Annotated in this window: 24 protein-coding genes (1 of these 24 running past the window's edge); 19 read left to right on the top strand and 5 right to left on the bottom strand. The window is 41.6% G+C overall.

The window, feature by feature from the left end; translation table 11 throughout:
• The 19 genes from OSCI_RS26905 to OSCI_RS26815 form a co-directional block, all read left to right on the top strand.
• A protein-coding gene (locus OSCI_RS26905) for a benzoate-CoA ligase family protein (RefSeq protein ID WP_007358399.1) crosses the window boundary here: on the top strand, window positions 1–1,111 show its 3' portion. Its footprint begins 428 nt before the window's first position; the window shows 1,111 of its 1,539 coding nt (coding positions 429–1,539); its start codon lies beyond the left edge, outside the window; its stop codon occupies window positions 1,109–1,111.
• Window positions 1,112–1,142: 31 nt separating this feature from the next.
• On the top strand, window positions 1,143–2,516 hold the full coding sequence (locus OSCI_RS26900; protein WP_007358398.1) for an anthranilate synthase component I family protein: 1,374 nt from the start codon (window positions 1,143–1,145) through the stop codon (window positions 2,514–2,516).
• A gap of 66 nt (window positions 2,517–2,582) precedes the next feature.
• Window positions 2,583–4,100, top strand: a complete 1,518-nt coding sequence (locus tag OSCI_RS26895) for a 3-oxoacyl-[acyl-carrier-protein] synthase III C-terminal domain-containing protein (RefSeq protein ID WP_007358397.1) — start codon at window positions 2,583–2,585, stop codon at window positions 4,098–4,100.
• Between the two features lie 57 nt (window positions 4,101–4,157).
• On the top strand, window positions 4,158–7,619 hold the full coding sequence (locus OSCI_RS26890) for a non-ribosomal peptide synthetase (RefSeq protein WP_007358396.1): 3,462 nt from the start codon (window positions 4,158–4,160) through the stop codon (window positions 7,617–7,619).
• Window positions 7,620–7,749: 130 nt separating this feature from the next.
• Window positions 7,750–12,696: a type I polyketide synthase gene (locus OSCI_RS26885; RefSeq protein ID WP_007358395.1), complete on the top strand. Its 4,947-nt coding sequence runs from the start codon at window positions 7,750–7,752 to the stop codon at window positions 12,694–12,696.
• Window positions 12,683–14,308, top strand: a complete 1,626-nt coding sequence (locus OSCI_RS26880) for a zinc-binding dehydrogenase (RefSeq protein ID WP_007358394.1) — start codon at window positions 12,683–12,685, stop codon at window positions 14,306–14,308. Before OSCI_RS26885 ends, OSCI_RS26880 begins: the two co-directional genes overlap by 14 nt.
• Window positions 14,305–18,582 (top strand): non-ribosomal peptide synthetase, encoded by a 4,278-nt coding sequence (locus tag OSCI_RS26875; RefSeq protein WP_007358393.1) that lies wholly within the window; start codon window positions 14,305–14,307, stop codon window positions 18,580–18,582. The genes OSCI_RS26880 and OSCI_RS26875 overlap by 4 nt, the downstream gene beginning before the upstream one ends.
• Window positions 18,583–18,640: 58 nt before the next feature.
• Window positions 18,641–23,338, top strand: a complete 4,698-nt coding sequence (locus OSCI_RS26870; protein ID WP_007358392.1) for a type I polyketide synthase — start codon at window positions 18,641–18,643, stop codon at window positions 23,336–23,338.
• A 35-nt stretch (window positions 23,339–23,373) separates the two neighbouring features.
• Complete coding sequence (locus OSCI_RS26865) at window positions 23,374–24,231, top strand: 3-hydroxyacyl-CoA dehydrogenase family protein (RefSeq protein ID WP_007358391.1); 858 nt, start codon at window positions 23,374–23,376, stop codon at window positions 24,229–24,231.
• A gap of 19 nt (window positions 24,232–24,250) precedes the next feature.
• Window positions 24,251–24,502, top strand: coding sequence for an acyl carrier protein (locus OSCI_RS26860; protein WP_007358390.1), 252 nt, complete (start codon window positions 24,251–24,253; stop codon window positions 24,500–24,502).
• Window positions 24,503–24,547: 45 nt separating this feature from the next.
• On the top strand, window positions 24,548–25,732 hold the full coding sequence (locus OSCI_RS26855; RefSeq protein ID WP_007358389.1) for an acyl-CoA dehydrogenase family protein: 1,185 nt from the start codon (window positions 24,548–24,550) through the stop codon (window positions 25,730–25,732).
• Window positions 25,733–25,736: 4 nt separating this feature from the next.
• Window positions 25,737–26,807 carry an HAD-IIIC family phosphatase gene (locus OSCI_RS26850; protein WP_007358388.1) on the top strand — a complete coding sequence of 357 codons (1,071 nt, stop codon included), beginning with the start codon at window positions 25,737–25,739 and terminating at the stop codon, window positions 26,805–26,807.
• 53 nt (window positions 26,808–26,860) lie between these two features.
• Window positions 26,861–30,235 (top strand): non-ribosomal peptide synthetase, encoded by a 3,375-nt coding sequence (locus tag OSCI_RS26845; protein ID WP_007358387.1) that lies wholly within the window; start codon window positions 26,861–26,863, stop codon window positions 30,233–30,235.
• A gap of 32 nt (window positions 30,236–30,267) precedes the next feature.
• Window positions 30,268–33,108, top strand: a complete 2,841-nt coding sequence (locus OSCI_RS26840; protein ID WP_007358386.1) for a type I polyketide synthase — start codon at window positions 30,268–30,270, stop codon at window positions 33,106–33,108.
• Window positions 33,109–33,161: 53 nt separating this feature from the next.
• Complete coding sequence (locus OSCI_RS26835) at window positions 33,162–38,480, top strand: non-ribosomal peptide synthetase (protein WP_007358385.1); 5,319 nt, start codon at window positions 33,162–33,164, stop codon at window positions 38,478–38,480.
• Between the two features lie 48 nt (window positions 38,481–38,528).
• Entirely contained in the window at window positions 38,529–40,199 is a 1,671-nt protein-coding gene (panP, locus tag OSCI_RS26830; protein WP_007358384.1) for a pyridoxal-dependent aspartate 1-decarboxylase PanP, read from the top strand.
• Between the two features lie 39 nt (window positions 40,200–40,238).
• A complete protein-coding gene (locus OSCI_RS26825; protein WP_007358383.1) occupies window positions 40,239–41,012 on the top strand; it encodes a class I SAM-dependent DNA methyltransferase in 774 nt (257 codons plus the stop codon).
• 52 nt (window positions 41,013–41,064) lie between these two features.
• Window positions 41,065–44,340 (top strand): type I polyketide synthase, encoded by a 3,276-nt coding sequence (locus OSCI_RS26820; protein WP_019486948.1) that lies wholly within the window; start codon window positions 41,065–41,067, stop codon window positions 44,338–44,340.
• A gap of 173 nt (window positions 44,341–44,513) precedes the next feature.
• A complete protein-coding gene (locus OSCI_RS26815; RefSeq protein WP_007358381.1) occupies window positions 44,514–48,602 on the top strand; it encodes a non-ribosomal peptide synthetase in 4,089 nt (1,362 codons plus the stop codon).
• 67 nt (window positions 48,603–48,669) lie between these two features.
• Here OSCI_RS26815 and OSCI_RS26810 read toward each other — a convergent pair whose 3' ends face one another.
• The 5 genes from OSCI_RS26810 to OSCI_RS26790 all read right to left on the bottom strand — a co-directional run.
• Window positions 48,670–49,803 (bottom strand): hybrid sensor histidine kinase/response regulator, encoded by a 1,134-nt coding sequence (locus OSCI_RS26810; protein ID WP_007358380.1) that lies wholly within the window; start codon window positions 49,801–49,803, stop codon window positions 48,670–48,672.
• A gap of 59 nt (window positions 49,804–49,862) precedes the next feature.
• Window positions 49,863–50,939, bottom strand: a complete 1,077-nt coding sequence (locus tag OSCI_RS26805; RefSeq protein ID WP_007358379.1) for a hybrid sensor histidine kinase/response regulator — start codon at window positions 50,937–50,939, stop codon at window positions 49,863–49,865.
• Between the two features lie 3 nt (window positions 50,940–50,942).
• Window positions 50,943–51,632, bottom strand: coding sequence for an ATP-binding response regulator (locus tag OSCI_RS32565; RefSeq protein WP_007358378.1), 690 nt, complete (start codon window positions 51,630–51,632; stop codon window positions 50,943–50,945).
• Complete coding sequence (locus OSCI_RS26795) at window positions 51,601–56,847, bottom strand: PAS domain S-box protein (RefSeq protein WP_007358377.1); 5,247 nt, start codon at window positions 56,845–56,847, stop codon at window positions 51,601–51,603. Before OSCI_RS26795 ends, OSCI_RS32565 begins: the two co-directional genes overlap by 32 nt.
• Before the next feature lie 98 nt (window positions 56,848–56,945).
• A partial coding sequence (locus tag OSCI_RS26790) for a response regulator (RefSeq protein WP_039963198.1) occupies window positions 56,946–57,671 on the bottom strand: 726 nt, incomplete at its 5' end.

Genomic DNA, 57,671 nt, shown 5'->3' with positions numbered 1-57,671 from the left:
ATTTTTATCTCTGCTTACTCAGCAGACAGACGAACAGCTATCTTACGCCGAAACATCTCGCGACGAACCTGCTTTTTGGCTTTACACTTCCGGTAGTACGGGTAAACCCAAAGGCGTAATTCACAACCACCAAAGTATGGTAGTTTGTGCAGAACTGTATGGTAAAGCTAAGCTAGGTTTGCATCAAGATGACATCACCTATTCAGTAGCTAAAATGCCTTTTGCCTACGGTTTAGGGAATAGTTTATATATGCCGATGGCAGTGGGTGCAGCGACAATCTTATCAGATGCTAATAATGCTTTTGATATCATCGCCGACATCGAACGCTACCGACCGACAATTTTATTTGGCATACCTAGCATATATGCCAGCATTCTCTCAGTACATGAAATTGCGCCTCTAAATACTTCCTCTTTAAGGTTGTGCTTATCAGCAGCCGAACAACTACCAAAAACTATTTGGTATAAGTGGCGAGACACTTACGGAATTGAGATTTATGAGGGGATTGGTACAACAGAATTGCTGCATATCTTTCTATCTAATGCAGAGGGAGAATGTCGTCCCGGTAGTTCTGGTCGTCCCCTTTCTGGTTATGATGTGCGAGTTGTTGATGAAAATGGTTTTCCGGTTCCAGCGGGAGAAATTGGCGACCTACAGGTGAGTGGAGAAAGTCTCATGCTGGGGTATTGGAATCGATTGCAGGAAACGCGACAAGCTCTTTACGGAAACGCGATGCGAACGGGGGATAAATATCTGCGCGATGCGGATGGTTATTTCTGGTTTATGGGACGTAAAGATGATTTCTTCAAAGTAAATGGGATGTGGGTGTCGCCATTTGAAGTAGAAGATATCTTGCTCCAACATGAAGGTGTTCTGGATGCGGCGGTAGTGCCAGAATGCGATCGCGGCGAACAATTAACTGAGATTATTGCTTACGTTAGCCTTAAACCAGGTTTTGATAAATCTCTCGATTTAGAAGAGAAGATTCGGCAATTAGCTAGGACTCGATTACCCCATTTTAAGGCTCCTAAAAAAATTCATTTTTTAGAAACATTACCGCGCACGCCAACCGGAAAGATTCATCGCAAATCATTGCTGAAAACCCATTAATGTTAACTTCCATCACCAAGGTTTTTACCCCATGTATCAGGTAGCAAGCAACTTATTAACTTATCATGAACTATTCGTACCGGGTCATAGAGATCCTCTGATTCTGTTGCAGAATCTATTAGATGCTGGGATTTTTTCTAACTACGTGATGTACAGAAGTGAGAACGAAGTACGTATTGCTGGGAATGCCTTAGCTGAAGTATCGGTAAGTTCTGAAACTGTTTCGATCGCCTGTATGGGTGAGATTAAGTCAGAACCGATTGTCGATCCGCTCAAGCAAGTAGAATTAGCCTTAGCATCTTTGCCAATTGAGAATTGGACTGCGTATGGTTACATTGGCTTTGATATGGCGCGTTTCTATTACTCCTACTCCAAGGCAATTGAACAACCTCTACTCTATTTTTTAGTTCCAGAAATAGAACTTTTGATCGCTCCTAGAGGAGTGCATATCAGAAGCATTAAGTCGCCAACAAAAGTTCTGGAAGCCTTATCAATAAATAGCGAATTGAGAGACTATGTAGCGACACCACCAGTTGTTGATTTTGCCGATAAAGAAGAGTATCAAAGCCAGGTTTCCGATCTGATTCAAGCCATCCAAAACGGCGATTTACATAAAGCGATTATTTCCCGTTCCGTAAAAGTGAAAGGGGAGATGGATTTACTGGGAACTTATATTTTAGGAGCAAAAAATAACAATTCAGCGCGATCTTATTGTTTGCACGTTGGCGAAGTAAGTGCTGTAGGCTTCAGTCCTGAAATTTTAATGGAAGTTAGTGCTGATGGTTTTGTCGTTACTAATCCCTTAGCGGGAACTAGACCCAGATCCGAAAATTTGGCAGAAGATTTACAATTAGAAAATGAGTTATTTACTGATGCTAAAGAAGTAAAAGAACACGCGCTTTCGATTTGGCTGGCGCAAAGTGAGATGGCTGAGGTTTGTCTCCCAGAAACGCTGCGAATTTTTGACTTCATGCAGGTGAAACAATACAGGTGCGTGCAGCATCTATCATCGCGAATTGGCGGTCAGCTAAAAGTAGAAAAAACTTTATGGGATGCTTTGAAAGTCTTATTTCCAGGTGTCACTGTATCGGGAATTGACAAACACAAAGCTATGCAATGGATCGAGATCCTAGAAAAAGAACCGCGAGGAATTTATGCTGGTGGTATTGGTTGGGTTAATAGTAGTGGGATGGCAGATATTGCGATTGCAATTCGATCCGCTTATCAATATGGCGATTGGGTTTACTTAAATGCTGGCGCAGGAATTGTGGCAGAATCTATTCCCGAAAATGAGTATGTGGAGTCTGTTAATAAGATGAATACGATGTTAACTAATTTAGTCTTGAAGGCTCCTTTGGCGGTTGAAACCGCTACTACACAAACGAAGTCCGCCTGCGCGGACTAAGAAATAAGGGGGATATTTAACTGCACTTTAGCGCAACTACTTACCTAAAAATCACTCCTAGTTTTAATGGTTATGATCAATCCTTCAGTCGGTATTCGATCGCTTGCACTCAGTTTTCCCAGCCTAATTCGGACAAATGATTATTGGTTGGAAAAGTTCCCTCATTTGTTTGCTGTAACTTCGTCAAGAAGAACGAGGTTATTTCAGTCTAATGAATTCACCTCTAATGATGACGAACTTGCTATCTGGTCGCAAGAAGTCGCACCATATTTATCAGACCCTTTTCGGGGTAATGTCGAGCGAAGAGTGTTGGGTGCAGGCGAGTCGTCCTTGATGCTGGAATGTCGCGCTGCTAAGGATGCGTTGGATGCAGCAAAACTTTCTACTGATGAAGTGGAATTGGCGATTGTTGCTTCTATTTTCCCAGAACAACTGGTTCCCGGTAATGCCTCTTACCTAGCAGGTGAATTGCAATTGCAATGTCCCGCTTGGAATCTGGAATCAACTTGTTCTAGTGCATTAATTGCGCTGCAAAATGCGCGTGCTTTGGTGCAAATGGGAGAGTATCGTAATGTTTTAGTTGTTGTCTCTCATATCGAATCTAACTCTATAGATGATGAAGATACTTTATCGTGGTCTATGGGAGACGGTGCTGGAGCTTTTGTGGTGGATTCGCTCAACTCTAATCAAGGAGTTTTAGGCAGTAAAATAATTAATACTGCTGCTACTTGTGGTGCGTATTTACACGAGTTAACAATCGACGCGCAAGGTAAGCCGGGAATGCGTACTCGGACGGGTGAGAATGCTAGCAGTTTCGCGGAAACAAGTGTGGAGTTTGTTCGTACTTGCTGTGAGGGGGCTGTAGCGGCGGCTGGCGTGAGTCTCGAACAAATTGACTTTTTTGCCTTCAATACTCCGACAGCGTGGTATGCGAGGCTGTGTGCTAGGGCTTTGGGTATAGATTTGGAGCGGACGATCGATCTTTATCCCTGGTATGCGAATATCGGTTCTGTATTTGCGATCGCTAATTTATACCATGCCGCTCTTGCAGGTAAAATTCGCGAAAACGACTTAGTTCTCGTTTACACCAATGGCGCGGCGGCAACGGCGGCGGCAACGGTAATGCGCTGGGGTGATGTAGCGCTAGGAAAGCCTCCTGCTCCTCCAATTAATGCTAATCGAGAAGAAGAAGAAAAGAGTACAGTCAATCTTTTTGGTGTTAACAAAGCTGTTCTATCCAAGGAAAAACTATTCGCTGCTGCACCAAGAGAACAGCAGCAAATATTGGAAAGCTATCTCATAGAATGGCTAACTAATTCTTTACAATTGCCTTTCGATCGTCTAAGTCCGCAGCATTCTCTGGCTTTACTGCTTGATTCCTTAATGGCTTTTGAACTCAGAAGTCGAATTGAGGCGGATCTACAAGTGCGAGTGCCAATAGAAAGATTCTTTGGTGATAACAACATCACTCAATTAGCCGAACTCGTACTTAATCAATTAGCTTTGGCGAGCTTAACGGCATCAGAATCGGTTTTTATTACCGAATTCAAAGCAGAGGAAGAAAGGGAAATATTAAGTATTTGATTTGAACCTCAAAAAAACGCTCGTCAATTGGTGCAATACTAACTTCAAGCTAAAAATATGAATCTACATTTACTCTTAAACACTTTATCTAACCAAGGCGTAAAACTTTCTACTGATGGAAGTTCCTTAGAAATTGATGCGCCGAAAGGAGCAATTACTCCAGAGTTGCGGAACTCATTAATTGAACATAAAGCCGAACTTATCCTGTTATTACGCCAGAACAGCATGAGTGCTAGTTCTACTTCTTTACCAGTAATTAACCCAGCACCAGACTTGCGCTACGAACCTTTTCCATTGACTGATATGCAGCACGCATTTTGGGTAGGGCGTAGTGGGGTATTAGACTTAGGAACTGTCGCCAATCATGGTTACTACGAAATTGAATGTCACGGTTTAGACTTGGAAAGATTGAACGCGGCTTTGCCCAAATTAATCGATCGCCACGATATGCTGAGGGCAATAGTATTACCCGATGGTCAGCAACAAGTTCTCAAACAAGTTCCTACATATCAAATGGAGATTTTGGATCTGAGAGAACACGAAAAAGAAGTTGTAATTTCTGAAATTGAAGCAATTCGCGATCGTCTATCCCATCAAGTTTTACCTGCTGACCAATGGCCTTTGTTTGAGTTTAGAGCAACGCGGTTAGATGGGGATATAATTCGGCTGCATATCAGCTATGATTTACAAGTATTTGATGCTTGGAGCTTGTTTCGTTTATTTGATGAATGGTTTCAACTGTATCAAAATCCCGATGCGATATTGCCACCGTTAGAGATAACATTTCGGGATTATGTTTTGGCAGAACAAGCGTTGCAAGATACAGAATTATATAGGCGATCGCACGAGTATTGGTTGAGTCGTCTGGATAGTCTATCTCTAGCACCGGATTTACCTCTCGCTAAAAATCCTAAAGAACTCAAAGAGCATCGCAACAGGCGCTATGAAAGCGGACTGGAACGAACTGATTGGCAACAGTTAAAGTTGCGATCGGCGCAAGCGGGTGTGACTCCTTCTGGGCTATTACTGGCCGCTTTTGCTGAAATTATCGCACTTTGGAGTAAAAGCCAAAAATTTACAATTAATCTGGCTTTATTTAATCGTCTACCGCTGCATTCTCAAGTGAATGATATTTTAGGAGACTTTACCTCTGTCACTCTTTTAGCAGTAGATAATTCCGCTTGCGAGTCGTTTATAGATCGAGCAATTCGCCTTCAGAAACAACTGTGGCAAGATTTAGAACATCGCTATTTTAGTGGAGTCAGCGTAACGCGGGAATTGGCTCGCAGAAGAGGCACAACTCCTAGCGCGATGCCGATTGTTTTTACCAGCACTCTTGGCTTTCGTTCTCTGGGACAGGAAACTTTAACCTTTAGTCATTTTGGCGAATTGGTATATGGAATTAGTCAAGCATCCCAAGCTTGGATGGATATTCAAGTTTGGGAAGAAAAAGAAACTTTGACATTTAATTGGGATGTCGTTGAAGAACTTTTCCCGGACGGTGCGATCGCAGATATGTTTGAATCATATTGCCGTTTTCTCAAGCAACTTGCTACTTCTCAATCTGCTTGGGTGGAAACGAATCGGCAACTTTTACCTCCGGCGCAATTAGCACAAAGAAATGCGATTAATGCTACAGATGCAGTGATTCCAGACGATTTACTACATAGTTTATTTGCCGCGCAAGTCCGGGATAGAGGAAGTGAAAAGGCAGTGATTTCATCAACACGAACTCTAACTTATCAGGAATTATTCGAGCGCTCGAATCAAGTCGGTCATCGACTGCGCCAATTAGGAGTTATACCCAATCGGTTAGTCGCGATAGTAATGGAAAAAGGATGGGAACAAATTGTCGCAGTTATGGGTATTTTAGCTGCCGGTGCTGCTTACGTTCCCATCGATCCCGGATTACCTGAAGAACGCTTATCTTATCTATTAGAAAATAGCGAAGTTGAGATCGTTCTAACTCAATCTTGGTTGAAAGAAAAGCTGACTTGGCGATCGGAAATTCAACTAATATGCGTAGATAATGAAGACTTAGCCGGAGAAAGTAAGCGATCGTTAGAGCCAGTTCAAACACCCGATGATTTAGCTTATGTTATCTATACTTCTGGGTCTACAGGATTGCCCAAAGGGGTGATGATTACTCATCGCAATGTGGCGAATGTTGTTGTTCATACAAATCAGCGTTTTAATGTTACTTCGCAAGACAGAATTTTAGCTTTGACCGCGCTCAATCACGATTTATCAGTTTATGATATCTTCGGTCTTTTGAGTGCTGGCGGTGCGATCGTTTTGCCGAATGCTGCTGCTGTGAAAGATCCCCGTCATTGGGTAGATTTAATGATAAGAGAAGGGGTGACATTATGGAACTCAGTTCCGGCGATGATGGAGATGTTGGTAGATTATGCAAATGAGGCAATTTTTAATAGCTTGCGCTTGGTAATATTAGGAGGAGATTGGCTACCGATTTCTTTGCCGAATCGCATAAAATACCTAGTACCAAATACCCAAATTCTGAGCATAGGCGGGCCGACTGAAACAACTATTTGGAATATTGGCTATCTCATTGAAAAAGTCGATCCAAATTGCAAGAGCATTCCCTACGGTCAACCGATGGCGAACTCGAAATATTATATTTTGAACGACGCTTTAGAAGACTGTCCGGTGTGGGTTCCGGGACAAATGTACTGTGCTGGAGTGCAGTTGGCAAAAGGCTACTGGCGCAATGAAGAAAAGACTCGCGACAGTTTTATTAATCATCCGCGCACGGGAGAACGTTTGTATCGGACAGGAGATTTAGGTTGTTATCATCCTGATGGCAACATTGAATTTTTAGGACGAGTTGATTTCCAGATTAAGATTCGGGGACACCGCATTGAAGTGGGAGAAATTGAGGCTGCTTTGACACAGCATCCTAATGTGAAAGCTTCGGTAGTTGCAGCAATTGGGGAACAGCATAAAGAGCAGTTGGTAGCATACCTTGTTTCCGACCGAAAACCAAACCCTACTATTGAAGAAATTAGAGAATTTCTTAAAAAGAAGTTACCCGATTACATGATGCCATCAGCTTTTACATTTCTTGATGCTTTACCCCTTTCTGCTAATGGGAAAGTAGACCGCCGTGCTATTCTTATTCAAGATAGTATTTTCCAAAAAGTAGAAGTTACTTACGTTCCCCCAAAAAGCGAAGTAGAACAAACAATTGCCACCGCTATCAAAGAGATTTTGGGATTAGAAAAGGTAGGCATAAACGATAATTTCTTTGATTTAGGAGGGAATTCATTAATGCTCACAAAAATTTACAGAAGGCTGCTAGATTTATTGCCAGACATGGTACAATCTATTGCATTAACTGATTTGTTTAAACACTCAACAATTAGTGCTTTAGCAAAGCGCTTAAACCCAAAATCAGTCTCCTCATTGCACGAGTCAAAAGCTGAAGCTGAAGAGAAAATCCAACAAGGGAAAAATCGGCTCCAGCAAAGATTTCAAAAATCCAGGCTAATGAATCTTTGAAGGTTATTTACTCCACTTCACGAGTGGAATAATAAGCATTGCCTTTATTTATGGTTAGGGATATTACCTAAGTGCTTACTTTAAATTTTTACGACAGATGAACGCAGATTTTAGGAGGAAAGAGAAGCTGATGAGTTATGAAAAAAATGGATTAGAAATTGCGATTGTAGGTATGTCTGGAAGATTTCCAGGGAGTAAAAGTCTTGATGACTTTTGGGAGAATTTGAAAGCTGGAGTAAATTTAACTTCAACCTTTCCAAATTCAAGACCAAGTAAATTAGGCGATCGCACAACAAAAGTAGGCTCCGTTCTTGAGGATATAGAATTATTCGATGCTTCTTTCTTTGGCTTTAATCCTAGAGAAGCAGAAACGATGGACCCCCAACACAAAATGTTTTTAGAGTGTGCTTGGGAAGCGTTAGAAAACGCTGGCTATGACTCCGAAATCGAACAAAGACCGATCGGCGTTTATGCAGGAACGGGAATTAGCACTTACTTGCTTTATAACCTTCATCCCAACCGAGAATTGATGGATTCAATGAGTTTCTTGCAAACTCTGGTTGGAGTCGATAAGGATTACGTTCCTACTCGCGTCTCCTACAAATTGAATCTGAAAGGGCCGAGTGTTAGTGTAGGAACAGCTTGTTCTAGTTCATTAGTGGCAGTTCATTTAGCTTGTCAAAGCTTATTAAGTGGCGAATGCGATATGGCTTTGGCGGCTGGTGTTGCTGTCAAAGTTCCTCAAAACGAACTAACACTATCGCCCGAAGAAATTATTTCTCCTGATGGCAAGTGCAGAGCTTTTGATGCCAAAGCAAACGGTACAATTGGCGGTAACGGCATTGGAGTAGTTGTTCTCAAGCGGTTGGATGATGCGATCGCAGATAGAGATTGCATTTATGCTGTTATTAAAGGGTCGGCTATTAATAATGATGGTGGATTAAAAGTTGGCTATACTGCTCCCAGTGAAGAGGGTCAATCGAAGGTAATTCGATCGGCTCAAATGATGGCGGAAGTCGAGCCAGAAACGATCTCTTATATAGAAGCTCACGGAACGGGAACTCCTTTAGGCGATCCGATTGAAATCGCGGCGCTGACACAAGCTTTTCGAGTTACTACTGATAAGAAAGGTTACTGTGCAATTGGCTCAGTCAAAACAAATGTCGGGCATTTAGATGCTGCTGCTGGAATTACGGGTTTAATCAAAACAGTTCTATCACTCCACCATAAATTACTGCCTCCCAGTATCAATTTCGAGACACCAAATCCGCAGATAGACTTTGAGAATAGTCCGTTTTATGTTAACAGTAAACTTTCGGAATGGAAAGCTAACAGTAATCCTCGCCGTGCTGGAGTAAGTTCTTTTGGGATTGGGGGAACTAATGCTCATCTAATTCTTGAAGAAGCTCCTACACCAACAGTATCTAGTCCTGCTCGCGCCCAACAATTATTAATACTTTCAGCTAAAACTAATTCGGGATTAGACACAGCTACAACTAATTTAGTTAACTATTTAGAGCAGTATTCTGAGGCTAATATTGCCGATGTAGCTTATACTCTGCAAGTTGGTCGTCGAGGATTCAATTATCGCCGAACGATCGTAGTAGATAACCTTGAAGATGCAGTAAAAACTCTCAAATCGAACAATCCCCAGCGAGTATTTACTAATTTTACGGAATCAAGCGATCGCCCCATCGTTTTCATGTTTACAGGACAAGGAGCGCAATATGTCAATATGGCGCGGGAACTTTATCAAAGCGAATTAATATTTCGAGAAGAGTGCGATCGCTGTTTTAAATTCCTTCAACCCCATTTAGGTTTAGATTTGTGCCAGTTGATTTATCCAAGTAAGAAAGACACCGAAAAAGCAACACAAAAATTACAGCAAACTGCTATTACTCAACCAGCACTATTTGTTATTGAATACGCGATCGCTAAATTATTGATATCCTGGGGAGTACAACCCCAATCGATAATCGGTCACAGTATTGGCGAATATGTAGCGGCTTGCCTAGCTGGTGTGTTCTCTCTCGAAGATGCTTTATTACTGGTAGCTACTCGCGGAAAAATGATGCAGCAGTTACCTGACGGGGGGATGATTTCAGTAAGTCTATCTGCGGAAAAAATAGAAGTATTTTTGAATAAAAACCTCTCTCTAGCCGCAAGTAATAGTCCATCTTTGAGCGTGGTTTCAGGAACGAAAGAAGCCATAAGTCAACTCGAATATAAACTAGCAGAAAAGGGGATAGAATATCGCCAATTGCATACCTCTCATGCGTTTCATTCCGCAATGATGGATTCGATTATCAAACCGTTTATAGTGGCAGTTCAAAAAGTAAAACTTAATCCTCCTCAAATTCCCTTTATATCTAACCTTACTGGTACTTGGATTACCACTGCTGAAGCTACCGATCCGAATTATTGGGCGCGACATTTGCGGGAAACCGTGCGATTTTCAGAAGGAATTTCTGAGTTGATTAAAGACGATCAACTCATTTTCCTCGAAGTTGCGCCGGGACGTACATTAACTACGCTGACTAAACAGCAAGCATCTGGACGAATCGTACTTTCTTCGCTTCCTCATCCCAAGGATAAAGAGTCAGATTTAGGATTTTTACTGAATACTCTGGGTAGACTTTGGCTAGCAGGAGTGCGCGTAGATTGGTCGGGATTTTATGCAGATGAAAAACGCTTTAGCGAAGCTGTCCGCAGGAATCGCATCCCCCTACCAACTTATCCTTTTGAGCGCCAACGTTATTGGATCGATCCTCCACAGGAATCAGCTAGTAATCGTCAAATAACGTTGGATCAAAAACCCGATATTGCAGATTGGTTTTATATTCCATCGTGGAAACGTTCTCTGCTCTCAGCGCCTAAATCGAATACCATACAAGTTCAGTCATGCTATTTGGTATTTATCGATGAATGCGGTTTGGGACTCGAATTATTGAAACGATTGGAACGGCAAAATCAAGAAGTGATTACCGTCAAAATTGGGTCAGAATTTTCCAATTTTGGGGAAGATATCTATACTGTTAATCCTCAACAACCCAATGATTACAAAGCTTTAGTTAAAGCACTTTTTGAGCGAGAGAAGATTCCCAAAACAATCGCGCATTTGTGGACTGTTACAAAAGACAGTAAATTAGACTGGGAACTGATAGATAAAGCTCAAGAAAAAGGATTTTATAGTCTACTATTTCTAGCACAAGCATTGGGTGAAGAAAATTTAAGTGATGAGTTGCAAATTGTCGTTATTTCTAATAACCTACAAGAAGTAACTGGAGATGAATTACTCTGTCCAGAAAAAGCAACTTTGCTGGGAACTGTGAAAGCGATCGCGCAAGAATATCCACAGATCAATTGTCGCAGCATTGATGTTGTACTTCCACCTTCGGGAAGTTGGCAAGAAAAACTTCTAGAACAATTATTCACAGAAATAATAGCTGACTCTTCTGATTCGATCGTTGCTTATCGTGGTAATAATCGCTGGTTACAAACTTTTGAACCAGTTAAACTAAATGAAGCACGAGAAGAAACACCAGTTTTGAGGGAAGGAGGAGTTTATTTAATTACAGGTGGACTGGGGGGAATTGGTCTTGTTTTAGCAGAGAATTTGGCGAAAACTGTCAAAGCAAAACTTGTTTTAGTAGGACGTTCTGCGTTTCCCGATCGCAACGAGCGATCGCAATGGTTAGCTACTCACAATGAGCAAGATAACATTAGCCGCAAGATTCGCAAACTACTCGAATTTGAAGAGTCTGGCGCAAAGATTTTGGTAGCTACTGCTGATGTTACTAACTTAGAACAAATGCAGGTTGCGATCGCTCTTGCTCAGAAACAATTTGGTCACATTGATGGCGTTATTCACGCTGCCGGAGTCCCTGGAGGCGGTGTAATTCAACGCAAAACGCGGGAGGAAGCTGAACGTATTTTAGCTCCTAAAGTAAAAGGTACTTTGGTGCTCGATCTTCTACTCAAAGATGTAGAGTTAGATTTCTTTGTTTTGTTTTCTTCTCTTGCTTCGGTAATAGGTGGAGTTGGACAGGTAGATTATGCAGGAGCTAATGCTTTTCTGGATGCTTTTTCTCACTATAAAAACTCTACAAATGGCACGTTCACCACTTGTATTAACTGGGATGCTTGGCAAGAAGTGGGAATGGCAGCTTCAGCGGTGAAACAGTTCTCTCTAACTCCCGATATTTCTCAACAAAAATTAAGAGCAGTAGAACATCCTTTGTTTGAAAACTCTTTAGTTGACAGTTCGGAAAAAGAAATATATATTTCCAAGTTTAATGTCGGCAATCTTTGGGTTTTAAGCGAACACCGATTCAAAGGAAAAGCCATACTTCCCGGAACAGCCTACTTGGAAATGGCGAGAGTGGCTGGGGAAATTCACGCTAATAATAGAAATGTTGAATTGCGACAAGTCTATTTTCTGTCTCCTTTAATCGTAGAAGAGGATGAGGAAAAAGAAGTTCACACAATTCTGACCAAAAAAGAAGATAGTTTCGAGTTTGTGATGATGAGCAAATCTAAGTCTACGTCAGATGAATGGCAGAAACATACTATCGGGGAAATAGCTTACAACAAGTTAGAAACATCTGAAAATTTTAATATTCAAGAAATAAAAGGAGAGTGTAGGGATCGAGAAATAATCGTTAGCAATCAAAAGGATAAAAACCCAAAAGGAGCTATCGAGTTTGGAGCCAGGTGGAACAACTGTAAATGGATAAAAATGGGAAACAACAAAGGATTAGCATTTCTAGAATTACCGAAAGAATTCATACCCGATCTGAATTCATATAAACTGCATCCAGCTTTATTGGACTATGCCACAGGATTTATGATGATGCAATTAAAAGATGAAGGGGCGACTTACTTACCTTTTTCTTATAAAGCATTACAGATTCAAGGAGATTTATCCGGTCGGATATATAGTTACATCAGGTTGATAGAAAATAAGCAATCTCAAAAAGAAACGCTGAAATTTAATATTACGATTTTGGATGAAATGGGTACGATATTGATGGAGATTGAAGAATATACTTTGAGGTGTTTAAATGAAAACATTTAATGATACGAGCGAGAGCGATCGCCTAAACCAAACTGCCGCCAGTTCTGAAAGCCAAAACGTCTATTTAACTATCTCCTCTCCTGGCTTATTAGATACTCTGACATTTCGTCCTATTCCGCGTCAAAAGCCCGGTGTAGGTGAAGTAGAAATTGAGGTGAGCGCAACTGGACTTAACTTTAAGGAAGTGCTTCTTGCCCTCGGTTTAGTTCCCGTTCCAAATGATTTTAATTTCAAGTTTGGACTTGAATGCGTCGGCAAAATAACGGCTTTGGGAGAAGGAGTTGAAAGCTTGGCAATTGGAGATGAAGTAATTGCTTTTGGTACTTCATGCTTTAGCCGATTTATTACCACTTCTGCTCAGTTAGTAGCGTCAAAACCAGCACATCTCAGTTTAGAAGAAGCGGCGACAATTCCAGTTGCTTTCGTAACCGCTTATTATGCTCTAATTAAATTGGGCAAATTGCGTCAGGGTGAAAGAATTTTGATTCATTCAGCCGCTGGCGGTGTGGGAATGGCTGCCGTACAAATTGCTCAGTGGATAGGGGCGGAAATCTTCGCTACGGCGGGCAATGATGAAAAACGAGAATTTTTGCGATCGCTCGGCATTCAACAAGTAATGGATTCCAGGTCTTTGACTTTTGCTGATGAAGTGATGAAACGCACTGAAGGCAAAGGCGTAGATGTAGTTTTGAACTCATTAGGAGGCGAATTTATAGCAAAAAGTCTTGCGGTTTTAGGACGTTACGGACGGTTCTTAGAAATCGGTCAACGCGATATCCTTAATAATAGCCAATTAGGTCTGCAACCTTTTGAAAAACGGTTATCATTTTTTGCGATTCAAGTAGAGCCTGAACTACCTAATTTCAGCGAACTTTGGCGAGAAGTAGTGAAACACTTTAACAATAAAAATTTCACTCCCCTACCTCATCAAGTCTTTCCCATTTCAGAAATAGTTCGCGCCTTTGAATACATGACCGCAGCCAAACACATTGGAAAAATTGTGATATCATGGCAGGATAAAAGGGAAGTAGAAGTGGAAAAAAATAACGTATTAACTTCTCCCAGTCCCCAGTTTTTTGCAAAAGCTTTGCCAATAAAATTTATCGAAAATGGATTGTTACCGTCAGAAGGTATCAACGTTTTCAGACGAATTTTAGAGAGTAAACTGCCCCAAGTTTTAGTATCAACTCGCGATTTAACTACCTTAATCGCTCGGCATAATTCAGATAGCATACTAAGTTTCTCAGAAACCGGAGAAAAGGCTAATTTATCCCAAGCAATACACCCCCGACCAGAACTAAGTAATGCTTATATACCTCCCCTAAATGAGCTTGAAGAAACCATCGCCAACATTTGGCAAAAGTTTCTAGGTGTTAAGCAAGTGGGTATCTATGACAACTTTTTTGAATTAGGCGGACATTCCTTATTAGCCACCCAAGTTATTGCTCAGATGCGCCTAGCCATCAAGATGGATTTGCCATTAAGCATCCTGTTTGATGCACCCACTATCGCTGAAATTTCCCAGTACATTGAGAAGATTCGCTTGACTACTAAAAAATTCCAAGCGCCTATTAATACTGAATTAGATGACAGAATGGAGATCGAATTATGAAACCATCAATTGACGAATTTTTATTCAACCTCAGCGAACTCGGTATCAAACTTTGGGTAGATAACGATCGCCTGCGCTGCAATGCTCCGAAAGAAATGTTGACATCTACTTTGCGCGAACAATTGACCGATCGCAAAACTGAAATCCTGACATTTCTAAATAAATTTAGCGAATATTCCAGTATTCAAGACCAAACATTGCCTTTAATTTCACCAGACCTAAAAAATCGCTATCAGCCTTTCCCGCTCAATGATATGCAGCAGGCTTACTGGCTCGGCAGAACTGATTCTTTTGATATGGGAAATGTGTCGATCCACAGCTATACAGAAATCGAGATCGTCGATCTAAATATAGATCGATTAAATTTAGCTTGGCAGCAGTTGATTAACCGTCACGATATGCTGCGAGCGATCGTTTTGCCGGATGGACAGCAGCAAATTTTGCCGCAAGTACCACCTTATGAAATTCAGGTATTAGATCTGCGGGGAAAAGATGTTGAGGCTGTAGCTTTTCAAATAGAAATGATTCGCGATCGCCTCTCGCACCAAATGTTACCTCTCGAACAGTGGCCTCAATTTGAAATCCTCGCATCTCGATTAGATGAACATAGCAGCAGGCTTCATCTCAGCATTGATGGATGGTGTCTTGATGGTAGGAGTTTACAGCTTTTATTCCGAGAGTTAAAAGAACTCTACGACAAGAGCGATCAACACTTACCTCCTCTAGAACTTTCATTCCGAGACTACGTTTTGGCTGCGATCGCTCTCGAAAATTCACCTATCTATGAAAAATCTTTAAAATATTGGCTATCTCGTATTCCTACGTTACCGCCAGCACCGGAATTACCACTAGCACAAAATCCTAGCAATCTCAAAAACCCTCGATTTGTTAGTCTCAAATATAAATTAGAAGCTCAAGTGGTACAAAGACTAACAAATCGAGCGGCTAAAGGCAGTTTAACCTTAGCTGGAACCTTGCTTGCTGTCTACGCGGAAGTGATAGGACGCTGGAGTAAAAGCCAGAGATTTACTATCAACGTACCGCGATTCAATCGCCTACCATTGCATCCTCAAGTCAACGATATTATGGGAGAATTGGTATCATTTACTCTCCTAGAAATAGATAACTCAGGAAATGAATCATTTGAAGCGCGATCGCAGCGTATTCAGTCGCAACTTTGGCAGGATTTAGAACACGATTATGTAACTGGAGTGCGAGTCCTGCGCGAATTAGCTAAAGTTCAAGGCAAAGCCGGAGGAGTCGCAATGCCGATCGTATTTACGACTACTCCTCAAGATGTGGATGGTAATAATGCGAGCGGAGATATTCCTCTGGGAAAAGTTGTTTATAATGTCTACCAAACTCCGCAAATCTGGATAGATAATATCTATTTTGTGGAGGCGGATGGCTCTCTAACCTACACTTGGCAAGTCGTAGACGAGCTATTCCCCGCAGGGATGATAAATGATATGTTCGAGGCAGCTTGTCATCTCCTGCAACGCTTAGCTAATGAAGAGAATACTTGGCAAGAAACAGCGCCAAAATTAATACCATCCGCACAATTAGAGCAACGTGCAGCCATCAACAATACTGCGGCTGAAGTATCAGATAGCTTACTCCACAGTTTGTTTGCAACTCAAGTTAAACAGCGACCAGAAAAAACGGCTGTGGTAACTTCCACTAGCAGCTTAAGTTATCAAGAATTATTCGATCGCTCCAATCAAGTCGGTCATCGACTACGCCAATTAGGAGTTCTTCCTAATAAGCTAGTCGCCATAGTAATGGAGAAAGGGTGGGAACAAATTGTCGCAGTTATGGGCATTTTAGCTGCCGGTGCTGCTTACGTTCCCATTGACCCAGGATTGCCTAAAGAACGCTTATTTTATCTCCTCGAAAACAGCCAAGTTGAAATTGTTTTAACTCAATCTTGGTTAAAAGAAAAACTTGCTTGGCGTGAAGGAATTCAACTACTATGTTTAGATAATGAAGACTTAGCCAAAGAAAGCAAGCAACCGTTAGAATCAGTTCAAAAACCAGGCGATTTAGCTTATGTAATTTACACCTCTGGTTCGACTGGCAAACCCAAAGGAGTGATGATTACTCATCGCAACGTGATAAATGTGGTTATCCACACCAATAGACGCTTTAATGTCAGTTACCAAGACTCTATCCTAGCTGTAACCGCACTCAATCACGACTTATCTGTTTATGACATTTTTGGGCTTTTAAGTGCTGGCGGTAGCATTGTCATGCCAGATGCTGAAGCGGTAAAAGATCCCTCTCATTGGGTAGATTTAATGTTGCGAGAAAGAGTGACTTTATGGAATTCAGTTCCGGCGATGATGGAGATGTTAGTTAGCTATGTCGAACAGCAATCTGCAACTATTCCTTTAAGTTTGCGTTTGGCAATTTTAGGTGGAGATTGGCTCCCGATTTCTTTGCCAGAGCGACTAAAATCTTTACTGCCAAATATCCAAATCCTTAGTATTGGCGGCCCGACTGAAACTACAATTTGGAACATCGGTTATCTCATCGAAAACACCGATCCAAACTGGAAGAGTATCCCTTACGGTCAACCGATGGCTAACGCCAAATATTACATTTTGAACGAATCTTTAGAAGATTGTCCGGTGTGGGTTCCCGGTCAAATGTACTGTGCTGGCGTACAATTAGCAAAAGGTTACTGGCAAGATGAAGAAAAGACTAAAACTAATTTCATCACTCATCCGCGCACGGGAGAACGGATTTACCGCACGGGAGATTTAGGTCGCTATTTACCAGATAGCAACATCGAGTTTTTAGGACGAGTAGACTTTCAAATTAAAATTCGAGGACAGCGCATTGAAACCGGAGAAATTGAGGCGGCTTTAACCCAACATCCCAATGTAAAAGCTTCTGTAGTTACAGTTGTGGGTAATGAGTCTAACCAGCAGCGCTTGGTGGCTTACATCGTTCCCAAACAGAAAAATTCTACCGAAAATAAGCTGTCTGAAGCTTATGAGCCAGGTCAACTTGAAGGAGTATTGATCGATCCGGTAGAACGCATTGAATTTAAGTTAAAACAACTAGGATTGAGACAGATTCCACCCACTCAACACAGTATTGAGTTGCCAAAACCTGAGTTTGATGAAATTATCAAACAGGCTTATTTGCAGCGTCAGAGTTATCGGCAATTTTTAGATAAAGCCATTTCTTTGAAACAGTTAGGTGAGTTTTTAAGCTGCCTACTACCAATAACGCTGGATAGTTCCCCGTTACCTAAATATCGCTATGCTTCCGCTGGTGGTCTCTATCCCGTGCAGGTATATTTGTATGTTAAACCCAATCGAGTGGAAGGGTTAGAAAGTGGATTTTACTATTACAATCCTACTTATCACCGTTTGGTATTTTTGAGTGCTGCTAGTGATATTAACAACAGGATATATCAAAAAAATCAGCTAATTTTTGAGGAAGCGGCTTTTTCCCTATTTTTGATCGGACAACTGAGTGCGATCGCGCCGATGTATGGAGAAGTGACGCGAGATTTTTGTATGCTGGAGGCGGGTTATATCAGTCAATTACTAATGGAAACCGCGCCAAAATATGAAATCGGTTTGTGTCCTATTGGTTCTATAGAATTTGAACAATTGCGAGATTTATTGGCGATCGAATCGAGTCAAATTTTACTTCACAATATGGTAGGTGGAGGAATAGATCCAAGTTGGACTAAGCAATGGTTGGAGGAAAAGCCTGCAACATTTGACAATCATCACTCAGAATCATTAAATGATGAATTACGCGATTTCTTGCAGCAGAAACTTCCCGAATATATGATACCTTCTGCTTATGTGCTACTAGACGCATTACCATTAACACGGAATGGTAAAGTCGATCGCCTCGCCTTGTCTGCGCTAGAAAGTCTCGTTCCCCAACAGAGTGCGGCTTACGTTGAACCAGTAACAGATTCCGAACAACTCATTGCAGGGGTTTGGCAACAGATACTTCAACTGGAAAAAATAGGAATTAATGACAATTTTTTTGAGTTGGGAGGTAATTCGTTGCTCATGGTCAAGACTCAACTCAAATTGCAAGAAATATTGGGTAAAAAAATACCGATCGTTGATATGTTTAAAGCCCCAACTATTTCTTCTTTGATCAAATACTTAAATCAAAACGAAACTACAAAAACCTCGACAGAACAAGGTCAAGAGCGAGGCTCAATACGGAGCGATCGCCAAACATTACGAAGTCAAAAACAACAATCCAGACAGAAGCATCGGGGGCAGAAAGTTTAGATTTTGTAGTTGGGACTTTCAATTGCTAATAGTCAATAATCAAAGGAGTTAGAATTAGATGAGCGCAGTGGATTTACAGAATGATATAAATGGGTCGGAAATAGCCATTATCGGAATGGCCGGTCGTTTCCCTGGCGCAAAAAATATCGAGGTTTTCTGGCAGAATCTGCGAGAAGGTATAGAGTCAGTTGAATTTTATTCAGATGAAGAACTACTCTCTTCAGGTGTAGATTCAACTTCGCTGAACAACCCTAATTACGTCAAAGCTAATGCCGTCCTGTCAGACGTTGAAGGATTTGATGCTGAGTTTTTCGGCTTCAGTCCGAAAGAAGCTGAAATTTTAGATCCCCAGCATCGATTATTTATCGAATCTGCTTGGGAAGCACTCGAAAATGCAGGTTACAATTCGGAAACTTATCAAGGTTCGATCGGTGTTTACGCAGGTTCAGAAACTAATACTTATCTGCTCAACAATATCTATCCTAATTTTGGTCTGTCAGATTTACAAACGCTGCTAGGAAATGATAAAGATTATCTATCTTCTAGAGTTTCTTATAAGTTGAATCTCAAAGGACCGAGTGTCAGCGTTCAAACCGCTTGTTCTACTTCATTGGTGGCTATTCATATCGCTTGCCAAAGTTTATTGAATGGTGAATGCGATATATCTTTGGCGGGTGGCGTTACAGTTCGCGTTCCACAAAAGACGGGATATTTATATCAAGAAGAAGGAATTGCTTCTCCCGATGGACACTGCCGAAGTTTTGATGCTAAAGCGCGGGGAAGTATTTTCGGTAGCGGTGTAGGAGTTGTGGTTCTCAAGCGGTTGGATGATGCGATCGCAGATGGAGATTCCATTCATGCAATTATCAAAGGTTCGGCAATTAATAATGACGGCGCGTTGAAAGCTGGCTATACTGCTCCGAGTCCAGATGGTCAATCAGCAGTAATTTCCGAAGCTCAAGCGATCGCGGGAATTGAACCTGAAACAATAAATTATATTGAAGCTCACGGCAGTGGAACACCTTTAGGAGATCCGATCGAAATTGCCGCGCTAACACAAGTTTTTGAAAGTCGGACTACACAAAAAAGTTTCTGTGCAGTTGGTTCCGTTAAAACTAATTTCGGACATCTCGGTGCTGCTGCTGGCGTAGCAGGTTTAATTAAAACAGTTTTAGCTATCAAACATCAGTTAATTCCACCGAGTTTGCATTTTGAAAAACCCAATTCTAAGATTGATTTTGCTAACAGTCCGTTTTACGTCAACACCAAACTTTCACAGTGGAAAACGCACCTAAACCCTCGCCGCGCTGGGGTTAGTTCTTTAGGAATTGGAGGTACGAATGCTCACGTAATTCTCGAAGAAGCGCCACCTGCTAAAACTTCTGAAACATCTCGTACTTGGCAATTATTGATGTTATCTGCTAAAACTAACTCGGCTTTGGAAACGGCGACGGTAAATTTAGCGGAACACTTAAAACAACATCCCGATCTCAACTTAGCTGATGTCGCTTACACTCTACAAGTTGGTCGTCGAGCTTTTGAGCATCGGCGAACGGTGGTTTGCAAAGATATTCAAGATGCGATCGCAGCACTTCAAAATCCCAAACTAGTTCTCAATAATATTCAGGATGGAATGGAACGTCCAGTCGCTTTTATGTTTACAGGACTGGGAACTCAATATGTCAATATGGGTTGGGAATTATACCAAGTTGAACCGACATTTCAAGAGACAGTCGATCGCTGTTGCCAATTTCTCAAACCTCTGCTGGGGTTAGATTTGCGAGATGTAATGTATCGCGATCGCAACGCTCCAAAAACTACCTCTCCATCAGGTTTCGATCTGCGAAAAATGCTCGGTCGTGGCGAACAACAGGCGGATGAAACTACTCAAAAACTCAATCAAACTCATCTCACTCAACCTGCTATTTTTGTAATCGAATATGCTTTAGCTCAGTTGTGGATTTCCTGGGGAATTCATCCTGTAGCAACTATCGGTTACAGCATCGGTGAATATGTCGCCGCAACGATAGCAGAAGTTTTATCTCTGGAAGATGCTCTTACTCTCGTCGCCAAAAGAGCGCAGATGATTCAAGAGTTACCAAATGGAGGGATGTTGGCGGTTCCTTTAGGTGAGGAAAAAGTGCGCCCTTTGCTGAATAAAAATCTCTCTTTATCTGCAATTAATGGTGCTGCTTTTTGCGTAGTAGCGGGAACTACAAACGCTATAGACGAATTGGCTACTCAACTAACTGAAAAAGGTTTAGCTTGTCGGCGCTTGCAAAGTTCCCATGCTTTCCATTCTCAGATGATGGAAGCGATCGCTGAATCTTTTACCGAATTAGTGAAAACTGTCAATCTTCAAGCACCAAAAATTCCTTATATATCAAACGTTACGGGAACTTGGATTACTGCCGAACAAGCTACCGATCCTAATTATTGGACTCAGCATTTGTGTCAACCCGTGTTATTTGCTGATGGGATGCAAGAGTTGTGGAAAAAACACAAACCGATTCTATTAGAAGTAGGGCCAGGACAGACATTGTGCAGCTTAGGCTTACAGTGTTTAGAAAATGTTGCGATCGCAGATAAAGTCGCGTTACCCTCGCTGCGAGATGCCTATAATCAACAACCAGATTTAGCATTTTTACTCAACACTTTGGGTCAGCTTTGGCTTTCGGGAGTACAGATAAATTGGTCGGGATTTTATACCCACGATCGCCATTATCGGATTCCATTACCGACTTATCCATTCGAGCGTCAGCGCTACTGGATTGAACCACCAAAAACTCCCAACAATATTAATCTTAACCAAGGAATTCTAGAACAAAAACTTGATATTACCGAGTGGTTTTACATTCCTTCTTGGAAACAAGTTGCACCGCCTGGATCTTTTGAACCAAGAAAATCAATAACTCAAAAGCAATCTTGGCTAGTATTTATTGATGGTTGTGGGATAGGTTCACAAATTGTAGAACGACTAGAAAAGGAGAATCAAGATGTAATAGTCGTGAGGGTGGGAGAGAAATTTAGCCAGCTTAGAGAGTGGGAATACACGATCCATCCTCAAAATAAAGATGACTATAATGCTCTAATAAAAGTCCTTAGTGATTTGAATAAAATCCCCCAAATCATCGCTCATTTGTGGAACATAACATCGAACGATCGCATACACTCAGCACTTGAAGATTTAGAAGAAACTCAAGTTTTTAGCTTCTACAGTCTGATTTTTTTAGCCCAAGCACTAGGAGAAAAAAATCTTAGTGACTCTATCGAAATTGCTGTCGTATCTAATAATCTACAGGAGTTAACTGACGAAGGTGAATTGTACCCAGAAAAGGCAACTCTTTTAGGCCCATGTAAAGTTATTCCCCAAGAATATTCAAATATCACCTGTCGTAGCATTGATATTACTCTGCCCGAATCAGGTACTAAACAATGGGAACAACTGATAGATCAACTCCTGGCAGAATTAGCTGTAGAGTTATCTTACCCGGTGATTGCGTATCGCGGAAATCGTCGATGGGCGCAGTGTTTTGAGCCACTCCCAGTGAAAGATAAAACCTTACGCACACCCAAGTTACGCCAAGGAGGAGTTTATATTATTACAGGTGGATTGGGTGGAATTGGACTAGCGATCGCCGAACATTTGGCAAAAATAGCTCAAGCCAAGCTGGTGTTAATTGGACGTTCAGGATTACCTCCGAAATCTGAGTGGGAGCAATATTTATTAAGCCACGATCGGCAAAATTTACTGAGTACAAAAATCGAGAAAGTTCAGCTTTTAGAGGAATTGGGTGCAGAAGTTCTTGTTATCAAAGCAGATGTTGCTAACCTTGAACAAATGCAAGCGATGGTCAAGCAGGTATGCGTTCGCTTTGGGGATATTCATGGAGTGATTCACGCAGCCGGAGTTCCAGGTGCAGGTCTTGTTCAACTGAAAACAACCGAATTGGCGAACAGTGTTCTTGAGCCTAAGATGAAGGGAACGCTGGTATTAGATGCTGTATTAAAAGATCTAAAGCTAGATTTTTTTGTGTTCTTTTCTTCATTCACTTCAATTTATGGTGGATTTGGTCAGGTAGATTACTGCGCCGCTAATGCTTTTCTTGATGCCTTTGCCCATTACAAATTTGCTCGCCATCAAGTGCTAACTGTTTCAATTAATTGGGATTGGTGGCAATGGGATAGTTGGCAAGATGCACTGCTGTCATTTGAGCCACAGATGCAAGCTAGCTTTAAGCAAATGCGAGAGAAATATGGCATAACATTTCAAGAGGGTATAGAGGCATTAGGTCATATTCTATCTTGTCAACTTCCTCAAGTAGTCGTATCAACGCGAAATCTCCAGGCTGTAATTGAGCAGCACGAGGATTTTGAATTGACAACTTTACTGGAAAAATCACAGAAGGATCGCCCCCAATCAATTCATTCACGACCTAATTTAAAAACTGCCTATATTGCACCTAGCAATGATACTGAATACAGAATTGCTGGCATTTATCAAGAGTTGCTGGGAATTGATAGCGTCGGCATAAATGACAGCTTTTTCGACTTAGGCGGTAACTCTTTGATCGGGATTCAGTTAATTTCTCGGCTTCGCCAAGACTTCCAGATAGAACTATCTATTCCTTCGCTTTTTCAGTCACCATCTGTAGCTGAATTAGCTTTTGTTATTGAGGAAATCATCATCAACGAATTAGAAAAATTAACTGAAGATGAAGTTCGCGAACTTGTACCAGTTAATTCCATGAAATGATCAATGATCAATGACCAATGACCAAAGGATTAAGTATGAACATTCAAACAGTCGGTGTAATCGGAGCAGGTGTTATGGGAGTTGGGGTAGCGCAAAATCTAGCGCAAACCGGACATCATGCGGTGCTTTTAGATATTTCAGATGATATTCTGGAACGAGCGAAACAGGAAATCAAAAATAATATCCGTTTTCAAAGTTTTTTCAACAAAAATGAGAAAGCCGATCGTCCAAATGACATTTTGGATAAAATTACTTTTTCCAGTAACTATCAGTTCCTAGAAAAAGCGGAATTCGTAGTTGAAAATGTTACTGAAAAATGGGATATTAAAAAGGAGGTATACAGTAAAATAGACGCGATTTGCCCAGAAGAAACTATTTTTGCCGCCAACACATCGGCCATTTCCATTACTCGGATCGCTTCCGCTACCAAGAGGGCAGATCGAGTTATTGGCATTCATTTTATGAACCCCGTACCGATGAAGCCGATGGTGGAAATGATTCGCGGCTATCATACTTCTGAGCCGACGATCGAAACCGCCACAAAATTATTAGCGAAGATGGGAAAAGAATCTATCTTAGTTAATGATTCGCCTGGTTTCGTTTCCAATCGGGTGCTAATGTTAACCGTTAACGAAGCAATTTTTCTTTTGCAAGAGGGAGTAGCTTCAGCCGAACAGGTTGATAAAATTTTTAAATCCTGTTTCGGTCACAAAATGGGGCCATTAGAAACAGCAGATTTAATCGGATTAGATACAATTCTCTTCTCGATAGAAGTTTTGTACGAAAGCTTCAATGACAGTAAATATCGCCCCTGCCCTTTACTCAAAAAAATGGTAGATGCTGGATTGCACGGGCGAAAAAGCGGAAAAGGTTTCTATACCTACAATCATTAGTCATTAGAAATTACATAACATGAAAGCAGCTAAAGACAAAATCAAAAAATTCCTTTCTCAGTTTTTCGGCAACCATGACTTGCAGGATGATGAAGACATATTTGCTTTGGGATTCGTCAATTCCATGTTTGCCATGCAATTGGTGTTGTTTATAGAAAAAGAGTTTGAAGTTACGATCGAAAACGAAGACCTGGAATTTGCTAATTTCAGGAGTATCAACTCTATGACGGCGTTACTAGAACGGAAAACTACCGTACTGGCGAGAGAGTAAAAAATGTGATTTTAATGTTGACATTTGGAGGAATTAAGCGATACAATGAAACTAGAATTAAGCTCTCAGCAAAAAGACAATCGCTCCACTTTTAGAGCTTTCGTAGATGAAGAAATCGTTCCTCATGCCGATCGCATCGATCGCGAAGAAAGAACTACACCTGAAATCATCCAGAAACTAGCTCAAAAAGGATATTTAGGAGCCATATTACCCGAAGAATGGGGCGGCATGGGCATGGATGCGATCGCCTACGGTCTCCTAAACGAGGAAATCGGACGGGGATGTTCTTCGCTCAGGTGCTTGCTAACAGTTCATTCTATGGTCGCTCATGCCATTCTCAAATGGGGAAGTAAATTTCAAAAAGAGTATTGGCTGACTAAATTAGCATCCGGCGATGCGATCGCAGCCTTCGCATTGAGCGAACCTAACATAGGTAGCGATGCCAAAGCCGTAGAGACGACAGCAAAACTTTCTGGCGACTCTTATATCTTAAACGGGCAAAAAAAATGGATTACTTACGGACAAATTGCTGATGTTTTCTTAGTTTTTGCCAAGTGGGAAGGTAAACCCTCTGCTTTTTTAGTCGAAAAAAACAGTCCGGGACTCTCCATTAAACCAATTTTTGGAATGTTAGGTGTCAAAGGTTCGATGTTAGCAGAACTGCACCTAAATAATTGTCGAATTCCCCAAGAAAATCTCGTATGCAGGCAAGGTTTTGGTTTCTCCCACGTAGCATCTTCTGCACTTGATTTGGGACGATACAGTGTCGCGTGCGGTTGTGTAGGAATCGCTCAAGCTTGCTTAGAAGCCTGCATTGAATATACAAGTAAACGCAAGCAATTTGATGTTTATCTCAAAGAACATCAACTAATTCGACAAATGATTACTGAGGCGATCGCGAATATCAAAGCCGCCCGATTACTATGCTATCAAGCAGGTTATCTCAAAGATATTGGCGACCCCAACTCAATTATGGAAACCTCGATCGCCAAATATTTTGCTTCTACGATCGCAACTAAAGTAGCCAATGATGCCGTCCAAATTCACGGGGCAAATGGTTGCAGTAGTCAATACCCAGTTCAACGGTATTTACGGGATACAAAAATTATGGAAATCATCGAAGGTAGTACCCAAATTCAACAAATAACCATCGCTGAGTATGGTTATCAAGAATATATGTTCTCACAAAATCGGAATTCAAAATCTCAAGAATTAGTAGGAAGGAAGTGAAAAAATGATTAGTTTAAATTGTGCGCCAACAGACAATAAACAAGAAAAAACACAATCAATAAAATGTGTCGTTTGGGATTTGGATAACACCATCTGGAACGGCATATTGTTAGAAGGCGATCGAGTTTGCTTGCGACCCCATATACTCGATATCATCAAAACTTTGGATAGTCGAGGAATCTTACAATCCATCGCTAGCAAGAATGAATATAGTAGTGCGATCGCGAAACTTGAAGAACTACGATTGCACGAGTATTTTATCTATCCTCAGATCCATTGGAATTCTAAGGTTTCTTCAATTAAAGAAATTGCTAAATTAATTAATATCGGGACGGATGCGATCGCTTTCGTTGACGACCAAATTTTTGAACTCGAAGAAGTAAATTTTTCACTCCCTGAAGTCCTTTGTATTAATGTCGATCGCCTAGAATATCTACTAGAAATGCCAGAAATGAATCCTCGTTTTATCACAGAGGATTCCCAAAAAAGAAGGCAGATGTATATCAGCGATATCCAGCGAAATCAAGCTGAATCAGAATTCATCGGTTCGCAAGAAGAATTCTTAGCTACCCTAAATATGCACTTGACAATTTCTGCCGCTAAAGAAGAAGATTTACAGCGAGCCGAAGAACTAACAGTACGCACCAATCAACTAAACACAACAGGTTACACATATTCCTATGACGAACTGAATATGTTTAGTCGATCGGACAACCACAAATTGCTGATCGCCAGTTTAAATGATAAGTATGGAAATTATGGAAAAATCGGCTTAGCTTTGCTCGAATATTCCGACAGCTTCTGGACTATCAAACTCTTCCTCATGTCTTGTCGCGTTATGTCAAGAGGTGTCGGCACAGTTATGCTAAATTATCTGCTAGAACTCGCTAAAGACAATAACGTTCGATTGCGTGCAGAATTCCTTTCAAACAATCGAAATCGGATGATGTACATCGCTTATAAATTTTCTGGATTCAAAGAAATCGAGAACAACGGCGATCTGGTAATTCTCGAAAACGATCTAAAAACAATTCAACCTTACCCCAAATATATGAACATCGAAATCATCAATTAGAAAAATCAACATTCATCTGCGATCAAAAAAACTTACTAGGAGATTATAAAAAAATGGACATAAACAAACAACAAATACTAGCAAGACGCTATCAACTTTCCCCCAGCAAACAAGCACTTCTCGCCAAACGCTTGCGGGGAGAAATTCAGTCTGATTCCCCCATAAACTTTATTCCCAAACGCGACCTTACTGACTCTGCGCCGCTATCCTTTGCTCAACAAAGACTGTGGTTACTCCAACAAATCGATCGCACCAATTCTTCCTACAACGAACACGGAGCAATACAACTCAAAGGTGCGCTCAATATACCAGCACTAGAACGCAGCCTCAATGAAATTATAAAACGCCACGAATCCCTGCGAACTACTTTCAAAATGAGGGAAGAACAACCAGTTCAAATTATTTGTTCATCTCTAACTATAGAGTTACCAATAGTCGATTTATCTGACTTACCAAAATCAGAACAAAATAAACAAATTCAGCAACTTGCGATCGAACAAAGCCAATCTCCTTTTGACTTAGCGCAAGGGCCATTATTGCGCTGGATGCTGTTACAAATTGACCAACAAGATTACGTGCTGCTAGTCACCATGCACCACATTATTTATGATGGCTGGTGTTATGGCATACTGATGCACGAATTAGCAGCACTTTACCAAGCATTTTCTAATAATCAATCATCCCCTCTTAGCGAACTACCCATCCAGTATGCCGACTTTGCTTTATGGCAGCAACAATCCCTAAAAGGAGAGGTGCTGACAACACAAATTGCTTATTGGAAGCAGAAGTTGGGTAACACTCCTCCCGTGCTACAATTACCCACAGATTATCCTCGACCAGCCGTACAAACCTTCCGAGGTGCGAGGAAAACATTCTCTCTAACGGCGGAATTAACTAAAGCACTCAAGGCGCTAAGTCAGAACGAAGATGCGACTTTTTTCATGACCTTGTTAGCCGCTTTCAAAATCTTGCTCTATCGCTACACGGGAATTGAAGATATCGCGATCGGTTCCCCTATTGCTAACCGTAACCACACCGAGATAGAACAATTAATTGGCTGTTTTGTCAATACTTTAGTGCTGCGAACTGACTTATCTGGTAATCCTACTTTTCGGGAATTATTAATTCGAGTCCGTCAAGTGTGCGTGGGAGCATACGCTCATTGCGATGTACCATTTGAAAAGTTGGTAGAGACATTGCAACCGCAACGATCTTTGAGTTACACGCCTTTATTTCAGGTGATGTTTACACTTCAAAATACTCCGACATCAGTGTTAGAGCTATCGGGTTTGACGGTGAGTAGTCTGGAAAGTAACAACGGTACTGCGAAATTCGATTTGAGTTTGTATATCGAAGAAAGAGGAGAGGAATCAATCGTAACTATAGAATACAATACCGACTTATTCGAGATAGCTACAATTGCCAGAATGAGCCAGAATTTCCAGCAGCTACTTACAGGAATTGTTGCCAATCCCGATCGGCGAGTGCATGAATTACCACTATTAACATCATCTGAAAAACAGCAGTTGTTAGATTGGAATTGTACTCAGACAGATTATCCCAAAGATGCTTGTATTCACGAGCTATTTGAAATACAAGTAGAAAAAACACCAGATGCAGTTGCGATCGTATTTGAAGATCGACAGCTAACTTATCAAGAATTAAATCAACAAGCCGATCGATTGGCGGATTATCTGAGAGAATTAGGAGTGCGATCGGAAGTTTTGGTAGGAATTTGTGTAGAGCGATCGATTGAAATGGTAGTCGGACTTTTAGGCATTCTCAAGGCTGGTGGAGCTTACGTACCATTAGATCCAGCCTATCCCCAAGAGCGTCTGGCGTTCATATTATCCGATGCTCAAGTTTCAGTATTATTAACACGCAAAAATTTAATTAAAGAACTACCAGCTTTAAGTACCAAAATAACTCCATTAGTTGTTTATTTCGATGGTGAATGGGACACGATTTCTAATCTTAAATTTAAAATCCCCAATCCAAAATTGTCTGACAACCTCGCCTATGTCCTCTATACTTCAGGTTCTACAGGGACTCCCAAAGGCGTACTCGGTCGCCATCGCAGCGCCGTTAATCGCTTGAATTGGAATCCTTATCCTTTTGAACAAGGAGAGATTTGCTGTCAGAAAACATCATTAAATTTTATAGATTCAGTTTGGGAAATTTTTGCCCCATTGCTGCACGGACTGCGAACTATAATCATTGCTGATGAAATAGTAAAAGACCCTTATCGGTTGGTTCAAACTTTATCTCAACAACAGGTTCCACGCCTGGTTTTAGTCCCATCATTGTTGCGCGTCTTATTAGAAACTTTTCCCGATTTACAAAAGCGACTTCCCCAACTCAAGTATTGGGTTAGTAGTGGAGAAACTTTATCTGTGGAACTATGTCAACGTTTCCAAGAAAGGATGCCTCAAAGTATTTTAATTAACCTTTATGGTTCCTCCGAAGTATCCGCAGATGTGACGTGGTACGACACGAGTAAAAACCAATCTCTTTCTTCAATTCCGATCGGTCGTCCTATTTCTAATATGCAAGTATACGTGCTGGACGCACACTTACAACCCGTTCCGATCGGCGTTCCCGGCGAACTTTGTATTGGCGGCGATGGTTTAGCGCGAGGTTATCTCAATCGCCCAGAATTAACAGCGGAAAAGTTTATTCCCAATCCGTTTAGCAGTGAAAATGGCGCTTATCTTTATCGAAGTGGAGACATCGGTCGTTATCTATTTAATGGGGAGATTGAGTATTTAGGACGTAGCGATCGCCAAATCAAACTTCGCGGTTTTCGCATTGAATTAGGGGAGGTTGAAAATGTACTTACCCAACATCCATTAGTAAAACAAGCTGTGGTTATTCTCAGAGAAGATGAAGTAGATAACAAGCGCTTAGTTGCTTATATTGTCTCAGATAATATTAACCTAGAACTACGCAGTTTTCTAGCAGAAAAATTACCAGATTACATGGTTCCATCTGTTGTCATACAGTTGGAGGCATTACCTTTAACACCTAACGGAAAAGTAGACTATCGCGCCCTACCAATACCGGAAAATCGCCGTGATTTGAAACAGGATTACGTAATGCCTCAAACTGAAGTAGAACGACTGATTGCTGAGGTTTGGCAAGAAATATTGCAGTTGGAAAAAGTGGGGATTAATGATAATTTTTTTGAAATTGGCGGGCATTCGTTACTTTTGGTCAAAGTTCAAGCAAAATTGCATAAGGTTTTAGATCGAAATATTTCTGCGATCGACTTATTTAAGTATCCCAGTATAAAGATGTTGGCGGAATATTTGAGCCAAAAACAGGATGGGGAGCAACCAATGTTTGAAGAAGTTAATAGCTATGTCAGGAAGCAAGAACAAGCGGCAGCCAGACAAAAAGAACTGTTTAAACAAGCTAGGAATCGGTAAGAAAATTAAGATATTTTTTAGGAGAGGTTGCAATGGATAACTGGGAAGGAGAGGGTATGTTGGAACCAATTGCTATTATTGGCATGGCGGGTCGTTTTCCTGGCGCTAAAAATGTCGATGAATTTTGGCTAAACTTGTGTGATGGAGTCGAGTCTATTTCATCGTTTAGTGATGAAGAATTGAGGACTGTGGCCGTAGAAGAGAGTTGGCTGAATGACTCTAATTATGTGAAAGCTGGGTTCGTATTGGATGATATCGAGATGTTTGATGCTGCGTTTTTTGGTATGCTGGCAAAAGAAGCTGAAATTACAGATCCGCAACATCGTCTTTTTTTAGAGTGTGCTTGGGAAGCTTTAGAAAATGCGGGGTATGACCCGGAACGATACGCAGGTTTGGCTGGTGTTTATGCGGGTGCTAACCTGAGTACGTATCTGCTAAATAATATTATTTCAAATCGGGATTTATTCGGCTCGTTGGGTTATCTACCATTGGGAATTGGTAATAATCAAGACTTTTTAGCTACTCGAATTTCTTATAAACTAAACTTGAAAGGGCCGAGTATTAATGTTAATACCGCTTGTTCTACATCATTAGTTGCAGTTCATTCGGCCTGTCGGGGATTGTTGAGTTACGAATGCGATATGGCTCTAGCTGGTGGAGTTTCAATTCAAGTTCCTCAAAAACAAGGTTATTTTTATCAAAAAAGTGGGATCTTTTCTACCGACGCTCATACTCGCGCTTTTGATGCTAAAGCCGGAGGAACTACTTTTGGTAATGGAGTAGGTATTGTTGTACTTAAGAGATTAGAAGATGCTTTGGCAGATGGCGATCGCATTTATGCGGTGATTAAAGGTTCAGCTATTAATAATGATGGTTCCGCAAAAGTTAGTTATACAGCGCCCAGTGTTTCGGGCCAAGCTAAGGTAATTGCTCAGGCGCAAGCGATCGCGCGTTTCGCTCCTGAAACTATCACTTATATAGAAACTCACGGAACTGGTACTTCTTTGGGAGATCCGATCGAAATTAGAGCGCTGCAAGAAGTGTTTGAATCGCAAACTAAGCAGAAGGGTTTCTGTGCGATCGGATCTGTAAAAACTAATGTCAGTCATTTGAATACAGCCGCCGGAATAACGGGATTAATCAAAACAGTTTTGGCGCTCAAACATCAGAAAATACCAGCTAGTTTGCACTTTGAAAAACCAAATCCCGAAATTGATTTTGCCAACAGTCCGTTTTATGTCAATACCACCCTCCGTGAATGGAAAACAGACGGAATGCCTCGTCGTGCGGGAGTCAGTTCTTTCGGCATTGGCGGTACTAATGCTCATGTCGTTTTAGAAGAATTTCCAAATCTTAAGGTAGCAGAGAACAAAGGGAGAAAGTATCAATTGTTGATTCTTTCTGCTAAAACAAGTTCGGCTTTGGAAACAGCAACGGCAAATTTAGCGGCACATTTAAAACAGCATCCAGACCTCAATTTAGCTGATGTAGCTTATACGCTGCAAGTGGGTCGTAAAGTATTCGATTATCGCCGAATGTTGGTATGTCAAAATATTGACGACGCTGTACAAATGCTGACTCTAGAAAGTGAGGGGAAAGAAAATACAAAAATATTAATTCCCGATATTTCCCACTCCCATCACGAGGATTCTGGTAATCGTCCTGTCGTGTTTATGTTTTCCGGTCAAGGGGTGCAGTATGCGAACATGGCGCGAGAACTTTACCAGACTGAATCTACTTTTACTTGTGCTATTGATGATTGTTGCAAACTCCTAATACCGCACTTGGGAATAGACTTGCGTACCGTTTTGTATCCAAGTGAAGTAGGGGAAGAAGAAGCCGCACAACAACTAAAACAAACTTATATTACTCAGCCAGTATTATTTATAATTGAGTACGCTTTAGCTCAGTTGTGGATGTCCTGGGGCGTGCTTCCTGAAGCTGCGATCGGTCATAGTATTGGCGAGTACGTTGCAGCAACTCTTGCTGGTGTATTTTCCCTGGAAGATGCCTTGATATTAGTTGCTACTCGCGGGAGATTGATGCAGCAACTACCTGCTGGTGCAATGCTGGCTGTACCTCTATCGGAACAGGAAATAGAACTAAGTGAAGAACTTTCTCTGGCTGTAATTAATGCACCATCTTTGTGTGTAGTTTCTGGTTCTATAAAAGCTGTTGACGAGCTGCAAAATCGTTTGATGGAGCTCGGTTTAGATTGTCGTCGTTTGCATACTTCTCATGCTTTTCATTCTGATATGATGGAACCAATTATTGGGCCTTTCATCACCGAAGTTAGAAAAGTCAAACTAAAGGCTCCTCAAATTCCTTTCATATCCAATGTAACTGGCACTTGGATTACTGAAATGGAAGCAACAGATCCGAATTATTGGGGGAAACATCTACGCCAAACTGTGCGTTTTGGTGACGGGATTGCTGAGTTGCTAAAAGAACCAAAGCGTATCCTGCTGGAAGTTGGCCCTGGACGCACTTTGAGTACATTTGCTAGAGATTGTTTGGAGGAAAATACTCAAACAATTGTACTTTCTTCGTTGCGTCATCCGAAAGATAGCCAGTCAGATATAGCATTCTTGCTGAACGCATTGGGAAGACTTTGGCTAGCTGGCGTGTCAGTTAATTGGCCGGAATTTTATCGCCACGAGCGACGCGATCGCATTCCTTTACCTACTTATCCCTTTGAGCGAAAAAGATATTGGATTGAACCTTCTAATCCAGCCGTTCATGACAATAAGTTCACAGAAGTAGATCGTACAATCGAGGAGGAAAATGTAGGCGATCGCGAGATTGAAGAGATTATGGCTCAACAAATTGAGATAATTTTTCAACAACTGGATCTACTAAAAATGTATGGCTAGCTTTCATGCTTCATGGTTCATCTAACTAATGACTAATAATTAAGGAAATTCCCATGTCTGACTCCCAACTCAACCAAAAACTGAATTCATCAATACATCCCTCGCAGACTGACAAAACCCTGTCAGTCTTAAAAGAAATTGTCGGTAAAGCAATGGGAGTAAGCTCTTCTGAAATAGACGATCGGACTAATTTTCTAGAACTCGGTTTTGAGTCCGTGCAATTACTCCAAATAAATGGCGCAATCAAAAAAGCATTTGGTCTCAATATTTCTTTAAAATTATTAATTGAAAATAGCTCTACTATTAACGAATTAGCCGTCTACATATCTCAGCAAATGCCGTCGATAGAGCCAACATTAACGCCCGATCGACCCGAAACAAATAACTCAAAACCAAAGAAAGAAGAATCGCTATTGCCAGAAAAGTATCTCGATCGACAAACTGATAATACAGCTATTAAACGTTTGATGGCGCAGCAACTTGAGGTGATGTCCAAACAACTGGAATTTCTGCGCGAAAACATTTCACCAAAGCAGAAACAACCTACACGCATACCTACCGAAACTATCGAACCGGAACGGCCGAAACAAATTCCAATCCAAAATTCAAAATCCAAAATTCAAAATTTTCCCAGTTCCGCCAATTTAACTCCACGCCAAAAAGAACATTTAGACGCATTAATCGCACGGGTGATCGAACGCACTCAAGCATCGAAAAACTTGACGCAAAACGATCGCGTTCATCATGCTAATTCCCGATCGGTATTAGGATTTCGTCCTTCAATCAAAGAAATGGTATATCCCATCTATCCCCAAAGAAGTTCGGGTGCGAGAATTTGGGATATTGATGGGAATGAATATATAGATATGTCAATGGGATTTGGCGCACTTTTATTCGGTCATTCTCCATCTTTTATTATTAATGCAATTCAAGATTATGTTCACCAAGGAATACAACATGGCCCACAATCAGCTTTGGCCGGTAAAGCTGCTCAGTTAGTTTGCGAATTAACAGGTCAAGAAAGGGCTTGTTTTTGTAATGACGGCAGCGAAGCGGTAATGGGAGCAATTCGCATCGCTCGCGCCATTACAGGGCGCGAAAAGATTGCTTTTTTTGCAGGTTCCTATCACGGAACTTTGGATGAAGTTTTGGTTGCCGGAGTACCTAGTGAAGATGGAAAGTTGCGTTCGATTGCGATCGCTCCTGGTATTCCGCAACATAAAGTTGAACAAGTAATAGTTCTAGATTACGGAAATCCCAAATCACTAGATATTATCAGATCTCACGCTAGTGAACTAGCTGCTATTTTGGTGGAGCCAATTCAAAGCGCTAAACCGGATTTACAACCTAAAGAATTCTTACATGAATTGAGACAATTAACTCAAGAAATGGGAATTGTTTTAATTTTCGATGAAGTGATTACCGGATTTCGGATGCACCCAGGCGGGATGCAAGCGTTGTGGAATATTCGAGCTGATATCACAACTTATGGTAAAGCAATTGGTGGTGGAATGCCGATCGGAGTAATAGCTGGTAAGGCTACTTTTATGGACGCATTAGATGGTGGATTTTGGAGTTATGGAGATGCGTCTTATCCTGAAGTGGAAGTTACTCACTTTGCAGGTACTTTTTTTAAGCATCCTCTCGTGATGGCTGCTACTTTGGCGGCACTCACTCACCTTAAGAATAGCGGCGCAAAACTGCAAGAAGAGTTAACTACCAAAACTATAAAACTCGTCAATACGCTCAATACTTACTTCGAGCAAAAACAGTTACCAATTCAGGTAGTTCATTTTGGTTCTCTCTTCCGTTTTGCTTATTCTCCTACCCTAAATTGGATGGATTTATTCTTTTATCATTTGCTAGAAAAGGGAATCTTTGCTTTAGAAAACCGGAGACTTTTCTTATCTACCGCTCATACTGATGAAGATATCGAGCGGATGATTCAAGCAGTTAAGGAAAGTATAAGCGAAATGCAAGAAGGTGGATTTTTACCACCGGAGGTTTTATGTAGGGGCAGTGCCCCCGTGCCTGCCCCAAACCCAAAAGGGGCAACCACAGGGGGATTGCCCCTACAAGAGAATGAAACTGCTCTGCCCAGGGAAGGGGGACTCCAAACTCTGCCCCTAACAGAAGCACAAAAAGAACTTTGGGTAATGGCACAAATGGGAGAAAATGTCTCCCGTGCTTACAACCAATCAACGACAATTCATCTGCGCGGTTCGTTCAATTTGGTAGCAGCACGTAAGGCAATTCAAGAAGTAGTAGATCGCCACGAAGCATTGGGAGCAACCTTTAGCCCGTCAGGAGATTATCAACAAATTAATTCGACTCTGACTATCAACATTCCGGTAGTAGATTTCTCGACTTTAGATGACAGCGATCGCGCCACACATTTAGAGGAATTTTTAGCTACAGAAGCACGACAAACTTTCAATCTTGAAACTGGCCCTTTAGTCCGCACCCAAATCGTCAAATTAGAAGAAAAACATCATCTTTTAGTGCTGACAGTTCATCACATTATTGCTGATGGTTGGTCATTGGGAGTTTTGCAACAAGAACTAGCCGCAATTTACACAGCCGAATGGCAAGCGATCGCACATCAACTCCCACAACCAATGCAGTTAAGCGAATACGTTCAATGGGAAGCAAGCCAGCAGGAAAGTGCAAAAATGGCAAAAGCTGAGGCTTATTGGTTGCAGCAATTTTCCAGTTCCGTTCCGGTGTTAGAATTACCAACCGATCGTCCGCGACCATCAGTTAATCGCTATGTCGGTACTAGACAAAGTTTCATACTGGATACATCTTTTTATGACGCTTTGAAAAACGCAAGTATCAAGTTTAAAAGCACCTTATTTACAACAGCTTTGGCTGGATTTTTGGCATTACTGCACCGATTGACGGGTCAGGAAGATATCGTGATTGGTATCCCTTCAGCCGGACAATTATCTGTCGAAGGTGAATCTCTTGTCGGTCACTATGTGAACTTATTGCCAATCCGCAGTCAAGTTGGGACAAACCCAACATTTACACAATATTTAAGTTCAATAAAACAGGTGTTATCCGATGCTTATGACCATCAAATTTATCCGTTTATTAGGTTGGTTAAGAAATTAAATCTGCCAAGAGATACCAGTCGTCCACCTTTAGTGACAATACTATTTAATTGGGATCGACCTATGGCTACCTTAGAGTCTTTTAGCCAAAAAGTAGAGTTTGTCAGAAATACGACCAATTCTTCCATCTCGGATATTTTTCTGGATATCCACCAACAAAATGACGAACTTGTAGTCGATTGTGAATACAACACCGACTTATTTGACTCGCAAACTATTGAACGGTGGATGAAACATTGGCAAACTTTGCTAGAAAGCATTTTTGCTAATCCAGAACAGCGAGTTTGGGATTTACCTTTACTGAAATCACCCGAAATAAAACAGTTGTTGTTGGAATGGAATGATACTCAAACTGACTATCCTCAACACTGCATTCACGAACTTTTTGAAGCACAAGTGGAATGCACGCCTGATGCTGTGGCGGTGATGTTTGAAAACCAAAGTTTGACTTATCGAGAACTGAATGCTAAGGCTAATCAACTAGCACATTACCTACAAAAATTGGGGGTTAATTCGGAAGTAATAGTCGGGATCTGTTTAGAGAGATCCCTCGATCCGATCGTCGCAATTTTGGGTGTTCTCAAAGCAGGTGGCGCATACCTACCCCTCGATCCGAATTATCCCCAAGAACGACTAGATTTCATGTTGTCAGATGCTCAATTGTCGGTACTGATTACTCATTCGTCATTAGTTAAAAACTTTCCCAAAATGACGGTACTTTGCTTGGATACTGACTGGGAAATTATCCAGCAAGAAAGCCAAGAAAATCCTGTCAATTCTTCTACAATTGATAATGTGGCTTATGTAATTTATACCTCTGGTTCAACTGGTAAGCCTAAAGGAGTTTTAGGTTTGCATAGAGGCGCTATCAATCGTTTTTATTGGATGTGGCAAACTTATCCTTTTAAAGAAGAAGAAGTTTGTTGTCAGAAAACATCGTTAAACTTTGTAGATTCTGTTTGGGAGATTTTTGGGCCATTACTGCAAGGAATACGGACGATTATTATCAGCGATCGCATTCTCAAAGACCCTCATCAGTTCGTAGAAACTCTCGCCAACAATCAAGTAACCCGACTTGTCTTAGTTCCTTCTTTACTGAGGTTACTTTTAGATACGTTTGCTGACTTGCAAAAACGGCTACCAAAATTAAATTTTTGGGTAACGAGTGGAGAAACACTTTCGGTAGAATTATTACAAAAGTTTCAGCAGATTTTACCTAAAAGTACGCTGTTAAATCTTTACGGTTCTTCCGAAGTTTCGGCTGATGTCACTTGCTATAATATCGATCCGCAAAATAAAGTTAATTCGCAAGTTTTAATAGGTCGTGCGATCGCTAATACCCAAATCTATGTCCTAGACAAAAATTTACAACCTGTTCCCATTGGTATACCTGGTGAACTATATGTCGGTGGCGCAGGATTGGCGCGAGGTTATCTCAATCGTCCCGAATTAACATTGGAGAGATTCATTCCTAATCCATTAGCAAGCGTTCATACTGAACTATCTACAAAACTGTACAAAACTGGCGATTTGGTTCGCTATTTACCAGATGGCAATTTGGAATTTCTCGGACGCATCGATAACCAAGTCAAAATTCGTGGTTTTAGGATCGAATTAGGAGAAATTGAAGCGGTACTAGCTCAACATCCATCTGTGCGACAGGTAATAGTTTTGGCTAGGGAAAATGAAATAAATAATCAGCAATTGGTGGCTTATCTCATATCCGATCCAGAACAGGCGATCGCAGTCAGCGAACTTCATCGCCTGCTGCAAGAAAAGCTGCCTAACTATATGATACCATCTGCTTTCATTGTGTTAGAAACTTTACCATTACTACCCAATGGTAAAGTAGACTGTCGAGCGCTACCAGCACTAGAACAAGCGCGTCCAAAATTGGAAGCAGCTTATCAAGCACCGCGAACGGAAATAGAACAAACGATTGCTGCTATTTGGCAAGAATTCCTTCATTTAGAAGAAGTAGGTATTCAGGATAACTTCTTCGATTTGGGGGGTGATTCATTGCTCTTAGTTCGCGTTCATAGCCAGATGCAAAAAATATTTCAGCGAGAGTTTTCTTTAGTTGGAATGTTTCAATATCCAACTATTGGCTACTTAGCTGAATATTTAATTAAGGAGGAAAACAAACAGCGATCCTATGCAAATAATTCTCAATCATCTATAACTCCGACAGATTCCATCAACCGCCGCCGACAAGTCCGACAAGAACATCGAGCAGCAAGACAAAGAAGAGAGTAGTCTTAGAAGCTTTCCAATATCTTCAACCCAAATAAGTAGGAAAAACTGATGTTAAACAAACAAGAAATGCTGACAATCAAAACCTCCTTTGAACCCGAAAACACGAGCACATATAGTATCAAACAAAAAACAATTGAACTCTTCGATCCATCTACTATAACTGGCTCTTTAGAAGAAACGATCGAGATGCAAATTAAAGCTGTAACTCGCGAATTCTTAGCTAACAATAAAACCAACACTGATATTGATTTTCAAACGTTAACCCAAAACTTTTGCGATCCTGAAATTCCCATAGAACCAGCTAGTTTTGAAAGCTACCTCGAATATTTATCCAGCAACGTAATTAGCCATTCAATCCACACATCATCGCCGCGATTTATCGGTCACATGACTGCCGCACTTCCCTATTTCGTGCAGCCTCTAGCTAAACTGATGACGGCGATGAATCAAAACGCAGTTAAAATAGAAACTGCTAAAGCTTTTAGTCCTTATGAACGTCAAGCTTTAGCGATGATTCATCAACTGATTTACAACTTTAGCGATCGCTTTTACGCCCAGCATATTCAAAATAGTGAGAGTACATTAGGAATTTTGCTGTCTGGAGGTACTACAGCGAATATCACGGCACTTTGGTGTGCCAGAAATAATTTTTTAGGGCCAAAAGATGACTTTCTTGGTATAGAAAAGGAAGGTTTAACAGCCGCCTTAGATTATTATGGCTACAAAGGTGCGGTAGTAATCGGTTCGGACTTAATGCACTATTCGTTTGAAAAAGCGGCCGATTTGTTGGGTATTGGTACGCGAGGTTTGATTAAAATTAAGAGCGATCGCAACAATCGGATTGACATTCCAGCGCTTCGTCAAGCCGTCGCAGATTGCCGCCACCAAAACAAGCATATTATCGCGATCGTAGGTATTGCTGGCACTACAGACTCAGGTGGAGTCGATTCTCTTTCCGATATGGCGGAGATTGCGCGAGAAGCAAACGTTCACTTCCATGTCGATGCCGCTTGGGGTGGGCCAGTGATTTTTTCGCAACAGCATCGGCATAAACTTTTTGGGATCGAACGTGCTGATTCGGTGACGATTGATGGACATAAACAAATGTATTTGCCAATGGGTATTGGCATGGTGTTTTTGCGCGATCCGATAATGGCACAAGCAATCGAAAAAAATGCCAGTTATACCATGCGTAAAGGTTCTTTTGATTTAGGTAAACGCGCTTTGGAAGGTTCTCGACCGGCAATGGCATTATTCCTTCATGCTGGACTAAACTTAATTGGGGTAAAGGGATATGAATTTTTGATTGATGAAGGAATTCGCAAGACCCAATATATGGCCGATCGCATTCGCAGTCTAGCAGAATTTCAGTTATTAGCAAAACCGGAGATTAACCTTTTAATTTACCGTTATATACCGGAGTCATTGCGAGAGAGTGCGGCTAAAAATAAGTTAACTGAAAGCGAAAATCAGCTAATCAATAGATTTAACGAACGACTTCAAAAAGCTCAGCGCCAAGCAGGTCGTAGTTTTATTTCGCGGACAACTAAAACCACGATCTGTTCTGGAAAAGAAATTCCAATTATCGCATTGCGAGCAGTAATTGCCAATCCACTCACCACTGAAAATGACATTGATGCAGTTTTAAACGACCAGATCGAGATTGCTTTAGAGATTTCGATGCCTAATTTTCTAGAAACTACAGAAAATGTAGCTTAGTAAATGTTTGAAAATTCCCGATACAACAACACTCAACTTATGTACTCAGCAAATTCATCTTTGGCAGAAAATTCTCGCTCTCTTTATAATAATTGGGCTTTTGCTTACCCAGTAAGCAAAGAGGGAATAGAACTTTGGCTAGATTTTATGCAGGAACATATCTTCAAACATCTTCCAAAGGAAGCGTACCTTTTAGACATTGGCTGTGGAAAAGGAGAAATAGTAAAAAGTCTGATTGAAAAAGGTTATCAAGTAACCGGATTGGATATCTCCGAAGAAATGTTAAATTATGCTCGCGAGAATGTACCTAATGGTCAATTTATCCGAGATGACATCCGCTTTTGTAAATTGCCATCTAACTTTGATGCAATTGTTTCATCAAATAATGTCTTCAGCTATATATTGACTCTTGAAGATTTGACAAAAGCTTTCCAAAACGTTTATTCAGCACTTGGAAAAAATGGCTGGTTTGGGTTTGATTTGAGTGAGGGAGAACGAGCTTCAGACCCTAGTAATTCAGTTGAAGATGAATTTATTGGTGAAATAGCAGATGATTATGTTTGGCTTCAGCATTCCAGTCATTCTCCCGATGGTAAATCATGCCAAGTCAAGCACGTAACCTTCCGATTACTGAATGGAAACTGGGAACGTTCAGATGTGAATTTTGCACAACGAGGTTATTCTCGTTCGGAAGTTGAATCTGCCCTAGAAAAGGTAGGATTTGAGAAAGTTACAATCTACGATCTAGCCAAAGACTTTCCAATCAATATCCTTAAAGACTCAAGGATAATATACGTTTTTCGTAAACCTTAGCTTCAGAGCGTGTTTGCCAAGTTTACTTGGATAATGAGGAACAGTAATGCCCATGAATAGTTCAAATCAATTTAATCGTTTTGATGGAAAGGATGAAATCGCAATCGTCGGTATGGCGGGGCGTTTTCCCGGTGCTAAAAACGTTGATGATTTTTGGCAAAACTTGCGCGATGGGGTAGAATCAATTTCTTTTTTCACAGATGAAGAACTGATATCTACAGGTACAGACTCAGCCTTACTCAATGACTCTAAATATGTCAAAGCAGGCACTATACTGGAAGATATAGAACTATTTGACGCGGCATTTTTCGGCTTTACACCTAGAGAAGCTGAAATCGCAGATCCCCAACAGCGTCTTTTCTTAGAATGTGCTTGGGAAGCTTTAGAAAATGCTGGTTACGATTCGGAAAGTTATCCAGGTCAAATTGGTTTATTTGCAGGTGTAACTCTGAGCAGTTACTTATTTTATAACCTGTATTCCAATCGCAATTTAATAGAATCACTCGATCCGTTCCAAGTGTTAATTGGAAATGACAAAGACCACCTTTGTACGCAAACTTCTTACAAATTAAACCTCAAAGGGCCGAGCATCAACGTTCAAACTACCTGTTCTACTTCATTGGTTGCCGTTCACTTAGCTTGCCAAAGTTTGCTCAATGGTGAAAGCGATATAGTGTTAGCTGGTGGTGTTTCAATTCAAGTACCACAAAAAACTGGTTATCGCTATCAAGAAGGAGGAATTAATTCTCCTGACGGACATTGCCGAGCTTTCGATGCAAATGCTCAAGGAACTATTTTTGGCAGTGGTTTAGGTATTGTTGTCTTGAAACGATTAGAAGATGCTGTAGCGGACGGAGATTGTATTCATGCAGTTATTAAAGGTTCCGCGATTAATAATGATGGTTCTTTAAAGGTTGGTTACACAGCGCCCAGTGTAGAAGGTCAAAGGGAGGTGATTTTAGAAGCACTTGCTTTAGCTGGAGTGGAAGCTGAAACTATTAGTTATATTGAGGCGCATGGAACGGGAACTTCCTTGGGAGATCCGATCGAAATTGAAGCTCTAAACCAAGCTTTTCGTACCAACACCGATCGGAATAATTTTTGTGCGATCGGTTCGGTTAAAACGAATGTTGGGCATTTGAATACCGCTGCTGGAATAACAGGTTTAATCAAAACTATTCAAGCACTTAAACACAAACAAATACCTCCCAGTTTGCATTTTCAACAACCCAATCCCCAAATAGATTTTGCCAATAGTCCCTTCTACGTTAATACTAAGTTATCGGCATGGAAAACTAACGGCAATCCGCGTCGTGCTGGAGTCAGTTCTTTTGGAATTGGCGGAACAAATGCTCATGTAATTTTAGAAGAAACTCCAGCAGTTGAAGCTTCTAGTTCCTCACGTCCTTGGCAGTTATTGCTACTGTCAGCAAAAACCAATACAGCATTAGAGACTGCAACTGCGAATTTAGCCACATATTTACAACTGCATCCCCACTCAAATATTGCTGATGTTGCCTACACATTGCAAGTCGGTCGTCGGGCTTTTGAGCATCGCCGAATGGTAGTTTTTCAAGATATTGAAGATGCCATAAATACGCTAACTAATTTAGATCCGCAACGAGTTTTCACGCACTACCAAAAGCCCTCTCACCGTCCAATCGTATTCATGTTTTCTGGACAGGGCGCACAATATGTAAATATGGGGCGAGAACTCTATGAAGTTGAGCCGACATTTCGAGAACAAATAGATATCTGTTCGGATATTCTCAAACCTCATTTAGGTATCGATCTGCGTTCAATTCTATATCCCAGCGAAGCACAAACCGCAGCCGCTTCTCAGCAATTAGAACAAACTGCAATTACTCAACCAGCTATATTTGTTGTTGAATACGCGATCGCAAAGTTGTGGATAGAGTGGGGAGTAAATCCTGTAGCGCTAATTGGACACAGTATAGGCGAATATGTAGCTGCTACTTTAGCAGGTGTTTTCTCCCTAGAATATGCCTTGTTTTTAGTAGCAATTAGAGGTCAATTGATGCAGGAATTGCCCTCTGGAAGTATGCTTGCCGTGCCGCTTCCAGAACAAGAAGTTCAGCCATTCTTGGGCAAAGAACTTTCTTTAGCAGCAGTTAACGCGCCATCCTCGTGCGTCGTTTCAGGCTCGACAGAAGCGATCGAAACATTGCAAAACAAGTTAAATTCTCAAGCTATAGACTGTCGCCGCTTACATACATCTCATGCTTTCCATTCTGAGATGATGCAACCGATTTTGGAACAGTTTACACTTGCTATTAAAAAAGTGAAGCTGAATCCGCACCAAATTCCTTTTATTTCCAATGTAACTGGCACTTGGATAACAGAAAATGAAGCCACAAATCCCAGCTATTGGAGCAAACATCTGCGCCAAACAGTGAGATTTTCTGCCGGAATTTCCGAGTTGTTGAAACAGCCGGAAGCAATATTTTTGGAAGTTGGGCCGGGACGGACTTTAAGCTCTTTAACTAAGCGGCATTTAGAACCAGATACCAAGCATCTCGTGCTAAATTCCTTACATCATCCTCAAGAAAAACAATCCGATGTTGCCTTATTATTAAACGCATTAGGTCGGCTTTGGATGGCAGGTATAAAGATAGATTGGTCGGGTTTTTATACTCATGAATCGCGTCATCGTCTCCCCCTACCTACCTATCCTTTCGAGCGCCAACGTTATTGGATTGATGCTAAATCGCCATCATTATCTGCGAGTAATAACTCAATAACATCCGATAAAAAGGATCGATGGCTAGTGTTTGTTGATGAATCTGGTGCAGGTTCCCAATTACTTAATAAATTGGAAGAAAAATGTCAAAATGTAATTACGTTAAAGTTGGGAGAACAATTTGCTAAAGTTAGCGAAGGAATTTATACCCTTAATCCCCAAAACCAAGACGATATTGATGCTTTACTGGCAGAACTAATACCGGAGACAAAATCATCCCAGCAAACAGACTCATCCCCGCGCTATTTAAGACCAATCCTCAGCAATTCATATATTCCACCTACTAACGAATTAGAACAACAAATTGCCGAAATGTGGCAAGAAGTTATCGGTATTAAACAAGTCGGTATTCACGATAATTTCTTTGAGTTAGGAGGAGATTCACTTATCGCTACCCAATTAGTTTCGCGATTGCGATCGCACTTCCCAGTTGAACTACCACTGCGCGACCTTTTACTTCAAGCATCCACTGTCGCTAAACAAGCAGAAATGCTTGACCAACTTCTTCTAGAAAAAATTTCTGACTTATCTGACGAAGAAGTTGAAGCTTTTTTGGCTAATCCATAAAAGTCTATACAGCCATTCTCAGGTATATGAGGTATGAGTCGTAAATTGGTAATTGGAGTTGTAGGCGCTTACCTCATTTACTACATAAGCAGGATAAGAGGGCTAAAGCCCAACTACGTACCTTTTTAAATACCTGCGTTCATCTATTCTTCATCTGCGCTTAAATTAAAATCATGGAAAACCAAACGTCTAATCTATCAGCAACCAAAAAAGCCCTTCTGGAAAAATGGAAGGCAGGGAAATTGAGAAGTTATGCTATTCCCAAGCGACCAAATTGTAACCAGATACCCTTATCTTTTGCCCAGCAAAGACTCTGGTTTATCGATCGACTTTATGAGGGAAGTTCCTTTTATAATATTCCAACTGCAATTCATTTAAAGGGACTGCTTGATGTGACGGCGCTTAAGCAAAGTCTCAATGAAATTATGAAGCGTCACGAAGGTTGGCGGACGAGTTTTGTAATAGTAGATAGGCAACCCTTTCAGGCGATCGCATCTAAATTAACCTGGGAATTACCGATCGTCAACCTCGAACATTTATCTGGTAAAAATTGGGATATTGAAGTTCAAAAAATAGCAAGCGAGGAAGCTAAAAAACCTTTTGATTTATCCCAAGCGCCTCTGGTACGGGCAACTTTGCTGCGTCTAAGCGAAACAGAACATATTTTCCTTTTGACCATGCACCACATCGTCTCCGATGGATGGTCTATCTCAGTGTTTGCAGGGGAATTGGCAACGCTGTATGCGGCGTTTTTCACAGGTCAATCTCCGTTATTACCCGAACTTCCTATCCAGTATGCAGATTTTGCAATTTGGCAGCGCGATCGCTTGCAAGGTGAATTACTCGCTACCCAACTCAATTACTGGAAACAACAACTAGGCGGTGATTTACCTGTATTGCAATTGCCTCTCGATCGTTCCAGACCTACTATTACCACATTTAATGGTGCAAAGCAATACTTTACTTTTTCCAAAAGTCTAACAGAGGCACTAAGTAAATTATGTCAGCAAGAAGAAGCCACTTTATTTATGACTTTGCTGACCGCTTTTAATACTTTACTTTACCGCTATACAGAGCAAGAAGATATCCTCATCGGTTCTTCAATTGCTAATCGTAATCAAGCAGAATTAGAAGGAATACTTGGCTTATTTGTCAATACATTGGTAATGCGAAATGACCTCAGCGGCAACCCAAGTTTTCGCACGCTTTTGAGTCGGGTACGCGGGGTAACTCTCGACGCTTACGCACATCAGGATTTGCCTTTCGAGAAGCTAGTAGAGGAATTGCAACCCGATCGAGATTTAAGCCGAAATCCTTTGTTTCAGGTCATGTTTGTACTGCAAAATACCCCGAAGTCTGAGCGAGAGATTGCTGGGTTAACTTTGCGTAGTTTGGAGTTTGATAGTGGCACATCTCAGTTTGACATTTTCCTGTCTATTAGTGAATCTAAGGAAGGATTAACTGGATTTCTAGAGTATAGTACAGACTTATTTGATGTGGCAACAATCACAGGACTAATCGACAATTTTCAAACTTTACTGGAAAGCATCGTTGCTAATCCAGATTGCCCAATTTCTGAATTACCAATCCTAACTACCCAACAGCGAGAAAAACTATTATTGGAGTGGAATAATACTCAAACGACTTATCCGCAAGATGCCTCTCTCCATCAATTATTTGAATGGCAAGTACAGGATTTTCCTGAGAGTTTAGCATTGATCGATAGCTCCGAAAAAATAACCTATCGACAACTCAATCAAAAAGTCAATCAACTTGCACATTATTTACAAAAATTGGGAGTAACAACTGAAACTTTAGTAGGAATTTGTCTGGATCGATCGGTGGAAATGATAGTGGGAATTCTGGCAATACTGAAAGCTGGCGGTGCTTACATTCCTCTCGATCCAAATTATCCAGCAGATCGTCTTTCTTTCATGCTTTCTGATTCGCAAGTTTCGTTAGTTATCAGTCATTCATCATTAATCGATCGCTTTCAAAAAATACAGGTTGTCTGTCTAGATAATGACTGGGAAATTATCGATCGCGAAAGTCAAGAAAATCCTGCCATCATATCTAAAAGTGACAATCTTGCTTATGTAATCTACACTTCGGGTTCAACTGGAACTCCTAAAGGCGTTCTTGGCACTCACCGAGGTACAGTTAATGGGTTAAACTGGTTGTGGAAAACTTATCCCTTTGAAAGTGAAGAGATTTGTTGTCAGAAAACAGCTATTAGTTTTGTAGATTCAGTTTGGGAAATTTTTGCTCCCTTACTCCAAGGAATTCCCACTGTTATTATTCCCGATGCAATTGTCAAAGACACTAAACTATTCCTAGAAACGCTCGATCGCCATCACGTTACGCGAGTCATACTTGTTCCTTCCTTGCTGCGGCTAATTGTAGATACTTACGGTAATTTAACCAAGAAATTGTCGAACTTGAAACTTTGGATAACCAGTGGAGAAGCACTAACTCTCAACTTAGCACGATCGTTCACAAAATTGCTTCCATCTGCTAAATTGATCAACCTTTATGGTTCATCTGAAGTTTCTGCAAATGCCACTTACTACGATACAAGTTTATTACCAGAAAAAGCAACTAGCGTTCCGATCGGTCGTCCTATTAATAACACTCAAGTTTACATATTAGACCGTCATTTACAACCAACTCCTGTAGGAGTCTGGGGTGAATTGTACATCGGCGGCGATGGATTAGCGAAGGGTTATTTGAATCGTCCTGAACTAACCGCAGAACGGTTTATTGATAACATCTTTGTATCGGGAACTAAGCTTTACAAAACTGGCGATCTAGGGCGTTATTTGCACGATGGTAATGTCGAATATTTAGGCCGCCGTGACGAACAAGTAAAAATCCGAGGTTTTCGAGTTGAGTTAGGAGAAATTGAAAGTGCGATAGTGCAACATCCAGATATTCGAGAATCTGTTGTCATTATTCGGGATGATACACAAGGCGATAAACAGTTGATTGCTTACATAGTAACAGATGAACCAAACTTAGTTTCACAACTGCACGGTTACTTGCTTCTTAAACTACCAGATTACATGATACCGTCTGCTTTTGTAGTGCTAGATGCGATACCGCTAACACCAAATGGTAAAGTAGATAAGCGATCGCTTCCAACTGATAATCTGCTCCGATCGAACTCCACAAAATCCTTTATTTCACCCAGAAATCTTTCCGAATTAGGCTTGGTAAAAATTTGGGAAAATCTGCTGGCTATTAACTCAATTGGAGTTACAGATAACTTTTTCGAGTTAGGAGGTCACTCCTTTTTAGCTGTACGCTTAATGGCTCAAATTTACGAACGGTTCGGACACAACCTTCCCCTATCTATTTTGTTTGAAAATCCAACAATTGAAAAACTCGCTAAAATTGTCAGCCAACCAACAAATTTGAGTTCTGGTTCCCCGTTGGTAGCTATTAATGCTTCGGGTGTGAGGACTCCTTTCTTTTGCGTACACGCCGCCGGAGGAGATATCCTTGCTTACCTAAACTTGGCAGATAAAATCGGTGGAGAGCAACCATTTTACGCCTTGGAACAGTCCCCTAACTCGGTCGAAGTTGAACCTAAATCAGTAGAAGAAACAGCAGCTTATTACCTCCAAGAAATTCGCACAGTGCAACCGGAAGGGCCATATCTTTTAGGAGGTTGGTGTTTTGGTGGTGTGGTTGCTTTTGAGATGGCGCAACAATTACAAAAACAAGGTCAAAAAGTGGATTTGTTAGTGGTAATTGACGCTATTTTGCCAGAAACAGTTATTCAACCAACAAAAGATGATGATGCTAAGTTTTTAATCCGGTTAGCTGAGTCAGTTAAAAACTGGTTCGGTATTGATTTTTCAGTCTCCTACGAGGAAATGCGATCGCTACCGTTAGATGAGCAATTTCAGTTATTGAATAGAAAGGCAAACTTCATCGTCAGCGACACGGAGATGGCGCAGTATATTCGCGATTACAAGGTTTTTAAATCTCACGTTCAAGCCATGCGAGATTATGTTCCCTGCGTTTATCCTCACAAAATTACGTTGTTTCGAGCTCACGATAAAATTGAGCATGATTTTGAAAGTACGGAGTTTCATAGCGATGATTTATTGTTAGGTTGGGGCAAATGTTCCCAGCAAGCGATCGAAGTTATTGAAGTTCCGGGAAATCATTTCTCCATGTTTGCTGAACCTCACATACAAAAATTAGCTGAGCAATTGAAATTTTGTCTCGATCGATTAGTTAGTTATCCAAAGTAAGGATATCCCCGACAAAAAGCCCTTGCCATTCGCCTATTTGTGAAAGTAGTGACAGTCGTCATTACAGCTAATGGCGAATAATTGGCAGACTGAGAGTTACCGTTGTTTCCTTTTGATACACACTGGTAATAGAGAACTCTCCTCCCGCCAGTTCGACAATTTTTTTGACGATTTTTAAGGCCAAACCGATGCCCTGTTGCTCATAGGTTTTCCGCTCAAACTGCATGAAAGCACCGATTTTAGCAATTTGGTCTTCTGTCATGCCTCGCCCTGAGTCATATACAGATAATTTCAACATATCCCCTACCACTTCACTACTAACTTTAATAGTTGTCTCTGGTGAGGAGAATTTCAGCGCATTATCAACTAATTCATGGAGAATAGTTGATAGATATCGCTCTGATATACCGATATCTGCTTCCTCAAGCGCCAACATCAAATCGTTGTGACGATTGAGTGTCTGAGCATGGGATTTCAACGCGGCTTCAATGGCAGAAGCTGAAAATTTAGTCCCGGTAAATTCGATTTTCTGCTGCCGATTTGCTGATAGTTCTAGTTCTAAATAAATCAGGAATTTTTTCGTTAAACTTTCTAGGCGACGGGCGGATTGATCCGCCCAGCTTAACATCTCCCGGACTTCAGAAATATCTATTTCTTCGAGATCGTCCTTGAGCAACCCGATTGTGCCTAAGATGCCATTGAGGGGCGTATTCAGTTCGTGAGATAGACTAGAGGCTAAGTTGCCACGCAATTCATTGAGGGTACTTTCCAAGACACTGATGGTATTTTCTTGGATATCGTATAAGGTCTGGATATTGTCATACTGTTGCTTGATTCTGAGCATAGAATGCACGCGAGCACGCAGTTCAATTCCATTAACGGGTTTACTAATGAAGTCGTCAGCTCCGGCAGTTAAACAATAGGCAAGGTCTGATTTGGAGTTTAATGCTGTCACCATAATAATGGGGACGGCTTGCCATTTTGACAGAGCTTTAATTTGCCGACAAACCTCGATGCCGTCTATTCCCGGCATCATCACATCCAGCAAAATCAGATCGGGTTCAAATGTGTCAAGATACTCGAGCGCATCATGACCATTAGCAGCGTAATACAATTGATAATCTTGCTCTGATAACAGAGTTTCAATCACATCAAAATTATCAGGTTCATCATCAACAATTAAAATAGAGCATTGAGACATAGTTGTAAGAGCAGTTCTAAAATGTATAAGGTTGGGTGGGAGTATGAGAACGTTGTCAGTTATGCTGCCAAAGTGATTTCAAAAATAGCTCCTCGCGGTTGATTATTTCTGACACAAATTGCACCGCCATGTGCCTCAACGACCATTTTGCAAAAAGCTAAACCTAACCCTATTTGAGGTATATCCGACATCAGAGTTCCAATCTCGTATTTCTCAAAAATCTTCTCCCGGAATGTCTCAGGAACACCCGCCCCCGAGTCAATCACCTGAATTTTAGCATCGCCAGATGTAAGAAATTCTAGATTTACTATGATTTGACTATTGGATGGGGAAAATTTAATGGCATTGGAGAGGAGATTATCCAGCATTCGATGGATCATGGTGGCATCGATAAAAACTTTTCTAGTGGTGTCGGGTGGTAATTGGGGGATCAACAACTGATTTTTTTGAGCGGCGATCGCTTCAAAGTTTGATATGGCAGATTGTATCAGCTCGCGGAGATCGACCTCTGTACAACAGAGACGAATTTTACCTGATTCGAGTAACGCAATTTGCAACAAATCATCAATTAATACCTGTAATGCTTTGGCTGACGAGTAAATTCGAGCCAGTTTGGTTTGTTGGGTTTCTCTGGGATAGTCTATGCTTTTTAAGAGTTCCAAGCCTAGCAAGACACCAGCCAAGGGATTGCGTAAATCATGGACTACCATTTTAACCATATCTTCCCGCAATTTGAGTAAGGTTTGCAGGTCGTCATAGTGATGCTTAATTCGCAGCATTGAATGGACGCGAGCACGCAGTTCAATAGCATTGACAGGTTTAGTGATGAAGTCGTCGGCTCCCGCAGTTAAACAATAGGCAAGGTCTGATTTTGAGCTTAAGGCCGTTACCATTACGATCGGCACGGCTTGCCATTTTGACATGGCTTTGATTTGCCGACAAACTTCGATGCCGTCTGTTTCCGGCATCATCACATCCAACAAAATCAGATCGGGATTGAATGTGTCCAGGGATGCGATCGCCTCTTGACCGCTAGCTGCATAATGCAATTGATAGTCGGGATCGCTCAAGAGGGTTTCAATTACATCAAAGTTATCAGGTTCATCATCAATGATTAAAATCGATGGTTTATTCATGGGTTATCTTTGATGAGAAGCTAAAAGCTGTTGAATGGTGGTTGCCAATTGTTTCAGCTTAACGGGTTTGGTGAGGTAATCATTGGCTCCCGCCGCCAGACAACGATCGCGATCGCTCGTCATCGCTAAGGCCGTCAGTGCTATGATCGGCACATTGACAGAGTTGGGAGCGCTGCGGATATGGTCTATAGCTTCTAGACCATCCATACCAGGCATTTGAATGTCCATCAGAATTAAGTCGGGATTTTCGGAATTAGTCAGAGCGATCGCTTCCGCTCCATTTTTTGCTAAGAGAATACGATAGCCTTTAGCTTTCAGGTAACTCGAAACTGTACTGATATTAGCTTCGTTGTCTTCTGCTAGCAAAATTAACGGTAATGCTTTCTCTTGGGCCTCGTTGGATTCGATGGAGGGTGGACTGTGAGATTCCACATCGGGAGAGGATGACGAAGTGTCAGTATAGAGAAGGTCAATTGTAAAACAACTACCGACCCCTACCTCGCTGGTGAGCCCCACTTGCCCGCCGTGCAGTTCCACAATCCGTTTCACCAAAGCTAACCCTAAGCCAGTCCCTGCATATTTACGATTTAAGGCACTATCGATTTGGATAAATGGCTGAAATAGCTTATTGATATGTTCTTGGGCGATACCAATACCTGTATCAATAATGGCAATTCGCAGATAATCCCTCACTTCTAACCCCTCTGCTTGTGCTTGCAGAGAGGAAGCGGGGGAGATGGGGAGCGGGGGAGCGGGGGAGGATGGGGAGCGGGGGAGCAGGGGAGCGGGGGAGCGAGGGAGCGGGGGAGATGGAAGACGGAAATCTCTCCGATGTTCCTGTACCCCCCTGCTCCGATGCTCCTGTACCCTCCTGCTCCTCTACTCCTGTACCCTCCTGCCCCTCTGCTCCCCCGCCCCCCTGCTCCCCATCTCCTCTGCCCCCCTGCCCCTCTGCTCCCCCGCTCCCCTGCCCCTCCGTCCGCCTTTGACGGCTCACTTCCAGAGTGATATGTCCTCCCTCTGGGGTGAATTTAACAGCGTTATTGAGTAGATTGATTAAGACTTGGCGGATGCGCCTTTCATCCACCCATAAGTCCGGTAAATTGAGGGGAATTTTAATGTCTACCTGAAGGTGTTTTTGTAAAGCTTGTTGTTTAATAAAAGCCAGACTAGATTGACACAAATAATTGATAGAAACTGAGGTATATTCCAGCTCCATTTGACCGGATTCAATTTTGGCGATATCTAAAATATCATTGATTAACTCTAGTAAGTGAGTGCCACTATGCTCAATAGTTTCTAAAGCTTTAATTTGGGATTCGTTGACAATCCCAAAAACTCCATCTTGTAGCCCCTCAGTCATGCCCAAAATCGCATTCAGAGGAGTGCGGAGTTCGTGGCTCATGTTGGCAAGAAATTCGTCTTTGAGGCGGGTAGCGCGGATTAGTTCGGCATTCGTCCGCTCTAGCTGCTGTTCGTATTCTTTGTAAACTCGCATATCCCGCATAATGGTTGAGAAAAATTCCACTTCTCCGTGAGGAGATCTATGAGCTAGGAGCAATTGAGACACTGGAATTTGTTGATTTTCAGCATCTAGCAATACATTTTCTCCCAGCCAGCTTCCTTTGGCGATCGCAATCGTTATAGCCTGCTGTTCGAGCATTTCCACAGCCCACTGGGGATGGTAATCAGCCGCGTTTTGCTGAGTAACTACGGCATCAGCATCAAGCCCCCGCAGTTTTTTAAGGGCGCTATTATTCCAGATCGCGTTACCTGTTAAATCAGCAATGAGGATGTAATCAGTTGACGCTTCTAGGATAGCAATGAGGCGGTTTTGGGCTTGCTCTAAACGTTTGCGTTCAGTAATGTCCTGAGCATTGCCAATGATCTGCTTAACTTGACCATTAGCATCGCGACTAAAGACAGAATCTCGACTGTGGAGCCATCGCCATTCCCCATTGCTATGTCTCATCCGATATTCAGTATCAATAATTTCCCCATCCTGAGCCATGCTTATTTGCTCAGAGTAAGCTGGTAAGACGGATCTCAGATCGTCGGGGTGCATTAAATTTTGGGTGAAATTAATTCCCATCGCCTGAATCACTTCAGGTTGATAGCCCAAGATAGAGCTAATTTCATGATTGACATAAACATTACGCTGTGTTTGCAGATCGTAAAGATAAAGAATATTAGGCGATGAGTCGGCAATTTTTTGAATAAAACGCTGGCTTTCTTGTAGAGCAAGCTCGGCTTGTTTGCGATCGCTAATATCGACTACTACACAAATAGTTTGATCTCCTGAGTCTGGGAGAAATGCCATTCCGATCAGAACAGAAATGCGACTACCATCCTTACGGTAGTATTCCTTTTCCCAAGGCTCGATCGCTCCAGATCGCATCAGGCGCTCCATTGCTGCAAAATCAGCAGGCAGATATTCGGTAGGAGTCAAGGTATCCCAATGGATGATCGTTCCCGCGTCTAGTTCCTCTCTGCTGTAGCCCACCATTTTTAAGAAGCGATCGTTGGCATCGAGAATGTTACCCTGAAAATCGGCAAAGATCATGCCAACTACACTGGACTCAAACACTCGGCGGAAACGGATTTCACTGTTTTGCAGAGCGATTTCAGCTTGTTTGCGATCGGTAATATCCTGAATTTGGGAAACAAAATAAAGAGGTTTTCCGTAGACATCTCTCACCAAAGAGACACTTAACAATCCCCAAACTAATTGCCCCTGTTTAGTAAAATAACGCTTTTCAATGTTATAGCTGTTAATTTCTCCTGCTAATATTTGGTTAGCAAATTTTAGATTATTTGCTACATCGTCAGGGTGAGTAATTTCCTGAAATCGTAAGTCCAAGAGTTCGGCTTCGGTATAGCCTAAGAAATTACATAGGGAAGCATTTACTTTGAAGTATTTACCTTCAGGAGAAACCAGACACATACCAACTACTGTATTATCAAATGCCTTACGGAATCGTTCTTCACTTAACTGTAGGGCTTCCTCTGTCTGTTTGCGTTTGCGAATATCAATTAAAACACCGCTCGACATTGTAGCCTTACCGTTTCGATCGAAATTGAGACTGGATATATCGTATACCCACACCCAACTGCCATCGGCGGCCACCATTCGATATTCCAGTTCGCAGTTGTTTTGATTTTGAATTGCATCATTAAATAGTTTTTCAGCCTTGACAACATCTTCGGCATAGACGTGATTTCTCCAAAAATCAGGTTCACTCAGCCAAGCTTCAATCGGGTATCCTAATAACTCTTCTGCTTTGTCGCTCACAAACGTAAACCGATTATTGTTAAGGTCATATTCCCAAACAACGCCATTTACAGATTGAATCAGAGAGTAATAATTTTGGCGCGACTTTGCTAATTCAGCTTCTACCTGTATGCGATCGCTGATATCTGTTAAGGTGCCGATATAACCGATCGTCCTACCCGCAGCATCGATTTCCTGTGCCACTTGGACATAGAACCAATTAACGCTACCATCTGGGCGCAGATGCCTACCTTCACTGTGATGGAGGAGGTATTGTCCTGAAGTAGATTGAGCATAACTTTCAGCATATTTAGCCAGCAAAAAATCGCGTTCCTCTGGATGTAGCGCTTCCATCCATCCCCTACCCAAGGCAGATTCTTTGGGTCTACCAGTCATTTCACTCCAGCGATCGCTAACATAGACACAGTTTAAAGGCGAATCAAACCGGAAAATAGCCACCGGAGCAGCAGCAGCTAAGGTAGCATAACGGCGTTCGCTTTCCCGCAGTGCTGCTTCTGCCAGTTTGCGCTGGGTGATGTCAGTATCGGAACCGCTCATGCGAACAATTTCACCTGACTCATCCCGCAAACCTTGAGCACGATTGAGTACCCACATATAGCTATTATCTTTGCGTTTTACCCGATACTCGACTTCAAAGAACTCTGTTTTGCCAGCAAAGTGATCGTCAACAGCAGCCATCACGCGATCGTAGTCATCGGGATGTATTCGGCTTAAGCACTCATCAGGGGAATTGGGAATTTCATCATCAGTGAAACCGCGCATCTGCTTCCACCGGCTGGAAAAGAAAATTTGGTTAGTTTTTAGATTCCAATCCCAAATGCCGTCGTTAGAACCTTTTAAAGCTAACTGCCACCTTTCTTCACTAGCGTGCAGAGCAGCAGTGCGCTCTTCAACTTTGGTTTCCAACTCTTGGTTTAACTGCTCTAGTGCCTGAGTAGCTTGTTGGCGTTCAATGGCAATGCCAGCAATATTTGTTGCTAGAGCAACCACTGACAATTCTTGTTGATTTGGTGTATGAATGTGGCGATGATAAACAGCAAATGTCCCCAAAACTAGACCATTATTGCTGATTACAGGTACTGACCAACAAGCTTGCAATCCATGTTCTAAAGCTAATTCTTTAAAATTTTGCCAGAGCGGATCGGTGGCAATATCAGAAACAATCACGGTTTCCTGGCGAAAAGCTGCGGTTCCACAGGAGCCAACTCCTTCACCGATCGCAACACCATCGATCGCTTGCAGGTAAGCAGCCGGCAATTGAGCCGCAGCCCCAAGATGCAATTTGCCATCGCGATCGCACAGCATAATCGAACAGATAGCATCCACCAGTTGCGTCTCCATTGCTTGTAATAGAGTCTCCAAAATCTCTCCTAAAGGTTCTGCCTTGGCGATTCTTTCTAAGATGGCATTTTGGATTTTCAGTTGTGATTCTGCTTGCTTGCGCTCAGTAATATTTATACTGGTGCCCACAATCCGACAAATCCGGGACGAGGCATCTCGAATCGGGTTGAGTGTGGTCATCCACCAGGTAGGTACTTCTCTGAAGATTAGGCATTCCTCATAGGTGATAGGAACTCCTGCTTGGATACAATCGACATAGCGTTGGCGTACTTTTTTCCCAGGTGAAGTTCCTCGGATCTCTTGATTTGATTTCCCCGTTAATCTTTCCGCAGTGGGGTTATAACCTATAAATCTAAACTCTCCATCCTCTAAAACATCAACTGTAAAAATTGCCTGTTCTACGCCTTCATAGATACTGCGTAAAAATTGTTCGTTCTCTTGTAAAACTGCTTGTGTTTGTTTAAGCGCAGTGCGATCCTGGGTAGTAACTACAACTCCTGAAATCTTGCCATCTAGTTCGATATAGGGATAATAGGTGACTTTAATAAATCTGCGACCAGCATTTTGATAGTCAAACCATGCCTCGTATTCTTGAACTTCCCCAGCCAGACATCGATCGAAATGTGGCTGAATTATGGTCTTAAATACTGTTTCACCATGCAAATGGGCGACGGAATGCCCAACGATGTCTCCCCATTGTTTCTGAGTCCGATCTAAATAGGCTTGGTTGACTAACCGATAGATATAGTTATTATCCAAGAGGGCAATACCATCTGTCATGGTAGAAACCACTCGTTGATACTGGTAGAGAATAGCTTCTGCCTCTTCGCCTTCGCTTAACTGTAAAACAGTTTGTGTCAAAATCTCAGTTAAGATATCCTTGGTGAGCAGACCAATTATGCGATCGCCATTAAGTACGGGTAAATGGCAAATTTGATGCTGTTGAAATAATGTTAGGACAGCCTTGATATCGCTCAATGCAAAGTCTTGGACGGTAATGACTGGATGGCTCATTACCGACTGAATTGGCAACTGGTCTAAGGGTGTGGACTGGGTAATAATCCGCACAATATCTCGCTCAGTTACAATTCCTACCAAGCCACTATTCTCAGGGTGCGTACCGCTGCTTTCTACCACTAATACATAGCTGCAACCAGCCTCTCTCATCGAGGCGATCGCTGCCATCACAGTCAGATCCGGTGAGACCATGAGTGGATTGGGCGCGATCGCGGATAATAAATCTTTTTGGACTAGGGGAATGGAAATACTTATCATGGCTTGTGGGTATCTGATTGAGCAAGAAGTCTCCCGCCATCATCTTTACTCTTGGGACTTCGCGATCGCTATAACTAACCCCTACGATCGGAGGATCGTTATTGAGGGGCTAAAAGTTGTTGAATAGTAGCTGCCAATTGCTTCAACTTAACAGGTTTGCTAATGTAATCATTGGCCCCCGCAGCCAGACAACGATCGCGATCGCTACTCATCGCTAAGGCGGTCAGTGCTATGATCGGCACCTTCACCAACTTAGGATCGAGACGGATTTGCTGCATAGCTTCTAGACCATCCATCCCCGGCATTTGAATGTCCATAAGAATTAGATTAGGGTTTTCCGACTTAGCCAAGGCGATCGCTTCCTCTCCATTTTTTGCTAACACAATGCGATAGCCTTTAGCTTTCAGGTAACTGGAAACTGTACTAATATTAGCTTCGTTATCCTCTGCTAGCAAAATTAAAGGCAATGCTTTCTGTTGGGCTTCGTTGGGTTCGAGGGAAGATGAGCTCTGGGATTCTACCTCAGCAGAGGATAGCTCAGCAGAGGATAGCTCAGCAGAGAATAAAGCACCAGCAGTGCTAGGAAGATCGATTGTAAAGCAACTTCCAAACCCCACATTACTTGTTAGTCCCACCTGCCCGCCGTGCAGTTCGACAATGCGTTTGACCAAGGCCAGCCCCAAGCCTGTCCCATCATATTGTCGGTTAAGGGCGCTATCGATTTGGATAAAAGGCTGGAACAGTTTGTTGATATTTTCTGGGGCAATGCCGATGCCTGTATCTATGATGGCAATTCGCAGGTAATCCCTCACTTCCCTATCTCC

The sequence above is a fragment of the Kamptonema sp. PCC 6506 genome (assembly GCF_000180455.1).
GTDB classification, from domain to species: domain Bacteria; phylum Cyanobacteriota; class Cyanobacteriia; order Cyanobacteriales; family Microcoleaceae; genus Kamptonema; species Kamptonema formosum.
The sequence above is the reverse complement of the archived record's forward strand: the minus strand, read 5'-3'. Positions and strand labels throughout refer to the sequence as shown.

Coding starts and splice junctions, on each gene's coding strand:
- OSCI_RS26900 (WP_007358398.1), top strand. CDS start 1,143: ATGTATCAGGTAGCAAGCAACTTATTAACTTATCATGAACTATTCGTA.
- OSCI_RS26795 (WP_007358377.1), bottom strand. CDS start 56,847: ATGATAAGTATTTCCATTCCCCTAGTCCAAAAAGATTTATTATCCGCG.
- OSCI_RS26825 (WP_007358383.1), top strand. CDS start 40,239: ATGTACTCAGCAAATTCATCTTTGGCAGAAAATTCTCGCTCTCTTTAT.
- OSCI_RS26805 (WP_007358379.1), bottom strand. CDS start 50,939: ATGAATAAACCATCGATTTTAATCATTGATGATGAACCTGATAACTTT.
- OSCI_RS26875 (WP_007358393.1), top strand. CDS start 14,305: ATGAAACCATCAATTGACGAATTTTTATTCAACCTCAGCGAACTCGGT.
- OSCI_RS26865 (WP_007358391.1), top strand. CDS start 23,374: ATGAACATTCAAACAGTCGGTGTAATCGGAGCAGGTGTTATGGGAGTT.
- panP (WP_007358384.1), top strand. CDS start 38,529: ATGTTAAACAAACAAGAAATGCTGACAATCAAAACCTCCTTTGAACCC.
- OSCI_RS26890 (WP_007358396.1), top strand. CDS start 4,158: ATGAATCTACATTTACTCTTAAACACTTTATCTAACCAAGGCGTAAAA.
- OSCI_RS26880 (WP_007358394.1), top strand. CDS start 12,683: ATGAAAACATTTAATGATACGAGCGAGAGCGATCGCCTAAACCAAACT.
- OSCI_RS26885 (WP_007358395.1), top strand. CDS start 7,750: ATGAGTTATGAAAAAAATGGATTAGAAATTGCGATTGTAGGTATGTCT.
- OSCI_RS26810 (WP_007358380.1), bottom strand. CDS start 49,803: ATGTCTCAATGCTCTATTTTAATTGTTGATGATGAACCTGATAATTTT.
- OSCI_RS26855 (WP_007358389.1), top strand. CDS start 24,548: ATGAAACTAGAATTAAGCTCTCAGCAAAAAGACAATCGCTCCACTTTT.
- OSCI_RS26895 (WP_007358397.1), top strand. CDS start 2,583: ATGGTTATGATCAATCCTTCAGTCGGTATTCGATCGCTTGCACTCAGT.
- OSCI_RS26870 (WP_007358392.1), top strand. CDS start 18,641: ATGAGCGCAGTGGATTTACAGAATGATATAAATGGGTCGGAAATAGCC.
- OSCI_RS26820 (WP_019486948.1), top strand. CDS start 41,065: ATGAATAGTTCAAATCAATTTAATCGTTTTGATGGAAAGGATGAAATC.
- OSCI_RS26815 (WP_007358381.1), top strand. CDS start 44,514: ATGGAAAACCAAACGTCTAATCTATCAGCAACCAAAAAAGCCCTTCTG.
- OSCI_RS26840 (WP_007358386.1), top strand. CDS start 30,268: ATGGATAACTGGGAAGGAGAGGGTATGTTGGAACCAATTGCTATTATT.
- OSCI_RS26845 (WP_007358387.1), top strand. CDS start 26,861: ATGGACATAAACAAACAACAAATACTAGCAAGACGCTATCAACTTTCC.
- OSCI_RS26860 (WP_007358390.1), top strand. CDS start 24,251: ATGAAAGCAGCTAAAGACAAAATCAAAAAATTCCTTTCTCAGTTTTTC.
- OSCI_RS26835 (WP_007358385.1), top strand. CDS start 33,162: ATGTCTGACTCCCAACTCAACCAAAAACTGAATTCATCAATACATCCC.
- OSCI_RS26850 (WP_007358388.1), top strand. CDS start 25,737: ATGATTAGTTTAAATTGTGCGCCAACAGACAATAAACAAGAAAAAACA.